This window comes from Billgrantia sulfidoxydans, assembly GCF_017868775.1.
GTDB classification, from domain to species: Bacteria; Pseudomonadota; Gammaproteobacteria; order Pseudomonadales; family Halomonadaceae; genus Halomonas; species Halomonas sulfidoxydans.
In genome coordinates, this window is sequence record NZ_CP053381.1 from 168,438 (window position 1) to 225,219 (window position 56,782).

At 65.9% G+C, this 56,782-nt stretch carries 52 protein-coding genes and 1 riboswitch (2 of these 53 only partly in view); of the genes, 34 read left to right on the top strand and 18 right to left on the bottom strand.

Going from position 1 to position 56,782, the window contains the following annotated elements:
• The 19 genes from HNO51_RS00775 to cdd all read left to right on the top strand — a co-directional run.
• Positions 1–842: the 3' portion of a phytase gene (locus HNO51_RS00775; protein WP_209538255.1), read on the top strand. The gene continues 166 nt to the left of window position 1, outside the view; the window shows 842 of its 1,008 coding nt (coding positions 167–1,008); its start codon lies off the left edge, out of view; the stop codon is at positions 840–842.
• Positions 843–871: 29 nt separating this feature from the next.
• The gene (locus HNO51_RS00780) at positions 872–2,776 is read left to right on the top strand and encodes a polysaccharide biosynthesis protein (RefSeq protein WP_197449203.1); all 1,905 of its coding nucleotides are present in this window, start codon (positions 872–874) and stop codon (positions 2,774–2,776) included.
• Positions 2,763–3,968 carry an aminoglycoside phosphotransferase/kinase family protein gene (locus HNO51_RS00785; RefSeq protein WP_209538256.1) on the top strand — a complete coding sequence of 402 codons (1,206 nt, stop codon included), beginning with the start codon at positions 2,763–2,765 and terminating at the stop codon, positions 3,966–3,968. Before HNO51_RS00780 ends, HNO51_RS00785 begins: the two co-directional genes overlap by 14 nt.
• A 90-nt stretch (positions 3,969–4,058) precedes the next feature.
• Positions 4,059–4,952 carry a glycosyltransferase family 2 protein gene (locus tag HNO51_RS00790; protein WP_209538257.1) on the top strand — a complete coding sequence of 298 codons (894 nt, stop codon included), beginning with the start codon at positions 4,059–4,061 and terminating at the stop codon, positions 4,950–4,952.
• Positions 4,953–4,992: 40 nt separating this feature from the next.
• The gene (locus HNO51_RS00795) at positions 4,993–5,913 is read left to right on the top strand and encodes a glycosyltransferase family 2 protein (RefSeq protein WP_209538258.1); all 921 of its coding nucleotides are present in this window, start codon (positions 4,993–4,995) and stop codon (positions 5,911–5,913) included.
• Positions 5,914–5,949: 36 nt separating this feature from the next.
• Positions 5,950–6,411 (top strand): adenylyltransferase/cytidyltransferase family protein, encoded by a 462-nt coding sequence (locus HNO51_RS00800; protein ID WP_197449207.1) that lies wholly within the window; start codon positions 5,950–5,952, stop codon positions 6,409–6,411.
• Between the two features lie 38 nt (positions 6,412–6,449).
• Positions 6,450–7,667, top strand: coding sequence for a CDP-glycerol glycerophosphotransferase family protein (locus HNO51_RS00805; protein WP_209538259.1), 1,218 nt, complete (start codon positions 6,450–6,452; stop codon positions 7,665–7,667).
• A 45-nt stretch (positions 7,668–7,712) separates the two neighbouring features.
• Positions 7,713–8,426, top strand: a complete 714-nt coding sequence (locus tag HNO51_RS00810) for a class I SAM-dependent methyltransferase (RefSeq protein WP_197449209.1) — start codon at positions 7,713–7,715, stop codon at positions 8,424–8,426.
• Positions 8,423–9,595 (top strand): glycosyltransferase family 4 protein, encoded by a 1,173-nt coding sequence (locus HNO51_RS00815; protein WP_209538260.1) that lies wholly within the window; start codon positions 8,423–8,425, stop codon positions 9,593–9,595. The genes HNO51_RS00810 and HNO51_RS00815 overlap by 4 nt, the downstream gene beginning before the upstream one ends.
• Positions 9,596–9,609: 14 nt before the next feature.
• The gene (locus HNO51_RS00820; protein WP_209538261.1) at positions 9,610–10,809 is read left to right on the top strand and encodes a carboxylate--amine ligase; all 1,200 of its coding nucleotides are present in this window, start codon (positions 9,610–9,612) and stop codon (positions 10,807–10,809) included.
• A gap of 1 nt (position 10,810) precedes the next feature.
• Positions 10,811–11,488 (top strand): sugar transferase, encoded by a 678-nt coding sequence (locus HNO51_RS00825; RefSeq protein WP_197449212.1) that lies wholly within the window; start codon positions 10,811–10,813, stop codon positions 11,486–11,488.
• Entirely contained in the window at positions 11,485–12,741 is a 1,257-nt protein-coding gene (locus tag HNO51_RS00830) for a DegT/DnrJ/EryC1/StrS family aminotransferase (RefSeq protein ID WP_209538262.1), read from the top strand. Before HNO51_RS00825 ends, HNO51_RS00830 begins: the two co-directional genes overlap by 4 nt.
• Positions 12,647–13,651, top strand: a complete 1,005-nt coding sequence (locus HNO51_RS00835) for a hypothetical protein (protein ID WP_209538263.1) — start codon at positions 12,647–12,649, stop codon at positions 13,649–13,651. Before HNO51_RS00830 ends, HNO51_RS00835 begins: the two co-directional genes overlap by 95 nt.
• Positions 13,652–13,901: 250 nt before the next feature.
• Complete coding sequence (locus HNO51_RS00840; protein ID WP_197449215.1) at positions 13,902–15,173, top strand: NupC/NupG family nucleoside CNT transporter; 1,272 nt, start codon at positions 13,902–13,904, stop codon at positions 15,171–15,173.
• A gap of 39 nt (positions 15,174–15,212) precedes the next feature.
• A complete protein-coding gene (gene deoC, locus HNO51_RS00845; RefSeq protein WP_197449216.1) occupies positions 15,213–15,986 on the top strand; it encodes a deoxyribose-phosphate aldolase in 774 nt (257 codons plus the stop codon).
• Positions 15,986–17,347, top strand: a complete 1,362-nt coding sequence (deoA, locus tag HNO51_RS00850; RefSeq protein WP_209538264.1) for a thymidine phosphorylase — start codon at positions 15,986–15,988, stop codon at positions 17,345–17,347. The genes deoC and deoA overlap by 1 nt, the downstream gene beginning before the upstream one ends.
• On the top strand, positions 17,344–18,579 hold the full coding sequence (locus HNO51_RS00855; protein ID WP_197449218.1) for a phosphopentomutase: 1,236 nt from the start codon (positions 17,344–17,346) through the stop codon (positions 18,577–18,579). The genes deoA and HNO51_RS00855 overlap by 4 nt, the downstream gene beginning before the upstream one ends.
• A gap of 10 nt (positions 18,580–18,589) precedes the next feature.
• Positions 18,590–19,318: a purine-nucleoside phosphorylase gene (gene deoD / locus HNO51_RS00860; RefSeq protein WP_197449219.1), complete on the top strand. Its 729-nt coding sequence runs from the start codon at positions 18,590–18,592 to the stop codon at positions 19,316–19,318.
• Positions 19,315–19,719, top strand: coding sequence for a cytidine deaminase (gene cdd / locus HNO51_RS00865; protein ID WP_209538265.1), 405 nt, complete (start codon positions 19,315–19,317; stop codon positions 19,717–19,719). The genes deoD and cdd overlap by 4 nt, the downstream gene beginning before the upstream one ends.
• A 15-nt stretch (positions 19,720–19,734) precedes the next feature.
• Here cdd and HNO51_RS00870 read toward each other — a convergent pair whose 3' ends face one another.
• From HNO51_RS00870 to ubiU, 8 genes are all read right to left on the bottom strand, one after another.
• A complete protein-coding gene (locus tag HNO51_RS00870; RefSeq protein WP_209538266.1) occupies positions 19,735–20,484 on the bottom strand; it encodes an anaerobic ribonucleoside-triphosphate reductase activating protein in 750 nt (249 codons plus the stop codon).
• 58 nt (positions 20,485–20,542) lie between these two features.
• Complete coding sequence (gene nrdD / locus HNO51_RS00875) at positions 20,543–20,707, bottom strand: anaerobic ribonucleoside-triphosphate reductase (RefSeq protein WP_159548100.1); 165 nt, start codon at positions 20,705–20,707, stop codon at positions 20,543–20,545.
• 32 nt (positions 20,708–20,739) lie between these two features.
• Positions 20,740–22,470, bottom strand: coding sequence for a ribonucleoside triphosphate reductase (locus tag HNO51_RS00880; RefSeq protein ID WP_197449222.1), 1,731 nt, complete (start codon positions 22,468–22,470; stop codon positions 20,740–20,742).
• 257 nt (positions 22,471–22,727) lie between these two features.
• Positions 22,728–23,327: a DUF6448 family protein gene (locus HNO51_RS00885; RefSeq protein WP_209538267.1), complete on the bottom strand. Its 600-nt coding sequence runs from the start codon at positions 23,325–23,327 to the stop codon at positions 22,728–22,730.
• Between the two features lie 201 nt (positions 23,328–23,528).
• The gene (locus HNO51_RS00890; RefSeq protein ID WP_209538268.1) at positions 23,529–24,674 is read right to left on the bottom strand and encodes an AraC family transcriptional regulator; all 1,146 of its coding nucleotides are present in this window, start codon (positions 24,672–24,674) and stop codon (positions 23,529–23,531) included.
• Positions 24,675–24,692: 18 nt separating this feature from the next.
• Entirely contained in the window at positions 24,693–25,439 is a 747-nt protein-coding gene (locus HNO51_RS00895) for an anaerobic ribonucleoside-triphosphate reductase activating protein (protein WP_197449224.1), read from the bottom strand.
• 25 nt (positions 25,440–25,464) lie between these two features.
• Complete coding sequence (locus tag HNO51_RS00900) at positions 25,465–26,379, bottom strand: U32 family peptidase (protein WP_159548108.1); 915 nt, start codon at positions 26,377–26,379, stop codon at positions 25,465–25,467.
• An 8-nt stretch (positions 26,380–26,387) separates the two neighbouring features.
• A complete protein-coding gene (gene ubiU / locus HNO51_RS00905) occupies positions 26,388–27,383 on the bottom strand; it encodes a ubiquinone anaerobic biosynthesis protein UbiU (RefSeq protein WP_209538269.1) in 996 nt (331 codons plus the stop codon).
• 153 nt (positions 27,384–27,536) lie between these two features.
• Between ubiU and HNO51_RS00910 the strand changes: the two genes are divergently transcribed.
• From HNO51_RS00910 to HNO51_RS00925, 4 genes are all read left to right on the top strand, one after another.
• Complete coding sequence (locus HNO51_RS00910) at positions 27,537–28,154, top strand: TetR/AcrR family transcriptional regulator (RefSeq protein WP_159548112.1); 618 nt, start codon at positions 27,537–27,539, stop codon at positions 28,152–28,154.
• Complete coding sequence (locus HNO51_RS00915; protein ID WP_197449225.1) at positions 28,151–29,491, top strand: efflux RND transporter periplasmic adaptor subunit; 1,341 nt, start codon at positions 28,151–28,153, stop codon at positions 29,489–29,491. The genes HNO51_RS00910 and HNO51_RS00915 overlap by 4 nt, the downstream gene beginning before the upstream one ends.
• On the top strand, positions 29,488–32,616 hold the full coding sequence (locus HNO51_RS00920; protein ID WP_197449226.1) for an efflux RND transporter permease subunit: 3,129 nt from the start codon (positions 29,488–29,490) through the stop codon (positions 32,614–32,616). The genes HNO51_RS00915 and HNO51_RS00920 overlap by 4 nt, the downstream gene beginning before the upstream one ends.
• Positions 32,617–32,727: 111 nt before the next feature.
• Positions 32,728–33,078, top strand: a complete 351-nt coding sequence (locus HNO51_RS00925; protein WP_209538270.1) for a hexameric tyrosine-coordinated heme protein — start codon at positions 32,728–32,730, stop codon at positions 33,076–33,078.
• Positions 33,079–33,277: 199 nt separating this feature from the next.
• Here HNO51_RS00925 and hmpA read toward each other — a convergent pair whose 3' ends face one another.
• Entirely contained in the window at positions 33,278–34,450 is a 1,173-nt protein-coding gene (gene hmpA / locus HNO51_RS00930) for an NO-inducible flavohemoprotein (protein WP_197449228.1), read from the bottom strand.
• A 525-nt stretch (positions 34,451–34,975) separates the two neighbouring features.
• Positions 34,976–35,191, top strand: a riboswitch (cobalamin riboswitch).
• Positions 35,192–35,346: 155 nt separating this feature from the next.
• Between hmpA and HNO51_RS00935 the strand changes: the two genes are divergently transcribed.
• The 5 genes from HNO51_RS00935 (at position 35,347) to HNO51_RS00955 (ending at position 40,798) form a co-directional block, all read left to right on the top strand.
• The gene (locus HNO51_RS00935) at positions 35,347–37,182 is read left to right on the top strand and encodes a TonB-dependent receptor domain-containing protein (RefSeq protein ID WP_197449229.1); all 1,836 of its coding nucleotides are present in this window, start codon (positions 35,347–35,349) and stop codon (positions 37,180–37,182) included.
• 46 nt (positions 37,183–37,228) lie between these two features.
• Entirely contained in the window at positions 37,229–38,092 is an 864-nt protein-coding gene (locus HNO51_RS00940; RefSeq protein ID WP_234283661.1) for a cobalamin-binding protein, read from the top strand.
• 67 nt (positions 38,093–38,159) lie between these two features.
• Positions 38,160–39,083, top strand: a complete 924-nt coding sequence (locus HNO51_RS00945) for a FecCD family ABC transporter permease (protein WP_209539145.1) — start codon at positions 38,160–38,162, stop codon at positions 39,081–39,083.
• On the top strand, positions 39,083–39,850 hold the full coding sequence (locus HNO51_RS00950; RefSeq protein ID WP_159548116.1) for an ABC transporter ATP-binding protein: 768 nt from the start codon (positions 39,083–39,085) through the stop codon (positions 39,848–39,850). The genes HNO51_RS00945 and HNO51_RS00950 overlap by 1 nt, the downstream gene beginning before the upstream one ends.
• A gap of 258 nt (positions 39,851–40,108) precedes the next feature.
• On the top strand, positions 40,109–40,798 hold the full coding sequence (locus HNO51_RS00955; protein WP_159548118.1) for a hypothetical protein: 690 nt from the start codon (positions 40,109–40,111) through the stop codon (positions 40,796–40,798).
• A gap of 37 nt (positions 40,799–40,835) precedes the next feature.
• Here the strand turns inward: HNO51_RS00955 and HNO51_RS00960 are convergent, their stop codons facing one another.
• The 8 genes from HNO51_RS00960 to HNO51_RS00995 form a co-directional block, all read right to left on the bottom strand.
• Complete coding sequence (locus tag HNO51_RS00960; protein ID WP_159548120.1) at positions 40,836–42,848, bottom strand: hydantoinase/oxoprolinase N-terminal domain-containing protein; 2,013 nt, start codon at positions 42,846–42,848, stop codon at positions 40,836–40,838.
• 93 nt (positions 42,849–42,941) lie between these two features.
• Positions 42,942–44,966 (bottom strand): ASKHA domain-containing protein, encoded by a 2,025-nt coding sequence (locus HNO51_RS00965; RefSeq protein ID WP_209538271.1) that lies wholly within the window; start codon positions 44,964–44,966, stop codon positions 42,942–42,944.
• A gap of 99 nt (positions 44,967–45,065) precedes the next feature.
• Entirely contained in the window at positions 45,066–45,980 is a 915-nt protein-coding gene (locus tag HNO51_RS00970; protein ID WP_197449232.1) for a dihydropteroate synthase, read from the bottom strand.
• Positions 45,981–46,088: 108 nt separating this feature from the next.
• Positions 46,089–47,153, bottom strand: a complete 1,065-nt coding sequence (locus HNO51_RS00975) for a methylenetetrahydrofolate reductase (RefSeq protein ID WP_159548124.1) — start codon at positions 47,151–47,153, stop codon at positions 46,089–46,091.
• Positions 47,150–47,632, bottom strand: a complete 483-nt coding sequence (locus HNO51_RS00980) for a methylenetetrahydrofolate reductase C-terminal domain-containing protein (protein ID WP_159548126.1) — start codon at positions 47,630–47,632, stop codon at positions 47,150–47,152. The genes HNO51_RS00975 and HNO51_RS00980 overlap by 4 nt, the downstream gene beginning before the upstream one ends.
• 78 nt (positions 47,633–47,710) lie before the next feature.
• Positions 47,711–48,016, bottom strand: coding sequence for a virulence factor (locus HNO51_RS00985; protein ID WP_159548128.1), 306 nt, complete (start codon positions 48,014–48,016; stop codon positions 47,711–47,713).
• The gene (locus tag HNO51_RS00990) at positions 48,013–48,624 is read right to left on the bottom strand and encodes a DUF1638 domain-containing protein (protein ID WP_159548130.1); all 612 of its coding nucleotides are present in this window, start codon (positions 48,622–48,624) and stop codon (positions 48,013–48,015) included. Before HNO51_RS00990 ends, HNO51_RS00985 begins: the two co-directional genes overlap by 4 nt.
• A 19-nt stretch (positions 48,625–48,643) precedes the next feature.
• On the bottom strand, positions 48,644–49,432 hold the full coding sequence (locus tag HNO51_RS00995) for a corrinoid protein (RefSeq protein ID WP_234283659.1): 789 nt from the start codon (positions 49,430–49,432) through the stop codon (positions 48,644–48,646).
• Between the two features lie 237 nt (positions 49,433–49,669).
• Here HNO51_RS00995 and purU point away from each other — a divergent pair, with 237 nt between their 5' ends.
• The 5 genes from purU to bmt all read left to right on the top strand — a co-directional run bounded on the left by purU (position 49,670) and on the right by bmt (position 56,231).
• Positions 49,670–50,548, top strand: a complete 879-nt coding sequence (gene purU / locus HNO51_RS01000; RefSeq protein ID WP_159555647.1) for a formyltetrahydrofolate deformylase — start codon at positions 49,670–49,672, stop codon at positions 50,546–50,548.
• A gap of 23 nt (positions 50,549–50,571) precedes the next feature.
• A complete protein-coding gene (folD, locus tag HNO51_RS01005; protein ID WP_159548134.1) occupies positions 50,572–51,492 on the top strand; it encodes a bifunctional methylenetetrahydrofolate dehydrogenase/methenyltetrahydrofolate cyclohydrolase FolD in 921 nt (306 codons plus the stop codon).
• Positions 51,493–51,640: 148 nt separating this feature from the next.
• The gene (locus HNO51_RS01010; protein ID WP_197449233.1) at positions 51,641–53,200 is read left to right on the top strand and encodes a trimethylamine methyltransferase family protein; all 1,560 of its coding nucleotides are present in this window, start codon (positions 51,641–51,643) and stop codon (positions 53,198–53,200) included.
• A gap of 120 nt (positions 53,201–53,320) precedes the next feature.
• Positions 53,321–54,994, top strand: a complete 1,674-nt coding sequence (locus HNO51_RS01015; protein ID WP_197449234.1) for a BCCT family transporter — start codon at positions 53,321–53,323, stop codon at positions 54,992–54,994.
• A 211-nt stretch (positions 54,995–55,205) separates the two neighbouring features.
• The gene (gene bmt, locus HNO51_RS01020; protein WP_197449235.1) at positions 55,206–56,231 is read left to right on the top strand and encodes a betaine--homocysteine S-methyltransferase; all 1,026 of its coding nucleotides are present in this window, start codon (positions 55,206–55,208) and stop codon (positions 56,229–56,231) included.
• On the opposite strand, the gene HNO51_RS21230 is transcribed toward bmt, so the two are convergent.
• Positions 56,221–56,439, bottom strand: coding sequence for a PLP-dependent transferase (locus tag HNO51_RS21230; protein WP_197449236.1), 219 nt, complete (start codon positions 56,437–56,439; stop codon positions 56,221–56,223). The genes bmt and HNO51_RS21230 overlap by 11 nt on opposite strands.
• A 333-nt stretch (positions 56,440–56,772) precedes the next feature.
• On the opposite strand from HNO51_RS21230, the gene HNO51_RS01030 reads away from it, so the two are divergent.
• Positions 56,773–56,782: the 5' portion of a transmembrane sensor/regulator PpyR gene (locus HNO51_RS01030; protein WP_159548140.1), read on the top strand. It continues 224 nt past the right edge of the window; 10 of the gene's 234 nt are visible here — the first part of the coding sequence; the start codon lies at positions 56,773–56,775; its stop codon lies beyond the right edge, outside the window.

The window sequence follows — 56,782 nt, forward strand, 5'->3', positions numbered from 1 at the left end:
TCGGCACCGACAAGCAGCGCGGCCTGGAAGTCTATGACCTGCAGGGAGCACGCGTGCAATCCCTGCCGGTGGGCAAGCTCAACAACATCGATCTGCGCCAGGACGTGCCTCTCGACGGGCGGCGCATGGACGTCGCCGTGGCGACCCATCGCGATGACGGCCGTCTGGCGGTGTTCGAGATCGATGCGGAGGGGGGCGTGAGCCTGATGGGCCTGGTGCCCACCGGCCTGGAGGAGAATTACGGCCTCTGCCTCTATCGCCACGGCGACGAGCTGCACGTCTTCACCAACGCCAAGGAGGGGCACTACCTCCAGCATCGCCTGCAGATCGCCCGGGGCGAACCGCACCTCGAACTGCTGCGCTACTTTCGGCTGGGATCCCAGCCCGAGGGCTGCGTCGCCGACGACGCCCGCTCGCTGCTGTTCGTCGGTGAGGAGAGGGTCGGCGTCTGGGTCATGCAGGCATCGCCGGAAGCCGCCACCTGCCGCGAGCTGGTGATCGAGGCGAGCTCCCCCCTGAAACCCGATATCGAGGGGCTCGCCCTGTACGGCGACCAGTACCTGATCGTCTCCAGCCAGGGCAATGACAGCTTCGCCGTGCTCGAGGCCTCTCCTCCCTACGCGCTGCTGGGGGTCTTCCGCATCGAAGGGGACCCTGAGAGCGGCACCGGCAGCGCCGTCGAGACCGATGGAATCGAGGTCAGTTCGCAAGGCTTCGGCGAACGATTCGCAACGGGACTGATGGTGGTGCACAGCGGCTCGAACGCCGCGCAGAACCAGAACTACAAGTACCTCGACTGGGCGCAGGTGGCGGCCGCCCTCGACCTTCCCGGCCGGGAGTGACCGGGGCCTGCGATTCAAGGGAGGAACCCATGCAGATCCCCTTGCAGCCATTGCTGATGTTGCCTCGCAGCGTCAAGCGACGCGTGCTGGTACTGGTCGATGCCACCCTGGTCGTGGCCAGCCTGATGCTGGCCTGCGCCCTGCACTGGGAGAGCCTGGCGCCGTTGGTCGACCCCGGGCTGTGGCAGACGAGCATCGTCGTCGCCCTGGTCAGCCTGGTGCTGTTCCACTGGCTGGGGCTCTACCGGGTGGTGATCCGCTACATGAGCCATACCACCGTGGCGACCGTGGGCATGGCGGTACTGCTCTCCTCCCTGGTGGCGAAGGCGGCCAGCCAGTGGCTGGGGGTGGTGCTGGCGCTGCCCGTGGTGCTGATCTACGGCCTGTTGCTGCTGCTGGGGCTGGGCGGCGTGAGGTTCCTGCTGCGCGAGCTCTACCTGTTGAGCCAGCGGCTCAAGCGCCGCCCGGTGGTGATCTATGGGGCCGGCGCGGCGGGGTGCGAGCTGGTGGCCGCGCTGCGGCATGGCAGCGAGTACGAGCCGGTGGCCTTCGTTGACGACTGGCGCGGTCTCGATGGTGCTCTGGTCGAGGGGCTGCGCGTGTACCAGCCGGTGAGGCTGGCGGCGCTGGTGGAGGAGTATCGGGCGGCGATGGTGCTGCTGGCCATCCCCAGTGCCCCGCGCTGCCGGCGACGCGAGATCCTGCAGCGTCTCTCCGCGCTCTCGGTGCCGGTCAAGACCATTCCCGGCAGTGCCGATGTGATCGCCGGACGGGCCCGCATCAGCGAGCTGCGCGACGTGGCGCTGGAGGACCTGCTGGGGCGTGAGCCGGTGCCGCCGTTCCCCGATCTGCTCGCGGCCAACATCGAGGGCAAGACGGTGATGGTGACCGGGGCCGGCGGGTCGATCGGCAGCGAGCTGTGCCGCCAGATCATCGCCCAACGGCCGGTCGCCGTTCTGCTGGTCGACAGCTGCGAGTACGCGCTCTATGCCATCGAGCACGAGCTGTCGCAGCACCCTGCCGTCGGTGACGAGGGCATCCGGGTCCGGCCGTTCCTGGTCTCGGTCCAGCAGCCCGATGCCCTGCGTGCCATCTTCACCGCCTTTCCGGTGGATACCGTCTACCATGCGGCCGCCTACAAGCACGTGCCGCTGGTGGAGTGCAACCTGGTCGAGGGGCTGCGCAACAACGTCTTCGGCACCCTGACCCTGGCCCGGGCGGCGCTCGCGGCGGGCGTCGAATCCTTCGTGCTGATCTCCACCGACAAGGCGGTCCGGCCGACCAACGTGATGGGTGCCTCCAAGCGATTGACGGAGCTGATCTGCCAGGCCTTTGCCCAGCAGCAGAGTCGGACCTGCTTCAGCATGGTGCGCTTCGGTAACGTGCTGGGCTCCAGCGGTTCGGTCGTTCCCCTGTTTCGCCAGCAGATCGAACGGGGCGGCCCGGTGGCGGTGACGCATCCGGACATCACCCGCTACTTCATGACCATTCCCGAGGCCGCCCAACTGGTGATCCAGGCCGGCGCCATGGCCACCGGCGGCGAAGTGTTCGTGCTCGACATGGGCGAGCCGGTGCGTATCCGCGACCTGGCGATCAACATGATTCGCCTCTCGGGGCTCGAGGTGAAGGACGAGGCTCACCCCGACGGCGACATCGAAATCGTCTATACCGGGCTGCGCCCCGGCGAGAAGCTCTTCGAGGAGCTGCTGATCGGCGGCGAAGTGAAGGAAACGCGCCATCACCGGATCATGACGTCGCGTGAGATGTTCTGGGAATGGCCGAGGCTCGAAGCCTACCTGCAGGAGCTGCAGCAGGCCCTCACCGCCATCGACTACCCCCGGCTGCGGCAACTGCTGCTGGTGGCGCCACTGGACTACTGCCCCGAGGGTGGCGCGACACCACGCTGGGAGGAGGTGATGCGTGCGGTATCGTGACAGTGAAACCGGGTGGGCCGGCCCCGCCGGCTTTGCCGATCGGGTATCGGAAGTCCGCGAGCCGGTGCCGGGGCTGGCGGCGTTCGTGGTGCACGAGAGCGGCCTGGGTGACCTGGCGGCCTACCGTGACATCCTTGCGCAGCTCGGCTTCGACGTGCTGCACGAGTCGGCACTCGACGCACGGTGCCGCAGCGCGATGGCCGAGCACCTGCAGCGCGCCCACCCGGACGGCGCCGACCCGCCTCGGCGCCTGCTGGCGGTACACGATGTCTATCCCGACCGGCGGCCTCGCCACCGCGGCGATGCGGTCGGGTCGAACGACAATGCGCGCGTCCTTCGCGCCCAGTGGAAGATGCGCCTTCACACCAATCGCGCTGGCAGTGTCTCGGTGAGCGTCTCGGCCGACGCCGATCAGGCCGTCGCCTGGCTGAGCCTGCTGGCGCCGGTGCGGGTCGAGTCGGTGCTCGAGCTGGCACGCCGGCGCAACGACGCCTTTCGCACCCCCTATCCGGTGCTGGCCGACCTGAGCAAGCACGCCTGCCGGGCCAAGGTCGAGCTGATCGATTTTCACGGTAAGCGTGCCATCTGCAAGACCTTCCGCCCGGGCAGGGAGCGATTCCTGTCACGCGAGGTCAAGGCGCGGGAGCTCGGCGCCTCCCTGCCCGAGGTGTCGCGTCTGCTGGAGGTCGGGCCGCGCCACCTGGTCGTCGAGTGGTATGCCGACAGCCTGCCCCGGATTCTCGCGCCCCGGCCGCCCTTCTTCCGTCATGGGCTGCTGCCCCTTTGGGTCATCGAACGGCTGCGGGCGGTGATCCTGCACTATCGCCGGCTTGGCTATGAGTGCATCGACCTCAGCCCGCGCAACCTGCTCTACGACCCCTACCAGGGGCTGAGGATCATCGACTTCGAGTTCCTCCAGCCGGGACCGGAAGTGGCCGATACGCTCAAGGGCAATTACGCCTGGTATCCGGTACCGCGAGACTTTCCCGGCGACGTGCCGCCCCGTGCCCGGCGCCGGCCCTACTGGGATCGTTGGTTCTTCTATACCGGACTGCCGCGGCGCATGTGCCTGTATGAACTGCCGCGCCCGCTGCTCGCGCTGACGCGCTCGCTGGCGCTGGTACCGCTGACGCTGGCGGGGCTGCAGCGGGTCGGCTGGCACGCCGTGCGTCGACTCGGGCGGGGGGTGTGAGAGGGCGCCAGGGCAGCCACGGAACCTCAACGGGCATGACAACAACAAGAACGACAAGCTGCCGCGTGCAGACGCTGGGAATGATCGGGTATGACACTGATATCGGTAGTGGTGCCTGTGTTCAACGAGGCGCAGAGCCTGAGGTCGTCGCTGCCGTCCTTGTTTCGCCAGGTGTTCAAGGAGGTCGAGGTGATCGCCCTGGACGAGGGCTCCAGCGACGGCTCTCTGGAGCTGCTGCGTGGCCACGAACGGGCCGGCCGGCTGCGGCTGTTGCGCTATCGCGGGCAGCGTCGCGGCCGGCTGGCGGCGTGCAACGATGCCGCCCGACGCGCGAGCGGTGCCTGGCTGATGTTCTTCGACCCGCGCGACCTGCTGCTCTTCGACCACCTGTCGCGCATGGCCGCCGCGTTCAGCCGGCACCCCGACGTCGAGCTCTTCGCCAGTGCCTACCAGCGAATGGGGCCGTCGGGCCCGGTGCGGATGGCCCTGCCCAGCCGCGGAGTGCTCAGCCGCCGCAGCGCCCTGGCGGCCTATGCCCGCGCCGACTTCATCCAGCCGCATGCCAGCTGCATCCGGCGTGAGCGCTTCCTCGAGATGGGGGGGTTCGGCGAGCACCTGCGCCAGGGTGGCGAGACCCGCTTCTGGCTCGGGGCGCTGTGCGAGCTGGAGGCGGTCCACTACGACGACACCATCACCAGCCTGTGGAACACCGCGGAGGACGACATCGAGCCCGAGGCGGAGAGCGTGCCCTTGCACCCGGTCGTGGAGCTGCTGGATACCCACGCCGGACGCCTGTCGGCACGCGAGCGACGACGGCTGGAGGCCGCGGTGAACCGCAAGTTGCTCGACTGGGCGATGTGGAAGAAGCGTCGGGGGCAGGCGGTGCGCACCGAGCTGGCCTCGCTGCGGCTGTCGGGCTTGCCGATGCGTCTGTGGCCGCGGGCGTTGCAGCTGATGCTGCCCCCGGCCTGGTTCCGCCGCTGACGATCGAAACCACCCCGCTCCAATCGAGGAGAGGCTTGCCATGCCGTTCTTTAGCGTGATCGTGCCGGTCTATGACAAGGCCGCCTCGCTGGAGGCGGCGCTGGAGTCGGTCTACGGCCAGACCTGCCAGGACTTCGAGCTCGTCGCGGTGGACGACGGCTCGCAGGACGGCTCGGTGGAGATCCTCGCGCGCCACGCCGCGCAGGGCAGGCTCACCCTGCTGCAGCGGGGCAGCCCAGGCCCCGGCGGCTACGCCGCGAGAAACCATGGCGCGTCAATGGCGCGGGCGCCGTGGCTCACCTTTCTCGACGCCGACGATCTCTATCGGCCCGATCATCTGCGGCGACTGCATGATGCCATCGTCGCCCACCCCGGCATCGAGTTGTTCGTCAATGCCTACCAGAAGATGGAGGACGGGCGGCCCCTGCCGAGGATCGAGCGACTGCCCGGCGGCCGCCTGGTGCGCCGCGAAGCGCTGCGTGCCTTCGCCCGCAGCGACTTCATCCACATGAACGGCGCCTGCATCCGCCGCGAGCGTTTTCTGCAGCTGGGCGGCTTTCCGGTCGACCGGTACCGGCGCGGCGGTGACGTCTACTTCTGGCTCAAGGCGCTGTGCGAACTCGACGCGATCCACTACTGCAACAGCGTCACCAGCCTGTGGCAGCTCGAGAACAGCGGCGTGACCCGTGACAAGCGCAACCTGGTGCACCTTCACCCCGGGGTCGATCTGCTGGCGGAGTACGCGGGGCGACTGACCGGCGAGGAGGCGCGCCAGCTGCACGCCGCGATCAATCGCAAGGTGCTCTCCTGGGCGGTGGAGAAGAAACGCCTGGGGCAGCCGGTACGCCAGGAACTGGCGGCGCTCTCGCATCTGGGGATGCAGGGCAGGCACTGGCTCCACGCCGCCACGTTGTTGATTCCTCAGCCCTACTACGACCGGCTGAGGCGCTGGGTGAAGTGACGCCATGACAAGCTCGGACGAGCGGGAGGGAAGACGATGGGCGGGACGGTCATTACCTACGGCACCTTCGACATGTTCCATATCGGCCACCTGAACCTGCTGCGACGCCTGGCCGGCATGGGGAGCCGGCTGATCGTTGCGGTCTCCACCGACGAGTTCAACGCCGGCAAGGGCAAGCGCACCCTGATCCCTTTCGAGCAGCGCGCCGAGATCGTGCGCTCCATTCGTTACGTGGACGAGGTCATTCCCGAAACCAACTGGGATCAGAAGATCGATGACGTCCAGCGCTACGGGGTGTCGACCTTCGCCATCGGCGAGGACTGGCGCGGGCACTTCGACTTCCTCGCCCGCTACTGCGAGGTGGTCTACCTGCCGCGTACGGAGGGCGTTTCGACCACCGACCTGAAGCGTTCGCTCAATCGCTTCTGCAGCGTATCCCGTGAGGATCTGCTGCACGCCTTCGACGTGCTTGAGGCGCTGCGCAAGGACTTCGGCTGACCTCTCTTCGCATCGGCCCTGCGGGCCGGGAGTCTCCAATGCTCAATTACCTGACGCGCCTGGCGCGGCAGCTCGCCTGGCTGCCGCTGTGCGCCCTGGGCGCCTGCTTCCCGCGCAACGACCGACTCTGGGTGTTCGGTGCCTGGCATGGCCAGCAGTATGCCGACAATGCCCGCGCCCTCTACCGCCACGTCCATGCCCACGAGCCCGACCTTCGCGCCGTCTGGCTGACCCACAGCCGCGACGTGCTGCGCCGGGTGCAGGAGGAGGGGGGCGAAGCCGCCATGGCCTACTCGCTGCGGGGGATCCTGGTCTCGCTGCGTGCACGGCTGTTTCTGGTCACTCACTCCGCCGAGGACGTCAACGCCCATGCCTCCATCGGGGGCACCCTGATCAACCTCACCCACGGCACGCCGCTCAAGCGCTTCGGGCGTGATGCCCATGCTCGCTCGCAGCGCATCGGCGGCGTGACGCGGCTGTTCGACCGCTACCTGCGCCGGCTGCTGCCCGGCAAGCGCGGTCCGGATCAGGTGCTGGTGGCATCGAGCGTGGGGCGCGAGCGCATGATGTCGGCCTACGGGCTGCCTCGCGAGCGGGTGGTGGCGCTGGGCTACCCGCGCTGGGATGCCTTCCGCACGGATGCCGCGGGGCTGCTGCGCGGCGCCGGCATCGAGACCCGCACCTTCGCCGGCGTGCTGCTCTATGCCCCGACGCTGCGCATGCAGGGCAGGGGCGGGCTCGACGTGGCCCAGGGCAAGCGGCTCGAGGCCCTGCTGCCCTGGCTGGAGCGCGAGCGCCTGCTGCTGCTGGTGCGCGGTCACGCCTCGCTGAAGATGAGCGGCATCGCGGCGCTCGAGCGCCGTTCGGCCCACGTGCGCGAGGTGCCGGTCTCGCGCTTTGCCGACGTCAATGCCCTGCTGCCGGCCGTCGACCTGCTGCTGACCGACTACTCCAGCCTGATGTTCGACTACGCCTGCCTGCGCCGGCCGATCGTGCTGATGGCGCCGGACCTCGCGAACTACCTGAACGAGGACGTCGGCGTCTACGGCGACTACTTCGCCGATGCGCCGGGGCCGGTGATCGAAGGCTGGCAGCAGCTGCCGGCGGCCTGGCGGGCGATCCAGGCGGGCGAGCACGACGCCGCCCTGGCGCGCTTCGTCGCGCGCCACGCGGCGCTCCACGACGGGCGCGTCTGCGAGCGCATCACGGCACACCTGCGCGCCTGTAGCCAACAGCCGGTGCCGCGCCACGCCTGAGCACGGACGCCCTTCCTCAACCTGACGAACAATAACGGGTCCTCCATGAGCCAGATCCAGATATCTCCGGAACGTCTGTCGCGGGACTACTACCGATTCCAGCGCTACAACTCCAAGCAGCGCATGCTGGCCTACTGGCATCAGCTCAAGCTGATCGAGGAGTGTCGCCCCGCCACGCTGCTGGAGGTCGGTGTCGGCTCCGGCATCGTCACCGCGTACCTGCGCCACCAAGGGGTGAGCGTGACGACGCTGGACATCAACCCTGCCCTGCGCCCCGACCATGTCGGCTCCATCCTGCGTCCCCCGCCGGCGCTGGCGGAGCGCCGCTTCGACATGGTGCTGTGCTCGCGGGTGCTGCATCACCTGCCGTTCGATGAGTTCCCCCAGGCGCTGTCGATGCTCTCCCGGCTGACCGGGAAACATTGCCTGCTGACCCTGCCGGTGAACGACTTCCGCCTCTACTGCCTGCTGCGCCTTACCTCCACCTCGCCGTACACGCTTTCGCTGCCGTTGCCGCTGGCCCTCAAGCGGGCCTGGCAGCGTAGACGCGGGCGCACCTCGGGCAGCGGGCTGTGGCAGATCGATGCCTCGCCGGCGACCTCGCGCCGGCGGGTGATCGCCGAGATCGGGCGTTACTTCGACTGCCTGCGGCACTACCCGGTCCCGGAGGACCGCTCGCACATGGTCTACCTGCTCCGCCCCAGGCCTGCCGCTGTCGCGGCGGAGCGCCCCGTGGGGGAGGACGTCCGGTGCGTATGACCGAAACGGCCGGGGGCGCGGCGCAGGCGCTGCCGGTCGTCAGGCGCCGCGTGCTGGTGATCGGCGGTACGGCTCGCTCGCTGAGCAATTTCCGGGGGCCGCTGCTGAAGCTGCTCGGCGAGCGTGGCCACCGCATCGTCGCCGCGGCGCACCCGGATGCCTCCGCCGAGGGGGTGCGGCGCGAGCTGGCGGCGCTGTCGATTCCCTTCGAGCCGCTCGCGATCGGGCGGGGCGGCCTCGACCCGCTGGAGGATTGGCGCACCGCACGGGCGATTCGCGCCCTGATAGCGCGCCATGCGCCCGAGGTGCTCATCGCCTACACCGCCAAGCCGGTGATCTACGCCGGGCTGGCGGTACGCGACCAGCCGGGGGTGCGCTTCCATCCGATGATCACCGGGCTCGGCTACGCCTTCTCCGAGGCACGTGGCGCGAAGCGCAGCCTGTTGCATGCCCTGCTGACCCGGCTCTACCGGCGCGCGCTGGCCAACGCCCACACCACCATCTTCCAGAACCCCGATGACCAGGCGCTGTTCCGTGAGTGCGGCCTGCTCTCGCCGACGGCGCGCTCGGCGGTCGTCGACGGCTCGGGGGTCGATGTCGACCTCTTTCCCCCCCGTCCGCTGCCCCGGGAGCCGGTGTTCCTGATGCTGGCGCGGCTGATGGTGGAGAAGGGCGTGCGTGTCTACGTCGAGGCCGCCCGCCTCGTCCACGAGCGCTACCCCCAGGCGCGATTCCAGCTCGCCGGCGCGCTGGACCCCAACCCGTCCAGCGTGCGGCCCGAGGAACTCGCCGCCTGGCAGGCGGCCGGCGACATCGAGTACCTGGGCAAGCTGGAATCGGTTCAGGCAGCGCTGGCCGGCTGCCGCTGTTACGTCCTGCCCTCCTGGTATCGCGAGGGCATCCCGCGTTCGGTGCTCGAAGCGATGGCCACCGGGCGCCCCATCATCACCACCGATTCGCCCGGCTGCCGCGAGACGGTCGAGCCGGGCATCAACGGGTGGCGGGTCGAGCCGCGCAGCGCTCGCGCCCTGGCCGACGCCATGCTGGCCCTGATCGAGGCCGACGACACGGCCGTGGCGGCCATGGCTCGCGCCAGTCTGGAGCAGGTCGAGAGGCGCTATGACGTGCGCCGGGTCAACCGCCAGCTGCTCGAGATCACTCAGCTCTAGTCGAGGAGGTTCGCATGGGCAACGAGACCAGAGTAATGCTCACTCATGGCTGGTGTCGCAGCAGTTATTCGGCGCTGCGTGGTCTGGCGCGCCGGGGCGTGCCGGTGGTGGTCGCCGATACGGCGAGGGTGGGCATGTGCCAGGCATCACGCCTGACGCGGGGCCGCGGACGCTATCGCTCGCCCTATGCCGACCCGGATGGCTTCGTCGACGATATCGCTGCCCTGTGCGAACGTCATCGCATCGGTCTGCTGCTGCCCGGGCACGAGGAGGGCGAGCTGCTGGCGCAGGCCCGTGAGGCGGGCCGGCTGCCGGCCGGCGTGTCGCTGCCGCTGGCCAACGTCGACAGCTTGGTACGGGTCAACGACAAGGATCGAATCAGCCGGCTGGCGCGGGACCTGGATGTGCCGGTAGCGCCGATCGTCGACTACCGGACGCCGGCCGAAGCCGGCGCACGGACCGACAGCACACGCGAGTACGTGGCGCGGGCGCGGCGTGGCAACAGCTCCAAGGGGGTGCGTTTTGCCCGCGGCGGTGCGGCCCTGACCGCCGCGCTGGAACGCATGGTCGACGACTTCGCCCTGGATCCCGCACGGCTTCCCATCGTTCAGGAGTGTGTCGCCGGCGACGGCTGGGGCGTCTCCTGTCTCTACTGGTACGGCGAGCGCATCGCCTCGTTCACCCATCACCGCCTGCAGGAGAAGATCGCCACGGGCGGCACCAGCACCCTGCGCGTCAGCGCCGCACATCCTGCGCTGGAGGCCGATGCCCATCGCCTGCTCGATGCGCTGGGCTGGCATGGCCTGGCCATGCTGGAGTTCAAGTTCGACCCCACCAGCGGACGTCACGTCTTCATCGAGATCAATCCGCGCCTGTGGGGCTCCATCGACCTGGCGTTGAGCGCCGGGGTCAACTTTCCCTGGCTGCTCTACCTGGCCGAGACTCGCGGTCCGGCCGTGGCCCGCGCCCACTTCCGGCCGGGGCGCAGCGGGGTGGTCTCGCGCTGGCTGCTGGGCGACCTGTTGCGCCGGCTGGACCTGCTGCGGCGCGGGCGGCTGCGCGACGGCCTGGGTGTGGACGGGACCCGCGCTCACGCCTACGACGACTTCAAGCTCGACGACCCCTTGGTGCTGTTCGGCGAGGCGCTCTACTACCTCGCCAAGGGGGTCACCATGCACAGCCTCAATCCCGTCGAAGCGGGCATGGTGCGCTGAGATGCGCCCGTACCAGCAGCACCTCGAGGCGCCGCTGCCGCGCGAACTTGGCCTGACGCCGGCGCAGCGTTTCCTCAAGCGTGCCTTCGACCTCGTCCTTGCGGCGGCGCTGCTGCTGCTGCTGCTGCCGCTGATCCTGGTGGCCGCCTGGGCCGCGGCGCGGGATACCCAGGCCTCGGGCTTCTTCGTGCAGGAGCGTGTCGGCCGCGACGGGCGTCCCTTCCGCGTGATCAAGCTGCGTACCATGCGCCCCCAGGCGGGCACCAGCGTGACCACGCTCGACGATCCGCGCATCACGCGGCTTGGGCGTATTCTGCGGCGCAGCAAGCTCGACGAGCTGCCCCAACTGTTCAACGTACTCGCCGGGCACATGAGCTTCGTCGGGCCTCGCCCCGACGTGCCGGGCTTCGCCGACCTCCTCGACGAGCAGGACCGGGTGATCCTCGCCGTGCGTCCGGGTATCACGGGTCCCGCTACCCTCAAGTACCGCGACGAGGAGCGCCTGCTGGCCGGCGTGGCGGACCCCGAGCGCTACAACCGCGAGGTGATCTTTCCCGACAAGGTGCGGCTCAACCGGGACTACGTCCTGCACTGGTCCTTCGGCCGCGACCTGGGCTACCTCTGGCGCACGCTCTTTCCCTCAGGCAATGCAGCACGATCCGAGGAGCAACCGGAATGACTCAACCCAAGGCATGGCCCTTCCACGAGGAGGATGAACGCGAGGCGGTGGAGCGTGTCCTGCGCTCGGGCCGCGTCAACTACTGGAACGGTGAGGAGGGGCGAAGCTTCGAGGAGGAGTTCGCCGCCTTCCATGGCGTGCCGCATGCCATCGCCCTGGCCAACGGTACCGTGGCGCTGGAGCTGGCGCTGCATGCGCTGGGCGTTGGGCCTGGCGACGAAGTGGTGGTGACGCCACGCAGCTTCATGGCTTCGGTCTCCTGCGTGGTGGCCCGCGGTGCGCGGCCGGTGTTCGCCGACGTCGATCCCGACTCCGGCAATCTCTGCGTGGAGAGCGTGGCAGCGGTACTCACCCCGCGGACTCGAGCCATCGTGGCGGTGCACCTGGCCGGCTGGCCCTGTGACCTGGATGGCCTGCGTCGACTGGCCGATACCTGTGGCCTGTGGCTGATCGAGGATTGCGCCCAGGCCCACGGTGCCACCTGGCGCGGGCGTCCGGTCGGCAGCGTCGGCGACGCGGCCGCGTTCTCGTTCTGTACCGACAAGATCATCTCGACGGGCGGCGAGGGCGGCATGCTGCTGCTCAAGGACGAAGCGGCCTGGCGGCGCGCCTGGAGCTACAAGGACCATGGCAAGTCGTGGTCCGCGGTGCAGGGCGTGCACCCGCCGGGGTTCCGCTGGTTGCACGACGACTTCGGCACCAACTGGCGCATGACCGAGATGCAGGCGGCGATCGGCCGTTGCCAGCTGCGCAAGCTGCCGCGATGGCTCGAACGGCGCCGCGAGAACGCGGCCTACCTGAGCCAGCGGCTCGGCGGTCTGCCGGGCCTGCGCGTGCCGCAGCCACCGCCCGAGGCCGGCCATGCCTGGTACAAGTTCTACGCCTTCGTCGAGCCCGATCGGCTATGTGCCGGCTGGGATCGCGACGCCGTGGTGGCGGCCATCCAGGCCGCTGGCGTGACCTGCCTGCACGGCGGCTGCAGCGAGATCTACCGCGAGCGCGCCTTCGACGGCACCGGCTGGCGTCCGCCGTCGCGGCTGCCGATAGCGCAGCGTCTCGGCGAGACCAGCCTGATGCTGCTGGTCGATCCCACCCAGACACCGGAGCGGCTGGCCACGGTCGCCTCGGCGGTCGAACACACCCTGGAGGAGGCAAGCCATGTCGACCATGGTCGCCACGACGCTCCAGCGCTGCCGGCGGTTGTACCGGCGGATCTGGCGGCGGGTCGGTCCCAGGCAGTATCCCGTCCCTGACCTGAGCCGGGAGGCGGTGGGCCCCCTGGAGGCCTTTTACGCCCATCGTGGCACCCCCTGTCTCATCCACTGCCGGCTGGCCGACTGCCGTTGGTTCGGACCCACCGGCATCGCCTACGGCCGCGACTCGCTGCACCCTTATGTGCAGAGCCTGCGCCAATACCTGGACGGTGAGTGCCGAAGCTATCGCGGGAGCTGCCTGGAAGCCTATTGGCAGCACTGGCAACCGGCGACGCTGGCCGCCTCGCTGGGCGTGCCGCTGGAAAGTGCCCACCCCTGGCTCCGGTTGGCGCCGCCCCTGAGCGATTTCATGCCATGGAGTGACGTGCGCCAGCTGCACCTGCTGCGCACCCTGGCCGAATTGGCGTCGCAGGATAACGGCGAGGAGCCGTCGCTGATATCCGAGACCACGGTGCGTCAGGTGGGGCCCAAGCCGGACTGGTTCGGCGAGCGGCGCCTGAACCAACTGGTCGCGCTGCACCGGGCCATCCTGCAGGAGGGGTATCGCCAGCGCGCCTCCCAGCGGCTGGAGTATTTCCACCAGCACATCGTGATCGATACGCTCGCGCGCGGTGACGAAGTACGCTTCGTGGTGGCCAATGGCCAGCATCGCGCCTCGGTGCTCTCGGTGCTCGGCTACGCTAGCGTGCCGGCCCTGGTGCACGTATCGCATCGCCGGGGGCCATCCCTGGTGCGCCGCGAGGACTGCCTCAGTTGGCCAGCGGTGCGGCAGGGCATCCTCACCGCGGACCAGGCCCTGGAAATCTTCGACCGAGTCTTCGAGGGGCGCCCGCCGCCCGGTTTCCCGCGCCTGGCGCGCGCGGGCGAAGCGACCCCGGCGCCGCGCGAGCTCGAGATGACGCCATGTGCGCAGGTGATGCCGGAGGGCTCGCCAACCGATCGTCACTGACGCGCCCCCGCATTACGACGAGGCCGCCACGCACTGCGTGGCGGCCTCGTTGCGTCTGGCGCCGCGGATGTTGGAAGTGTCACACTGAATGTTATAGATTTAACATTCGCATGATCTTCGCGTGTCTTGCGTAGCATTTGCGCGGTCTTCGCGTGGGCTTCGCGTGGGCTTCGCGTTAGCCCCGTACGCTTCCTACTATAACCAGGTGCGCCCCTGTCGCGGCCACCCAGCACGAACGGAAGGACCTCCCATGACTGCCATCATGAGCCTGGTCGGCATGGCGACGCTGATCGCCATCGCTCTTATCTTCTCCACCAACCGCCGCCACATCCGGCTGCGAACCGTGGGCGGCGCCTTCGCCATCCAGGCCGGCATCGGTGCCTTCGTGCTCTACGTGCCGTTCGGCCAGGCGGTGCTGCAGACCATTTCCGCCGGGGTCAGCCAGGTGGTGCTCTACGCCAACGACGGCATCGACTTCCTGTTCGGCGGCCTGGCCGACGTCGACAGCATCGGCTTCGTCTTCGCCATCAAGGTGCTGCCGGTGATCATCTTCTTCTCCTCGCTGATCGCCGTGCTCTACTACCTCGGCATCATGCAGTGGGTGATCCGCCTCCTCGGCGGCGCGCTGCAGAAGGCGCTGGGCACCTCGCGCACCGAATCGCTCTCGGCCACCGCCAACATCTTCGTCGGCCAGACCGAGGCGCCGCTGGTGGTGCGCCCCTTCATCGCCCGCATGACCCCCTCCCAGCTGTTCGCGGTGATGTGCGGCGGGCTGGCCTCGGTGGCGGGCTCGGTGCTGGCCGGCTACGCGGCGCTGGGCATCCCCATGGAATACCTGGTGGCGGCCTCGTTCATGGCCGCCCCCGGCGGGCTGCTGTTCGCCAAGCTGATCATGCCCGAGACCGAAAAGCCGGTAGACGACGTCGAGGAGGCCAACGAGGTCATCGAGGAGGAGGACAAGCCGGTCAACGTCCTCGATGCGGCGGCGGCCGGGGCCACCTCGGGGCTGCGCCTGGCGGCCAACGTCGGCGCCATGCTGCTCGCCTTCATCGGCCTGATCGCGCTGATCAACGGCATGCTCGGCGGGGTGGGTGGCTGGATCGGCGTCGAGCAGCTGAGCCTGGAGTTGATTCTGGGCTGGCTGTTCGCCCCGCTCGCCTTCGTGCTCGGCGTGCCCTGGGAGGAGGCGACCCTGGCCGGCTCCTTCATCGGCCAGAAGCTGGTGGTCAACGAGTTCGTCGCCTTCATCAACCTGTCGCCCTACGTCGAAGGCACGTCGATGGTGGTCAATACCGGCCAGGCCATGAGCGGCCATACCGTGGCCATCCTCTCCTTCGCCCTGTGCGGCTTCGCCAACCTCTCGTCGATCGCCATCCTGCTCGGCGGCCTGGGCAGCATCGCCCCCAGCCGGCGCCACGACATCGCCCGCTTCGGGATCAAGGCGGTGCTGGCCGGCACGCTCTCCAACCTGATGTCGGCGGCCATTGCCGGTTTCTTCCTCTCCATAGGCGGGGTGATCTGATGGCTACCGCAAATCCATTCCGTATCGACAGGTAACGTCATGACCGAACTGCAGCAGGCCGCGCGCCAGGCGCTGGCGCTGATGGACCTCACCAGCCTCAACGAGGACGACAGCGACGCCGTCATCCGCGAACTCTGCGCTCGCGCCAACACGCCGGCGGGACACCCAGCGGCGGTGTGCGTCTATCCCGCCTTCGTGCCAACCGCCCGCGAGGCACTGGCCGAGCAGGGCCTGGCCGGCAAGGTGAAGGTGGCCACGGTGACCAACTTCCCTCACGGCGAGGCGGACATCGAACGCGCCGCGGCCGAGACCCGGGCGGCCGTCGCGTCCGGCGCCGACGAGGTCGACGTGGTCTTCCCCTATCGTGCGCTGATGGCGGGCGACGCCGAGGTCGGCCGTGCGCTGGTCGCCGCCTGCAAGCGCGAGTGCGGCGACGCCGTGCTCAAGGTGATCCTGGAAACCGGCGAGCTGAAGGTGGCCGGGCTGATCGACCGCGCCGGCATGCTGGCCATCGACGGCGGCGCCGACTTCCTCAAGACCTCCACCGGCAAGGTGGCCGTCAACGCCACCCTGGACGCCGCCAAGATCCTGCTCACCGCGATCAAGGCGAGCGGCCGCGACGTCGGCTTCAAGGCCGCCGGCGGCGTGCGCACCGTTGAGGACGCCGCCGCCTACCTGCAGCTTGCCGAGCAGGTGATGGGGGCGGATTGGATCACCCCGGCGCACTTCCGCTTCGGTGCCTCGGGGCTGCTCGGCAGCCTGCTCGAAACCCTTGGCGTTGCTGAGGGCGAGGGGCCCACGGAGGGTTACTGATGCCTGCACGTGCCCTACCTCAAGAGCTGATTCGCGCCAAGCGCGACGGCGAGGTGCTCTCGCCCGAGGCGATCGGTGAGCTGGTGGGCGGTATCGTCGACGGCAGCCTCTCCGACGCCCAGGTGGGCGCGCTGGCCATGGCGATCTACCTCAACGGCATGAATGCCGCCGAGACGGTGGCGCTGACCGAGGCCGTACGCGACTCCGGCGAGGTGCTGGCGTGGCGCGGCCTGGGTGAGGGGCTCGACCTGCCGGGGCCGGTGCTCGACAAGCACTCCACCGGCGGGGTGGGCGATCTCGTCTCGCTGGTGCTGGGGCCGTGGGTCGCCGCCTGCGGCGGCTTCGTGCCGATGGTCTCCGGCCGCGGCCTGGGCCACACCGGCGGCACCCTGGACAAGCTCGAGGCGATTCCCGGCTACGACATCGCGCCCTCGCGGGAGCGCTTCCGCACCCTGGTGCGCGAGGCGGGCGTGGCCATCGTCGGCCAGACCGCCGAGCTGGCCCCGGCCGACCGGCGGCTCTACGCCATCCGCGACGTCACCGCCACGGTGGAGTCGCTGCCGCTGATCGTCAGCTCGATCCTCGGCAAGAAGCTTGCCTGCGGCCTCGACGCCCTGGTGATGGACGTCAAGACCGGCAGCGGCGCCTTTATGCCCACTCATGAGGCGTCGTTCGAGCTGGCCAGCACCATCGCCGAGGTGGCGAGCCGCGCCGGCACGCCGACCACCGCGCTGCTCACCGACATGAGCCAGCCGCTGGCGTCCTGCGCCGGCAACGCCGTCGAGGTGCGCGAGGCGATCGCGCTTCTGACCGGGGAAAAGCGGGGCGGGCGACTGCTCGAGGTGACCCGCGAGCTCGCCGCCGAGCTGCTGCTGGCCGGCAGACTGGCCCACGACCGGAAGGCAGCCCTGGCGCTACTCGACGAACGGCTCGCTTCGGGGGCTGCCGCCGAGCGTTTCGCGCGCATGGTGGCGGGCCTGGGTGGCCCCGTCGACCTGCTCGAACGCCACGAACGCCATCTGCCCCGGGCGCCCATCGTGCGCCCCGTGCCTGCCGAGCGCAGCGGTCGCGTGACGCGCATGGACACTCGCGCCGTGGGGCTTGCCGTGGTCGAGTTGGGCGGCGGGCGGCGTGCGCCGCAGGACGCCATCGATCCCGCGGTCGGGCTGACCGGCATCGCCGCCATCGGCGAGGCGGTCGACGGAGAACGCCCGCTGGCCTGGGTGCATGCGGCAAGCGAGGCGGCCGCCGAGCGCGCCGCCAGCCAGCTGCGCGCGGCCATCGAAGTGAACGACATCGCGACCGGCGACGTCACACGGCCTACACTCATTCAAGACGTGATCCGTCGGGAGGCGCCATGACTCGCGCCATCGTGCTGGTACTCGACTCCTTCGGCATCGGCGCGGCACCCGATGCGGTGGACTTCGGCGACGCCGGGGCCGATACCCTGGGCCATATCGCTGCCGCCTGTGCCCGCGGTGAGTGTGACGGTGCGGCTCGAGAGGGGCCGCTTGCGTTGCCCCACCTGGGCCGGCTGGGGCTGTTCCACGCCCACCGCGAAAGCACCGGCAACTGGGCCGAGGGCGTTGACGTGCCAGCCGAGGTGATCGGCGCCTACGGTCACGCCCGCGAGGTCTCCTCCGGCAAGGATACCCCCTCGGGACACTGGGAAATCGCCGGGGTGCCGGTGCGTTTCGACTGGGGCTACTTCTTCGACCGGGAAGACAGTTTCCCACCGGAGCTGCTCCAGGCGCTCGAGCGCGAAGCCGGGCTGCCCGGCGTGCTGGGCAACTGCCACGCCTCGGGCACCGAGATCATCGCCCGCCTCGGCGAGGAGCACATGGCCAGCGGCAAGCCCATCGTCTACACCTCGGGCGACTCGGTGTTCCAGATCGCCGCCCACGAGGAGTCGTTCGGCCTCGAGCGGCTCTACGCCCTGTGCGAGACCGCCCGGCGCCTGCTCGAGCCCTACAACATCGGACGGGTGATCGCGCGGCCGTTTGTTGGTCGCAATGCCGACGACTTCACCCGCACCGCCAACCGTCGCGACTACAGCGTCGAACCGCCGGCGCCCACGGTGCTGCAGAAGCTCGAGAGCGACGGCGGCGAGGTGATCGCCATCGGCAAGATCGCCGACATCTACGCCCATTGCGGCGTCACGCGCACGCTCAAGGCCAGCGGCCACGACGCGCTGATGGACGCCACCCTGGCCGCCCTGGAGGAGGCCGGCGAGCGCTCGCTCGTCATGACCAACTTCGTCGACTTCGACACGCTCTACGGCCACCGCCGTGACGTGGCCGGCTATGCCGCCGCGCTGGAGGCCTTCGACGCGCGGCTGCCCGAGCTGCTGGCCAGGCTGCGCGACGGCGACCTGCTGGTGATCACCGCCGACCACGGCTGCGACCCCACCTGGCACGGCAGCGATCATACCCGCGAGCGGGTGCCGGTACTGGCGCTGGGCGCGGGGCTCGCCCCCGGCTCGCTGGGCGCGCGGGAGACCTTCGCCGACATCGGCCAGAGCCTGGCGTCGCACCTGGGCCTTTCGTCCATGGACGACGGCACGAATTTTCTTCCCAAGCCAATCGCTGCATAGGAGCCTCGACATGGCGACTCCCCATATCCAGGGCGAACGCGGCATCTTCGCCGACACCGTGCTGATGCCCGGCGACCCGCTGCGTGCCAAGCATATCGCCGAGACCTTCCTCGAGGACGCCCGCGAGGTCACCAGCGTGCGCAACATGCTCGGCTTCACCGGGCGCTACCGCGGCCGCGAGATCTCGGTGATGGGCCACGGCATGGGCATCCCCTCGGTCTCCATCTACGCCAAGGAGCTGATCACCGACTATGGCGTAAAGCGGCTGATCCGGGTCGGCTCCTGCGGCGCGGTGCGCGACGACGTGGCGGTGCGCGACGTGGTGATCGGTCTCGGCGCGAGCACCGATTCGGCGGTCAACCGCACCCGCTTCATGGGCCACGACTTCGCCGCCATCGCCGACTTCGAACTGACCCGCCATGCGGTGGATGCCGCCGCGGCCCAGGGCGTGCCGGTGAAGGTGGGCAACCTGTTCTCGGCGGACCTGTTCTACAACCCCCAGGCGGAGCTGTTCACGCTGATGAAGCGCTACGGCATCGTCGGCGTGGAGATGGAGGCGGCGGGGCTCTACGGCGTGGCGGCGGAGTTCGGCGGCCGGGCGATGACCCTCTGCACGGTCTCCGACCACATCCTCAAGGGCGAGTCGCTGCCAAGCGAAGCCCGCGAGCGCAGCTTCAACGAGATGGTCGAGGTGGCCCTCGACGCGGTGCTGCGCGACGATGCGGCGGGGGCGGCATGAGCGACATCGATCCGAGCGTCGTCGGCGCGCTGATCGCGGCGCGCGGCAACGCCTACGCGCCCTATTCCCGGCATCCAGTGGGCGCCATGGTGGAGAGCGGGAGCGGCGCGCGCTACGTCGGCGCCAACGTCGAGGTAGCCCACTACAAGGGCTTGTGCGCCGAGGCCTCGGCCATCGCTGCCATGGTCAGCGCCGGCGAGCGTCGGCTGCGCCACGTCTACGTGATCGGCCCCGGCGAGCACCTGTGTTCGCCCTGCGGCGACTGCCGCCAGCGCATCCGCGAGTTCGCCGACGCCACGACACGCATCCACGTGGTCGATGCTCAAGGTACGCTGCTCAAGCGCTACACCATCGACGAGCTGCTGCCCGATGCCTTCGGGCCGGAGAACCTGGGACTCTGAGGGTGTGGAGGGAAGCTACGCACGCAGTTCGATACGCTCGAAGTGCGGCGCCAAACGCCTGACCAGCCCGGCCAGCATCGCCTGCGGCGGGGCGTTCTCCACCGGCTGGCAGTAGGCCGGGTCGAGGCACTGGCGGGTGCGAGCCACCTGGATGGCGTAGCGGCGCACGCCGCAGTCGGCCAGGGTCAGTGCCAGGCGCTCCACCTCGGCCAGCGAGAAGTCGCGCCAGTGCACGGTGGTGCGGCACTCGAAGTCGACATCGCCATTGAGCAGCGCCATCAGGCACCGGCTGTTGCGCTGCCAGATGCCGGGACGCCCGCAGATGCGGTCGAAGTCGCTCCCGCGTCCCTTCACGTCGAGCCCCACCCAGTCGAGCCACGGCAGCAGCCGCGAGAGCCGCGCCGGGTAGGGGCCGGCGGTGTGCAAGCCCACCTTGAAGCCCATTGCCTTCACTTCGCGTACCGCCGTCGGCAGGGCGTTGTGCAGCGTCGGCTCGCCGCCACTGAACACCACCGCCTCGAGCAGCCCCCGGCGGCTCTCCAGGAACTCCCGTACCGCCTGCCATTCGCTCTCGTCGCCGCGGCGCGGCGGCATCATGTGGTCGTTGTGGCAGTAGCCGCAGCGCAGCGGGCAGCCCTGCAGGAACACCACGCAGGCCAGGTGATCCGGATAGTCCAGGGTGGTCATCTGGGTCAGGCCGGCAATGGGCAGGCGGATGCCGTCGAGAGGCGCGAGGGCGGGCGGGTCAAGGTCGGTGGCGATCATGAGGGGCTCCTCGGCTTGGGGCGTGAATGCCGGGCACAGGGCCCGGCAGGTCAGGCAGTTAGGGCGTCAAGTCGGCGGCCCGCTCGGTGAAGTGGCGGCGCTCGCGATGCTCGGCGCGCTTGCCGACGTTGAACTGGCTGACCGGGCGGTGGTAGCCCATCACGCGGGTCCACACCTCGCAGCGCTGGCGCTGTTCGGTGGGCAGGGTGTCGATGTTCGTCATGGTTTGGCTCCTTCCAGTGGGTGAAAAAACGCTCAGGCCGGTACGGCCGCAGCGCGTCTTGCCAGCAGTGCCTCGTCGCACTTCGGGCAGAACTCATGTTCGCCGGCCAGGTAGCCGTGCACCGGGCAGATCGAGAAGGTCGGCGTCACGGTGATGTAGGGCAGGCGGAAGCGCGACAGCGCGGTGTGCACCAGCTTGCGGCAGGCGGTGGCGCTGGAGAGCCGCTCGCGCATGTAGAGGTGCAGCACGGTACCGCCGGTGTAGCGGGTCTGCAGCGGATCCTGATGGATCAGCGCCTCGAAGGGATCGTCGGTATGCCCCACCGGCAGCTGGCTCGAGTTGGTGTAGTAGGGCGCCTGCGGCGTGCCGGCCTGCAGGATGCCCGGGAAGCGCTCGGCGTCGGCGCGGGCGAAGCGATAGGTGGTGCCCTCCGCCGGAGTCGCCTCCAGGTTGTAGAGGTGGCCGGTCTCGGCCTGGAAGTCCTGCATCCTGGCGCGTACGTGGTCGAGCACCTCCAGGGCGAGCTGGCGCCCTTCGGGGGTGGTGATGTCGTAGCGGTCGTCGCAGAAGTTGCGCACCATCTCGTTGAGCCCGTTCACGCCCAGGGTGGAGAAGTGGTTGCGCAGGGTACCCAGGTAGCGCTGGGTGAAGGGGTAGAGTCCTTCGTCCATCCACTGCTGGATGCGTTCGCGCTTGAGCTCCAGGCTGTCGCGGCCCAGCGCCAGCAGGCGGTCGAGCTCGGTGAACAGGCCCGTGCGGTCGCCGGCGAAGCGGTAGCCCAGCCGTGCGCAGTTGAGCGTCACCACGCCCAGCGAGCCGGTCTGCTCGGCGCTGCCGAACAGGCCGTTGCCGCGCTTGAGCAGCTCGGAGAGGTCGAGCTGCAGGCGGCAGCACATGGAGCGCACCATGTGCGGCTCCAGGTCGGAGTTGAGGAAGTTCTGGAAGTAGGGCAGGCCGTACTTGGCGGTCAGTGCGAACAGCCGCTCGGCGTTGTCGCTCTCCCAGTCGAAATCCGGGGTGATGTTGTAGGTGGGGATGGGGAAGGTGAACACCCGGCCCTGGCGGTCGCCCGCCTCCATCACCTCCAGGTAGGCGCGGTTGAGCAGGTCCATCTCCGCCTGCAGCTCGCCGTAGGTGAAGGGCTGCTCCTCACCGCCGACGATCGGCACCTGATCGCGCAGGTCCGCCGGGCACACCCAGTCGAAGGTGAGGTTGGTGAAGGGCGTCTGGCTGCCCCAGCGCGACGGCACGTTGAGGTTGTAGATGAACTCCTGGATCGCCTGCTTCACCGCGGCATAGTCGAGGCCGTCCCTGCGCACGTAGGGGGCGAGATAGGTATCGAAGGAGCTGAAGGCCTGGGCGCCGGCCCACTCGTTCTGCAGCGTGCCGAGGAAGTTGACCATCTGCCCCAGGGCGCTGGAGAGGTGGCGCGGCGGGCCGCTCTCGGCGCGCCCGGGCACGCCGTTGAAGCCCTCGATCAGCAGCTGGCGCAGCGACCAGCCGGCGCAGTAGCCGCACAGCATGTCGAGATCGTGGATGTGCAGGTCGCCCTCGCGGTGAGCGGCGCCGACCTCGGCCGGGTAGACCTCATCGAGCCAGTAGTTGGCGATCAGCTTGCCCGAGACGTTGAGGATCAGCCCGCCCAAGGAGTAGCCCTGGTTGGCGTTGGCGTGCACGCGCCAGTCGGCGCGGTCGAGGTATTCGTCGACGGTCGAGGCGACGTCGATGCGGCGCGGGCCGGCTTGGCGTATGGGGGCGTTCACCGTTATCTCCCTATATGTGCTGCCGTTAGATGTGTTGATGCACAACATATGGTATGTGAAGGCTAGTGCCTTCGGCGGCGGGAGAACATGACCCAGGTCAGAAAAAGACCAATTGTAAGCTCGGGGAACGACGAACCCCGCCGGCTGGCGGGGCTCGAAAACGGTTGCAAAGATGCTGATCACGGGCGGCGTCGAAGATGGCGATCCATGGGCTTCCGGTAGCGTCGGTTAGCTGCTGCTAGCCGCCAGTAGCTTCCTTAGTGGCCATGCCCACTATTGCCGGCAATGACGTTGTGCACGTCCTCCAGATAGTGAACGTAGTGCACATAATGGTCGACGAACACCCGGCCCCGCTCGGGATCGTTGTCCGCTTGCTGCTTGGCGGCCAGCGTGGCCTCGAAGGCAGAGCGGGCATTGTGTTCGAACTTCTCTACGATGCGCGCCAGAAAGGCATTGATCTCGCCCTCTTCTAGCGCCTTATCGGCGAGCTGCACGACCGGGTCGATTTTTCCGGCCGGCTTGATGCCGGTGAAGGGAGCGCCTTCCGAAGCGCGATGGCTTTCCACCAGCTCCGCGAAGAACTGCTGGTCGGCCAACTCTTGGGCGCTGCCGCCGTTCTGGCGAACCTCGCGCGCTTTCTCGAACGTCGACGTGATTCGAGCCTCGTCCGCGGCTGGAACCCACTTCAGGACCGGGGTGACATCTCCTGATTCCAGGGCGATTCGTGCCTCAGAAATCACCGGGCCATCAAGGGCATCGCAATGGGCCATCGCGGGGGCAGCAAGAGCCAGGGTCAAGGCGGAGGAAGCGGCAAGGGCGAGCAGCGTCTTGCGTAGGGGTAGGCGAAGGTAGGTCATGATGGTCTCCTTGGTTCAAGGTTGCAGCCGTTTACGTGTTTCGGCTGTCCTTCATGCTATGGAGACTGGGGATTCGAATCGTTCGCCAAGGCGATCTCGAACGCTGTCGGAAAACTGAAGAAGTTTTGTTAAATCAAATTCTTGCGGGTTCTGTTCTGGGGCGGCAAGAAGTCGAACTTCCTTCTGTGCCGGGCGGTCCGGTCACTCGCCGTCAGCAGCCAATTGTCGTGCACGATACTCGCGGGGCGTCATGCCGGTCGCTCTCTTGAATGCCGTATTGAAGACCGACTTCGAGTTGAAGCCGGAGTCGTACATCACTTGCAGTATGGTCTGGTGGGTGTCGGCAGTCAGACGCCTGCGCGCCTCGGCGACACGGTAATCGCTGACGAATTCGAAGAAGTTCTTCCCCAGCCCCTGGTTGATGGCGCGCGACAGCTTCCGGGTGGGCACATTGAGCTGTCGAGCGAGCTGTTGAACGGTCAGATTGGCGTCGAGGTGGGGAGCGGTGCGCCGCATATGATCCTCGAGCCGCATCAGCAGGACGGCATTGGCTGGCTGGTCCGTTGTTGTATCCTTGCTGCTGGTTAGCAAACGGGACTCCTCAGCACTGAGGCCCGAGAACACGATGGGCTGTCGCAGAGCGTGAAGGAGCAAGTAGTTGATGAACAGGAAGCCCGTCACCCCGCCCACTGTCGATACCCACCATACGCTGGCGCTGCTCTTGAACACGTGCGCCGACAGGCAGTAGACCAGACTGACACTCCACACGACCGTATAGCCCAGCAACAGCACACGTAGCCAGGCCAGCTGCTTGTTCTCGATGTTGGAGAATATTTGCCTCAAATCCGTGCCAAAAACCGTGATCTCGCGAATGGTGGCGATCAGATAGCCGAGAAAGACCAGGTGGATCGCAGCTGCCAGGAGCGGTGAGGTCAATACCCCCGGATGATCGCGCTCCATCAGGATCAGGCGCTTCAGTTCGTCCGGTTGAAGATAGTACTCGACCAGGAAGATGGCGCCGACTATCCAGAATAGAAGGGTATGGATCCAGTGCCCTGGAGTCAGGCGAAAGTCCTGATACATAAGGGATTTGGCATAAAGAAACAACAGGCCGGCCTGCAGTAGGCCGACCAGCGTGCCCAGGTAGGCCAGGTTGAGGAAACGCTGCGCCAGCCCCGTGCTGTACAAGAAGACTTCGGCCAGGCCTGCAGCAAAGGCAAGCACTGTCGCCAACAGCAGGCGGTTGCTGAGTAGATGGATGTTGTCTGGCATTAGCAGGAAACCGGCGAGCACCAGCGATTGCAGGATGCTAGTCAATAGCAGGATGTCCGCCACGCTCAAGTACATCGTGTCACTCCGGCCAGCCTACTCGCGCAGCTCGATGCGTTCGAAGTTTGGCGCCAGGCGCTTGACCAGCCCGGCGAGCATGGCCCGGGGCGGGGCGCCTGCGACCGGCTGGCAGTAGGTCGGGTCGAGGCAGTCGCGGGTGCGGGCCACCTGAATGGCGTAGCGGCGCACGCCACAGTCAGCCAGGGTCAGCGCCAGACGCTCCACGTCGGCCAGATCAAAGTCGCGCCAATGGACGGTGGTACGGCACTCGAAGTCGATCCCGCTTTCGAGCAGCGCCATCAGGCTCTGGCTGTTGCGCTGCCAGATGCCCGGCCGCCCGCAGATTCGATCGAAGTCGCGCCCGCGACCCTTCACATCGAGCCCCACCCAGTCGAGGTGCGGCAGCAGGCGTGTAAGTCGTGCGGGGTAGGGGCCGGCGGTGTGCAAGCCCACCTTGAAGCCCATTGCTTTCACCTCGCGAATGGCGATTGGCAGAGCGTTGTGCAGCGTTGGCTCCCCGCCGCTGAAGACTACCGCCTCGAGCAGCCCCCGGCGGTGCTCCAGGAACTCCCGTACCGCCTGCCACTCGCTCTCGTCACCGCGTCGCGGCGTCATCCGCTGGCTATTGTCGCAGTAGCCGCAGCGCAGCGGGCAGCCCTGCAGGAACACTACGCAGGCCAAGTGGTCGGGGTAGTCCAGTGTCGTTAACTGGTTCATGCCCGCCACCGGCAGGCGAATGCCGTCGAGAGGTGTCGATACCCCGTCTATGGCAATCAGCGGCATGGCGTTCTCCCTTGCACGTGGTTGATCAGCCGGCGGGCAGACGGGTGTTGTCCATGCCCGGGCGGCCGTGCCAGTAGCCGTCGCACACCTCGGCCTCGACCAGGCTGAGTGGATCGGCGGCGGGCAGCTCGCCGCGGCGGGCGGCGTCGAAGGCGGCGACCACCTCGGCCATGCCCTCGGCGCGGGGGCTCAGGCGCGCCACGCTCACGCCCATCGCGGTCATGTCTTTGATCTCGTGGCGTAGGTCCTGGCAGGCGCCGGAGAGGGTCTGGATGCCGTTCAGGGTGAACACTTCCTTGGATTCCTGGGAGCGCAGCGCCAGGCCCTCGGGGTACTTCTGGCACACGAACATGCAGCGGTCCTTGGGCTTCTGGTGGCGCCGTGCGGTGAAGCAGCGTGACGACCAGGCCAGCGGCAGGTGACCGTAGGCGAACACCTCGCAGGGCGCATCGAGCCCCTCGGCGGTGCAGTCGGCGAGCAGCCGGGCGAGGTCGTCGCGCGACATCTCCACCGGCGCCTGCCAGCGCTGCATGCCGGCCCGCGCCATCACGCCGATGGAAGCCGGGTTGTAGAGATTCAGCGCCGCCCCGGCAACGAAGGGCAGGCCGGCGGCGGCCAGGCGTTGCAGGGCGCTCTGGTCGTTGGCCTCGACCATGAACTCGCCGTTGTCGCACAGCTTGCGCAGGTCGCGCAGGTCGGCCTCGGACTCGATCAGGGTCTGGCTCGCCAGCACCACCTGCTTGCCGCTCTGGGCCAGCTCGCGGCCGATGCCGAGCCAGTCGTCGAGCTTCATGTCGCGGCGGCGAGAGCAGACGGATTCGCCCAGGGTGACGATCTCCACCGGCCAGTCGGCGGCTTCACGGTAGAAGTCGGCGTAGCGCTCGCGGGTCCAGTAGAACAGCACCGGGCCCAGGGCGAGCTGCAGGGAATCGGATGACATGAAACCTCCTATTTCCAGCGGCGTTCGTAGGCGCCCAGGGTAGTGGTGGCGCCCTCGGAGACCTCGCCGAGGCCGGCCATCCAGGCGGGGTCGGGGTGGAAGCGCTCGGGCGCGCGCTCCAGGCGGTCCAGCGCCTGGCGCCAGATCCCGGCCACCTTCGACACGTAGGCCGGGCTGCGCTGGCGGCCCTCGATTTTCACCGCGCTGATGCCGAGTTCGGCGAGCTCCGGCAGCAGCTCCAGGGTGTTGAGGCTGGTGGGCTCCTCGATAGCGTGGTAGGTCTCGCCGCCGACCTCGAAGCGCCCCTTGCACAGGGTGGGGTAGCCGGCCCGCTCGCCCTCGCCGTAGCGGTCGATCAGCACGCCGTTGAGCCGCGACTCGAGTCCTTGCGGGGTCTCCTCCCAGCGTACGTGGGCCGCCGGCGAGCAGACCCCGCGGGTATTGGGCGACTCGCCGGTGAGGTACGACGACAGGTAGCAGCGCCCCTCGGCCATGATGCACAGGCTGCCGAAGGCGAACACCTCGAGCTCCACTGGGCTCTGCTTGGCCAGATCCCGCACCTGGGTGATGGAGAGCACCCGCGGCAGCACGGCGCGCTTGATGCCGAACTGGTCGTGGTAGAAGCGCAGCGCCTCATGGCTGGTGGCCGACCCCTGCACCGAGAGGTGGCGAGGGAGCTCCGGATGGCGACGGGCGGCATAGTCGAGCAGGCCCATGTCGGCCATGATCAGGGCGTCGACGCCGAGCTCGGCGGCCTGGTCCACGGCGCGGGTCCACTGGGCCCAGCCGTCGGGCTGCGGATAGGTGTTGATGGCGCAGAACACCCGCTTGCCGCGGGCATGGGCGTAGTCGATGCCTTCGCGGGCGCGCTTGTCGGTGAAGTTCAGGCCGGCGAACTGCCGGGCGTTGGTGGCGTTCTGGAAGCCGAAGTAGACGGCATCGGCGCCTTCATCCACCGCCCGCTTCAGGGCCGGCAGGTTGCCGGCCGGGCAGACGAGCTCCATGTCGCTCTCCTCGCAGTCTGGGTAAACCCGACCATGCTAGTCGACTACGCGAGGGCCGCTTTTGATGAGGGTCATGGCGAAGCGGGATAGCGCTGGCGCGGTGAGTATTCTCGCCATAAGATAGTAACTAGTCACTATCTTATGGGGTCGGGTATGTCAGGAAAACGCAATCTAACCGCTGCAGAGCGCCGGGAACGAACTGTCGATACGGTCATTGAATTGAGCGCACGGGATGATCCCGCCAATATCACTACCGGCAGCATCGCCAAACACATGCGGGTTACTCAAGGAGCACTGTTCCGCCACTTTCCGAGTAAGGACGCGGTCTGGGAGGCAGTCATCGGCCGAATAGCCGAGCGTATAATCAAGCGGCTGGATAGAGCCGCTGCCTCGGCAGATAGTCCTTTGGCTGCGCTGGAAGCAATGTTTCATGCCCATATCGCCTTCATTGTCGAGCACCCTGGTGTGCCTCGGCTGATGATGGGGCAACTGCAGCACGCTCGGCCGACCCCGGCCCGCCGTATGGTTCGCTCACTGCTGTTTCTCTACCGTGAGCGGATCGAGAAATTGCTGATCGAGGCACAGGAAGCCGGCGATCTGCGCCGAGAGCTGAATATCGAGGCGGCTGCCACGCAGTTCATCGGCACCATCCAGGGCCTGGTCATGCAATCGCTGATGATCGGTAGCATGAACCATATAGCCGAGCAGGCCCAAGGAGCGTTCGATCTTTACTGTCACGGCATCCAGCAGGAGCGAGGGACGCACCCATGACAGTCCTGGCTCAACGTCTGGGGCGTGTACTGGCGGTTGTCATTGGCCTGGCCGTCGGCGTGGTGCTTCTGGTGATGTTTGTGGTCAACCGTCAGACACCGGAGCACAGTGACTCACCGCCTGCCCCCAAGGCGGTGGCGGTGATCGAGGCCCGGCCCCTGCCGTTTCGCCTCGAGGCGCGCGGCCACGGCGTGGCGCGCCCCGCCGAGACCTGGCAGGCGGTGGCCAATGTCTCGGGCAGGGTGGTGGAGCGCCATCCGGCGCTGGAGAGCGGCACACTGCTGCGTGCAGGCACCCTGCTGCTGGCGCTTGACCCGAGTCGCTATGAGCTGGCCATCGCCGAAGCCGAGGCGGAATTGACTCAACTAGAGGCAGAGGAGGCCAATACTCGGCGTTTGCTGGGCCTGGAGCGCCAGGCACTCGATCTCGCCGAGCAGGAGCTTTCACGCATCGAGCGCCTGGCGTCTACCGGTTCTGTTTCCACTTCTCAACGTGATGCTCAGCGTCGCAGCACTGTAGCGCAACGCCAGGCGGTGGCCACGTTGGAGAATGCCTTGGCCTTGCTGCCAGCCCAGCGCGAGCGAGCATCGGTGCGCCTGGCCCAGGCGCGTCGTGACCTGGCGGATACCCGTTTCGTGGCACCCTATGACTTGCGCTTGGGTGAGGTAGAGGTAGAGCTTCACCAGTTCGTCAGTGTGGGCCAGAGCCTATTCGAGGCGGATAGCCTGGCGGCTGCCGAAGTGGAGGCGAGGCTTCCCTTCAGCGTGGTGCGACGCCTGCTGGGTAGTGTGGCGCCGGCCGAACTCGAGCCCGGCTCCCTGGATCTGAGCGAGCGCATCGACCTTGATGCAATCGATGCGGAGCTGGAGCTGGTCGGGGCGTCCGGTGTGGGCTGGACGGGCCGGGTGGTGCGCGTGGCCAGCGGCCTCGACCCGGCCACCCGCGCCGTTCGAATAGTCGTCAGGGTCGACCATCCTTGGCGCGGTGCACGGCCTCCCGATCGACCGCCGCTGCAGCGCGATATGTATACCCGGGTGCGGCTCACGGCCCCCGGCCCCGAGGCCTCAATGGTAGTGCCATCGTCGGCGCTCCATCAGGGTGAGCTTTATCTGGCTGACGAGCAGGGGCGCCTGGTGCGACGCCCGGTCTCCGTGGCATTCAAGCAGGGGGGGCTGGCGGTGATCGAGGCGGGCTTGGTCCCGGGGGAGCGCGTAATCCTCGATGACCTGCAGCCGGCCATCGATGGAATGGCGCTCTCCGTGCGTCGAGACGATGCTGCCGAGGCACGCCTGGCCGCCCTGGCCCGGGGCGAAGCATCGTCGGGAGAGCGGCCATGATTCGCTGGTTCGCCGGGCATCCCACCGCTGCCAACCTGCTGCTGATCCTGCTGCTGGCCGCCGGATTGTTCGCCGCCCCCAGCCTCAAGCGCGAGACTTTCCCCGACTATCGCCCGGTTGAGGTGTCCGTGGAGGTGGCCTACCGCGGGGCCAGCGCCGCCGACGTCGAGGATGCAATCTGCCGGCGCCTGTTCGATGCCGTTAAAGGCGTGGAATTCCTCGATGAGTTTGTCTGCGTGGCTCAGGACAACCTGGCCAGCGCCACCGCCACCATGGAGGCCGGCGGCGATGCCATACGCTTCATGAGCGAGATCGATACCGAAGTCGGTGCCATCACTGAGCTACCGGCACGGGCCGAGCCCCCAGTAGTTCGCGAACTGCACCGCAGCGATCTGGTCGCCGCGGTCGCAGTAACAGCCGACATGCCCATTCGCCAGCTCGAGGAGTACGCCCTGCGCCTGGAGGAGCGCATCATGGCGCTGCCCGGCGTGGCGGACGTGGCAATCCATGGCATGTCGCAGCGCCAATGGCAGGTCGAGGTGCCCCGCGAGGTGCTCGGCCAGCATGGCCTCTCGGCTCAGGAGCTGGCGCAACGCATCTCCGCTCAGAGCCTGGACCTGCCGCTGGGCACTCTGGAAACGGCCGATCGCGATATTTTGCTGCGCTTTACCGACCAGCGCCGCTCCATGGCCGAACTGGCCGAGCTGGTGGTAGTTTCCGACACCGGAGGTGGTGAACTTACTCTTGGTGAGCTGGCCACCTTCACTGAGGCCGGTGAGCGCGCGGAAGAGACGCTTCGCTTCAATAGCGAGCCGGCGCTGGTGCTGGAGGTTAGCAAGGCGCTGCGTGAAGATGCCCTGACGGTCAAGGAGCGGCTCGAGGCGCTGCTCGAGGACGAGCGTCACCGCTTCGACGGCGGCATATCGCTGACTTTGACCCAGGATGCGACAAGCATTGTCCGCGACCGCTTGCGGATGCTGGTGGATAACGGCTTGATGGGCCTGGTACTGGTAGTGCTGGTGATGAGCCTGTTCTTCCGCCCCCGTCTGGCGCTGTGGGCGGTGCTGGGTCTGCCGGTTGCCTTCATGGGCGCTTTCGCGGTGATGGCGTTCGCCGGGCTGTCGCTCAACATGATCACTCTGGTGGCGCTGTTGATGGCCATCGGTATCGTCATGGATGATGCCATCGTTATCACCGACAACATCGCCTCTCATGCCTTGCACCGGAAGTCGCTGCTGGAGGCAGTGGTCGAGGGAACCCGCCAGGTGCTGCCCGGGGTGCTTTCGTCATTTCTTACCACGGTAGCGGTGTTCACCCCGCTCTCCTTCCTTGCCGGGGAGTTGGGTGCAGTGCTGGAGGTGCTGCCAGTAGTGCTGATCGCAGCGCTAATGGCGAGCCTCATCGAGGCGTTCTGGATCCTCCCTCACCACCTCAAAGGCAGCGTGGGGAGCCTGGGCGATGGTCACGACTCCCGCTTCCGGGCCGCCTTCGAGCGACGTTTCGCAAATTTTCGTGAGGCCGTCGGGGGGCTGGCCGACCGGGCGATCCGCTTTCGGCATGCGGTGCTGGGCCTGTTGCTGACGGTGACCCTGGCCTCCGCCGGCTTCATTGCCGGGGGGCACGTGGGTAGTGAGGCGATGCCGGATATCGATGGCGACGTGCTGGAGGCGCGCATTCTGATGCCCCAGGGTACGCCCCTGGCGCGCACCGAGGCGGTGGCCGAGCGGGTCGAGGCGGCGATGCGTGACCTGGACGCGCGCTACTCACCCGAACAGCCAGAGGGCGCCTCCCTGGTCGAGGCGATACAGGTGCGCTTCAACCACAACCTCAGCGCCCGAGAGGCGGGCCCCCATGTGGCCACCGTCAGCGTCGACCTGCTCACCGCCGAGCGACGTAGTGTCACCCTCGATACGCTGACCGAGGCATGGCGGGAGGCTATCGGCAAGATCGAGGGCCTGCAGCGGCTTATCATCCAGGAACCCGGCTTCGGCCCCGCCGGGGTGCCGGTAGAAGTGCGACTGGCCGGGGAGAACCTAGAAGCCATGAAGGCGGCGGCGCTGGAGCTGGGGGGCCATCTCGAGGGCTACGCGGCCGTCCACAACGTCATGGATGACCTGCGTCTGGGCAAGACCCAGCTGGCCTTCTCCATGGCCGAGGGTGCCCACGGCCTGGGGCTTTCCGCCGAGGAGGTGGCCGGCCAGCTGCGCGCGGCGCTGCTGGGTGAGATTGCCGATACCCAGCGCATCGGCGACCAGGAGATCGAAGTGCTGATCCGCCTAGCCGAGGGGGACAGAAGCTCCCTTGATGATCTGGCGGACCTTACCATCGCCCTGCCGGGTGGGCTCCGGGTGCCTCTGGAGGTGGTGGCCAACGCCGAGGAGCGACGCGAATGGGCGCGCATCACCCGTATCGACGGGCGGCGTACCGTCACCGTGGAAGCCAACGTGGATGCACGCCAAGCCAGCGGCCAGGCTATCGTCGATGACCTCACCGGTAGCGGCTGGCTGGAGGTTTTCCTTACCCGCCACCCCAATGTGGCGATCTCCTTCGAGGGGCAGGTGGCCAGCTCCGCCGAGACCGGCGGCTCCATCGGCCGCGGGCTGTTGATCGGCCTGGTGGGGATCTTCGTGATCCTCTCCTTCCAGTTTCGCAGTTATGTGGAGCCGCTAATCGTCATGCTCTCGATCCCGCTGGCCTTCATCGGCGCCATCTGGGGCCATGTGCTCATGGGCTACTACCTCTCCATGCCCTCGCTGATTGGTGCGGCGTCGCTGGCCGGTATTGTGGTCAACAACGCCATCCTGCTGATCCACTTCATCAAGACCCATCGCGAGCGTGGGTTGGATGCCGTTGCAGCCGCCGGCCAGGCCAGCCGCGACCGGCTGCGTGCCATCCTGATCTCGTCCACCACTACCATCGCCGGGCTGCTGCCACTGCTGGCAGAAACCAGTACCCAGGCGGCGGCCATCAAGCCACTGGTGATCTCGGTGGTGTTTGGCCTGCTCAGCGCTACTGTGCTCGTACTGTTGGTGATCCCGGCACTCTACGTGCTGTTCGACGACTGGGGGTGGCTAGGCAAGGCAACGGAGATGGAGCCGCTCCCGGATCAGTTGAGCAAGGACTGAAATCCTTCTCTTGACGGGGCCGGAATAGACTCTAGTCTTGAAAAGGTAGATTGAATGCTTCTTATAAAATGTCCTCCCGGCAAGGCACAACGAAAACAACAGGAGCCAGCCATGACGATCATTGCGCCGAAGTCCTCCGCGACCAGGTACGCAAGCATTGCTATCGTAAGCCTCCTAGGGCTACTGATGGGTGCGGCCGTCCTATCGGCGGACGAACACGAGGGGCAGGCAGCCTCCGATTCGTGGTTGCCCAGTCTCATGACGGAAACTCCTCAGGAGGGGTTTGCCCTGGCCGTGAAACTATCGCAGAAGGGTGTCGCCACGACACAGACCGATGCCGAAGTGCGAAAAGAGCTACGACCGGAGTACGCAGCAGATCCCAACAGCCTTATTGCCATTTCGCATGTCATTGCGACCCATTTCCAGACGGTGGCTGCGGCTAACGACTACTGGCGCGAGTGACCGGTCCAGTTAAGACACTATCGCTAACTCCAAGCCGAATGATCTGGCTCGGATGCTATTTCTGCTTGGCGCTGTTCGCGCACGGCATCAGATGCCTCGATGCAGTGTTCAGCGCGGTAGGCGCTGATGGGTCATGGCGCGAAATGCTCGACCCCGCCAAAGATGGCCTGTGCCTTTGACGGGGCTAGTAGTGAGAGTATCAGGCAGCTTCAATAGGGCGGGACGGGCCGAAGTGCTCAAAGTGGCGTCGATCCTCTTCAACGCCGAGCTCTGCCAAGGCCTGGTTCACCGCACTCATGAAACCCTGGGGGCCAACGAAGTAGCAGCGCGGGTTGGATGCGGGCAGGTAGTGTCTCAGTAGCTCGCGATCGAGGCGGCCGCAGTGGTCGGCATCGTCGCCGTGTTCGTGTATGGCGACGACCTTGAGCTTAGAGGGATGCACTTCGCGCATCGCGGCGACCTCCTGCCGGAAGGCGTGATGCTCGGCGTCGATGGCGGCATGAAGATAGACTACCTGCCTACCCTCGGCCAGCGCCTGGCGAGCCAGCGGCAGAATAGGTGTCTGGCCCACTCCACCGCTGATCAACAGCAGCGGTTCATTGCCTCCCTGTAGCGTAAGCTCCCCGGCCGGTGGCAGAAGGTCTACGCTGTCGCCAACGTTGAGCACGTCGTGAAAGTAGCGGCTGGCTCGACCCTCGGGCTCACGCTTGATCGAGATCCGATAGGTGCGGCCATTTGGCAGGTCCGAGAGGCTGTAGTGGCGATAGAGCGTCTCGCCCTCGATACCGAGTCGCACGCCGATGTACTGGCCGGGCTCATGATCTGCTACCGGGCCTTCGTCCTCCGGCTCGAGGACGAAGGAGCGAATCATCGCGCTTTCTTGCCGAGTCGCGGCGATGCGGAATCGACGTAAACCGCGCCAGCCACCGGGTTTCAGAGCGAAAGCCTGGTACCGACGATCCTCCAGCTCAATCAACAGGCCGGCCAGCTCTTCATAGAGCGCTGCCCACGCTTCGGCGATCTCTGGCGTCAGAGCGTCACCCAGCTCCTCGCCGATGGCGGCCATCAGGCACTCGCCGACAATGGGGTACTGGTCGGGCTGAATGCCCAGCGACACGTGTTTCTCTACCACTGTGGCCAGCACTCCTCTCGCCCTGGCGGGATCCTGGCGCAGCTGCACGTAGGCCAATACGGCACCGGCCAGGGCCCGTTGCTGGGCACCGCTCTGCTGGTGCGCCTCATTGAACAGCGAGGCCACGTCGGGGTAGCGCTTGAACATCAACGGATAGAAATGCTGGGTAATGGCATCGAGGTGCTCTGCTACCACCGGGGCGGTGGCCTCGATGAGCTGCTCCTGCTGTGAGGTGAGCATGAGGGTCTCCTTCGTCGGGGAAATTATAATAAGCATGTAAAATACTTGTTATTTGGTGCGCGAACCTGAGGCGAATTGTCGCAGAGCAAAGCAAACCCATCATAACGTGGGGGCGCAAAGGATCGAAAAGCAAGAAGGGCTGCTACAAAGGCACTCCTGCAGGGGGGCCGGGGAACGTCAGCCCTTAGTACACGGTGGCTTTTTTAGTATATCTAGCGCTTCTGATGCACGCTTCAGCTCGGCCTTCCCGCATGGCCTGCAACTTTTTGTTCTCGATGGTGCCGGCAATTTCCGGGAGGCTGCAGATGAATGCGTCATCAGAGCCGCCCGGTCGGTGGTCGAACGCACGGTCTCTCGGAACGTGAAGCTCAGCACCCCGACCGAGCCCGTGAGTGCTTGTGGATCAAGCTGGCTGGTTACGACCACGAGGCGTTCGGCCGCCATGGGCTCGTCAACCGCCTGATATGGCAGGGCATGTCGCATTCCGGCACGCCGCTGTCGTTGACCGTGCGGGGTCGGATTGCTAGCTTAGCGACACTCTCAGGTGCCCTAGGCGCGCGCAGACGCGCCGGGGTGAAACGAGAAGTCGGTGCGCCTCGTGCCATTCCGACGCTGCCCCCGCAACGGTAATCGAGTCAAGGAAAGCCTTACACCACTGTGCCCTGACACGGGAAGGTGGCCTTCTGGGACGTTAATTGTCCACTCGTCAGCCCGGAGACCGGCCAGAGAGTGCAGGAAATGCTGTATGACAGCGTTTCCCTCATGCCGGGTTGCGGTGGGCGACTCCGAGGCAGGGCTGGCGCCGCCGTTCACCTCTCCCTTTCTCGATCCCTTTCCCGCCAGCCGGCTTCGCCTAGAAGACCGTGCGGGTAGGCACGGCGAGCAAGGGAATCAGAATGAAAACCAAGCATCATCTGGCCGCCTTCGGCCTGGCAGCGCTTCCTCTGGCCGTTCAGGCCCAGGCCACTGTCACGCAAGACACCGATATTGTCGCCCTCAATCCCATGGTGATCACCGCCACCCTGGCGCCGCGCACCGCCGACGAGACGCTCTCCTCGGTGACCGTGCTCGACGAGGCCACCCTGCGGCGTCAGGACCCCACCAGCGTCACCGATCTGCTGCGCGGCCAGCCCGGAGTGGACGTCAGCTCCAACGGCAGCTTCGGCAAACAGAGCAGCGTGTCGATTCGCGGCACCTCGAATAACCAGAGTCTGCTGATGATCGACGGCATTCGCCTGCGCTCCGCTACGGATGGCGGCCCTGCGTGGCAGTACCTCGACCCGCGCATGTTCCAGCGCGCCGAGATCGTGCGCGGCCCGCGGGGCAGCCTCTACGGCGCCGACGCGGTAGGCGGCGTGGTGCAGCTCTTCACCCATGACGCTCAGGAGGGCGGCCCGCACCCGCGCATCTCTGCAGGCGGCGGCTCCTTCGATACCCAGCGATACAGTGCAGGACTCTCCGGCAGTAGCGGCGGTACCCGCTACAGCTTTGCCGGCAGCCACTTCACCACCGATGGCACGCCGGTGCGTCGTGGTGGTGAGGATATGGGGTACGACAACACCTCAGCGCTGGCGCGAATGTCGCACACCTTCGATAGCGGCGCAGAAGTGGGATTTCTGGCGCTGAGAGCCCGCGGTACCACGGAGTATGACGAGAGCGGCTCCATGGCCACGACTGATTATATGCAGCAGGTGGCGGGAATTTATGGAGAACTGCCGGTAACTGACAGCTGGAGTAGTCGCTTGACGCTGAGCGAAGCGCGCGATGAAAGCGTCAACCACTTCTGGGGGTCTATCCTTGATACGCAGACACGCACGGCCCGCTGGGAGAACACGCTGACTTCAGGGGGGCATGAGTTGATTATCGGTGCGGAGTATATGAACGATAGCGTGGCCGGTAGTGTCACGGGGAATATGCCATGGGATGGTCCTTATGACATCGAGGAGCGTGATAACAAGGCCGTTTTCGGCCAGGCGCTACTCGATTTCGAACCGTTAGCCGTTCAAGCCAGCCTGCGTTATGACGATAACGAAGCCTACGGTGACGAGATTACCGGTAGCCTGGCGCTGGGGTATGACATCAATTCCCACCATACCCTGCGAGCCAGCTATGGCACCGCCTTCAAGGCGCCAACTTTCAACGACCTTTATTGGCCGGGGTTTGGCAATCCCGAGTTAGAAGCGGAAACATCCAAAACGGTGGAGCTCGGAGTACGTGGCCAATATGTGCGCTGGTTCTGGGATGCCGCAATCTATCAGACCGATATTGACAACCTGATCGTCTGGCAGCAAATGGGGCAGCCGACAACGAACGTACCCACTACGCGTATCCGTGGCGTCGAACTCTCCGTGGGCGCTGAGGTAGATGATTGGACGTTAGCTGCCGCCGCGACCTACACCGACCCTGAAGATCGGGCTACCGGAAATCGTCTTAGGCGCCGTTCCAGTCAGAGCGCCCGCTTCGACGTGGATCGTGAGCTGGGCGAGTGGTTCCTGGGGGGCTCCTGGGTTCTGCAGGGCTATCGCTACGAAGATGCTGCCAACACGGATCGAATCGGTGGCTTCGGGCTGGTCAATCTGCGTGCCGGCTGGCAGTTTGCACCGCTGTGGTCGGCTCGACTGACTGTGGAGAATGCCCTTGATAAAGAGTATGTCACGACACGTTTCTTCGATGACGATGACTACCTCAACGCCGGTCGTGCGGCCTTCGTCAGTGTCCACTTTGGCCAGTAGCGGCCGGTTCGGCGGGGCCGTTGGCCCCGCCGTAGGTTTCAGCGCCTTGCTGGCCCTGTCGGGGCCGGCGGCCGGCGAGGCGTATGCCGATTCGCTCTGCGCCACCGACGACCGCGACCGCGAGGTGTGTCTGCCGGTGCCCGCCGGTCGCATCGCCGCGCTGTCGCCCGGTGCGACCGAGCTGGTCTATGCCGCCGGGGCCGGTGACCAGGTAGTGGCCGTAGTGGACTACAGCGACTACCCGCCGCAGGCCCAGGCGGTGCCTTCGCTGGGCAGCCATACGCGCATCGACATGGAGCGCCTCGTCGCCCTGCGGCCCACACTGGTGATCGGCTGGGTGACCGGCAATCCCTCCGAGCAGCTGGAGATGCTGGAGGCGCTCGGCCTGCCGGTGTTCTACCTCGAGCCGCGGTCCTTCGAGGGCGTGGCCAGCGCCATCGAGCGCCTGGGACGCCTGGCCGGCACAGCCGATGCCGCGGATCGCGAGGCGAGGCGCTTTCGCGACGGCATGATCGAGCTTCGAGAACGCTATGCCGGGCGAGCACCGGTGCGCGTCTTCTATCAGGTGTGGGACGAGCCGCTGATGACCGTCAACGACGCGCACCTGATCGGCTCGGTGCTGACCGCCTGCGGTGGCGTCAACGTTTTCGGCGACCTTGAGCGCCTGGTGCCGCGCATCGGCGACGAGTCGGTGCTCGACGCCGACCCCGAGGCGATATTGGCCGGCGGCATGGGCGAGGAGAGCCGTGAATGGCTCACCCACTGGGAGCAGTACACGAACCTCACGGCGGTGGCGGAGGGCAACCTCTTCTTCGTGCCGCCGTCGCTGATCCAGCGCCCCACGCCGCGCCTGCTCGAGGGCAGCCGGCTGTTCTGCGAGAAACTGGAGGCAGCCCGTGCACGCCGCTAGGTACTCACTGGTCGCTGTCAGGCACGGAGGGCTGGCCTTCCCGCTGGGCCTGCTGGCGCTGGCGGCGATGGCCGCCATGGCGTTGGCGGTGTCGGTCGGCAGCGTCAACATCACCCCCGCCGCGCTGTGGGAGGTGGCCCTGGGGCGCGGCGACGCCCTGGCGCGCATCTTGGTGTTGGAGCTGCGTGTGCCGCGGGCCCTCTCGGCATTTGCCACCGGTGGCCTGCTGGCATTGGCCGGTGCGCTGATGCAGGTATTGCTGCGCAATCCCTTGGCGGACCCCTACGTGCTGGGCCTCTCGGGCGGTGCCGCAGTGGGAGCGCTGGCGGCGATGCTTGCCGGGTTGGGCGGCGCGGTGATCAGCGGCTCGGCTTTCGCCGGGGCCTTTCTCTCGACACTGCTGGTTTTTGGCCTGGCCCATGGCACCGGCAGTTGGACGCCTTCCCGCCTGCTGCTCACCGGCGTGGTGGTGGCGGCCGGGTGGGGCGCGGTGGTCACGTTGATGCTGGCGGTGAGCCCCGTTGAGCGTCTTCCCGGCATGCTCTACTGGCTGATGGGCGATCTATCCTACGCCCACACACCCGGCTATCCGCTCGTCGTGCTGCTGGGGGTGTGCCTGCTCGCCTTCCCGCTGGGGCGCAGTCTCAACGTGTTGGCCCGCGGGGCGCTGCAGGCCGCGGCCCTGGGCGTGGTGGTGCGTCCGCTGGAGTGGACGATCTACATCACGGCTAGCCTGCTCACCGCCATGGCGGTGACCACGGCCGGCAGCATCGGCTTCGTCGGCCTGGTGGTACCGCACATGCTGCGCCTGATGCTGGGCAACGACCAACGTCTGATCCTGCCTGCTTGTGCCCTGGCTGGCGGCACCCTGCTGGTGCTCGCCGACACCCTGGCGCGCACCATCATCGCTCCGGAACAGCTTCCGGTGGGGGTGATCACGGCGCTGCTCGGCGTACCGACCTTCCTCTACCTGCTCTACCGGAGCCGCTGATGAGCCGACTCGAGGCGCGAAATCTGGTCATCGACGTACCGGGCCGTCGCGACGGTCGGGCGCTGAACCTGGACCTGGAGCCCGGGCAGGTGTGGGGCGTGCTCGGCCCCAACGGGGCCGGCAAAACCACCTTGCTGCATACCCTGGCGGGGCTGCGAGCACCGCGGGCCGGCAGCGTGCGTCTCGACGGGGGCGCGCTCGCCTCGCTGCCGCGCCGCCGGGTCGCCCGCGCCCTGGGCCTGGTCTTCCAGGAGCGCCAGGACGGCTTTCCCGCCACGGTGCGCGAGACGGCATTGATCGGGCGCCATCCCTGGCTGTCGCCCTGGCAGATGGAGGGCGGCGAGGATCTACAGTTGGCCGAGGCTGCGCTCGAGCGGCTCGATGTCGACCACTTGGCCGAGCGGCTAGTCAGCACGCTCTCGGGCGGTGAAAGGCAGCGCCTGGCCATCGCCACGGTGCTGACCCAGGCGCCGGCCATCTGGCTCGCCGACGAGCCAACCAACCATCTTGACCTGCATCACCAGACCGCGGTGATGGCGCTGCTCGCTGGCGAGGCCCAGGCCGGCAGGGCGGTTATGCTGTGCCTGCACGACCTCAACCTCGCCGCTCGCTGGTGCGACCATCTGCTGCTGCTCTACCCCGACGGTGAAGCGTGTTGGGGGTCGCGCGATGCCATGCTGGTACCTGCAGCCCTTGAGCGCCTCTACGGCCAGCGATTGGCCACCGCCATGGTGGGTGGCGCCCCAGTCTTCGTTTCCGTGAGGTGATATGCACCGCTCGACCCCGATACGCGGCGAGTTCCACAGGGACTTTCCCTCCCCCCGGACAGGTGGCCGCGCTCTTCCACGGCCAGTCGCCGTGGACCTGATGCCATACCAGGCGTTCGTCATGCGCGACAACGCTAAGGACCCATGCCCGCCATGCCAATCGCATGGCCGCCGAGCGGCCACAGCCAATCGCGTACAACCACGGCGGATAGCGCAAACTGATGCGCAGATCAGCGAAATGAAGGTGGCACTCCCCCGATGAGACTGTTTCAGCTGAAACATGAACTCGAGGCGCATGGGCTCGTTTTGCGCGGAGCCTTCGAGGTGGAGCCGGAGGATCATGTGCCCCCGATTGCCCACGCCATCCCGGCCGCAGCACTGGTGCTAGTGGGTAATGTCGGTTCGTCGCTGTGGCCCCAATTCGCTGCTTCGCCCGAATATTGTGACGGAAGACGCGATCCGCTGGACCGCTGGAGCCAACGCATTGGAGAGGCGCTTGCTGCCCGCTACGGTGCGCGTGCGCTCTATCCGTTCGGCGGGCCGCCGCATTATCCCTTTCAGCGCTGGGCGTCGCGTGCCGAGTCGGTACACCCATCTCCGCTCGGCCTGGTCATACACGCCGAATACGGCTCGTGGCACGCCTACCGCTTCGCGCTCGCGCTTGACCACGTGCCGGACGATCTCGCGCCAATGGCCGAACACGAGTCGCCGTGCCTGGGATGCGCCGAGCGTGCCTGTCTCGACGCCTGTCCGGTCGATGCCTTCACCGGTTCCGAGTATCGGATCGGAGCTTGCGCACAGCACCTGCGCGACATGCCCGACGGCGCCTGCATGCGGCTGGGCTGCGCGGCGCGACGTGCCTGTCTGGTCGGTGCCCCATCACGCTACGACTCGCAACATGCGGCATTCCACATGCAGGCCTTCGTTTTCGCTCGATCATCCGAATAGCTACATGATTCCGGCCATGGCCGGGGCGTATGGCTTGTCATGTTCGAGTACGGCGCGGTGGTCCGATGGCCAAGGCCGTTACCCTCGCCTCGAAGAAGACTTCCCCGTCGATGTCGTTATCGACACGGTTTTCCTCAATCTCGAAGCGCACCTCCACCTCGGCCGCACCGGCCTGCCAAGCCAAGGCTTCAGCGCGCTCGGCGGCCGTTTGCCGCGCCATCGCATAGGCTGCCTCGAGTGTGACGTGGTCGCAGGGGCCATTGGGCAGGAAGACCCTAAAGCGGCCTTGTACTGGCTGCAGAACAGAGACATGAACTCGCTGAACCACTTGGCCGAGCAGCGTGCCCACGGCGTTAGCCACCTCGCCGTGGGAAGGCAACACAACTTCGGCGCCCAGCGCCTCGCCAACCGCCGGATAGTAGCTTGCTGCCGGCCCGCCCACCGCGACCACAGGGGATGTCGGCGCGAATTTCAGCGTGAAGACCGATGGGGCCACGGCGACACGGGACTTCCCACGCAGGATCAATGCCGCCAAGGAGGCCGCCAGCCGCCCTTGCTGGCTATCGACATCGGCATCATGCAGCCCCGCCTCGATCAGTTTGGTAGAGATGGCCTCGACCACTCGGCCATAGATCTCGCGTGATGGCGCTTCCGCATCGCCTTCCGGCCAGCGTCCAAGCCCGTATTGGCGGCGCATGCGCTTGGCCCAGATGATCGCTGCCAGGCGGGCGGCCTCGACATCCCAGTGGCGTGAGATACCCAGGACATGGGCGGCATCGGTGGGTGTGAAACCGCTGAAGATCACCAGGCCACGACGTTCCAGGCTGGTTAGTGCACGGGCCAGCCAGCGTTTCTCTTCCACCGCACTCAGCATTTCCACTGGTCCGTCGCCCAACTGCGCCCAGGCCTCATGCTCATCGACGCTGAGCTGGCCCATAAGCGCTTCGTCGTGTTGTAGGCGCATGGCGAAGCGATTATGGTTGCTGCCCGGAGGAAGGTTGAGCTGCCGCAGCAGGGCCTCGTGTAGCTCGGGATGCTGACTGACCAACAGGCTCATGGGCAACACGCGGCGAGGTCCGATGGCAAGGCCTCGACCAGGCGCGAAGGTGACTTCACTATCGCCGCCAAGGCCGATGGAATAGAGCTTGATCGCCTCTACCATGGGACGCCAGTCCCCCACCCGGGCGCCGTCGAAGGAGAGCGTCGGCAAACCGTCTCGCACCACGGCAATATCCGTCGTGGTTCCCCCCATGTCGGCGACGATCAGGTTACGGCGGCCGCTAAGCATCATGGCGCCGTTGACACTGGCCGCTGGCCCGGACAGCACCGTGGTGATGGGCTGCAGGATGGCGCTGTCAGCGGAAATCAGTGAACCGTCGCCCTTCACGATCATCAGCGGTGCCAAAATACGGTGGCGGTGCAACAGCCCTTGGACCGCCTCAATGAGACGAGCAACATAGGCGATCATGCGGGCATTCAGCGCTGCGGTCATGGCACGGCGCGGCGCCCCCAGAGAAGCCGCCAGCTCATGGCCGCAGGTCACCGGTTTGCCTGTCAGCTCATGCACGAGTTCCGCCGTGCGCTGCTCGTGAGCCGGGTTGCGGACACTGAAGGAGGCCGAGACGGCAAAGGCCGATACCCGCTCCCGCCAGGCCAGGATTGTTCTGCGTAGGGCTTGCTCATCCAGGGGCGCGAGTTCGCGACCTTCCGCGTCATGGCCGCCGCCCAGCATAATCAGACTGTTGGCGCCAAGGAGTGAGACCAGTCCGGTCGCCTTGACCTGTCGCTCGTCATACCCAATCAGTAGTACACAGATCGGTGCTCCCTTGCCCTCTACCGCCGAGTTGGTCGTCAGCGTCGACGACAGTGACACCAGGTCGACCCGGGACAGCAAGTCGGCGGGCAGCGCCCTCAAGGCATCGGCGATGCCCTGCTGAAGGTCCAGGCGCGTCGTCAGACGCTTGGCCATCGCCACCACCTGGTCGGCCTCGTCCAGGAGGACCGCGTCGGTAAAGGTACCGCCCGTATCGATGCCCAGCCGATAACCCATTGGGGCCTCTCCTCATGTACTTGGGTGTTTTGCCGACCACCCTTGGTGTCATTCTGTGCAGCCACATTGACAGAGCGTTAGAGAGTCGCCCCTTCAGGCGCGCTGCCGGCGCCGGCGCCGGCCGCCGCGCGCTGTGGCGCTGGCATCCTCCGTCACCGCCGGCAGGGTCACGTGGGCGCTCAGTTGCGGGAAGGGATCGTGGCGATGAGGGATCGCCATGGCGGCCACGAAGTGCTCCTGGAAACGCGGCTCGGTGGCGGTCTCCACCTTTTCCACGCGGCGCACCACCTCCTCGATTTCGCGGCGCGCCTTGCGGCTCAATAGGGCGATGCGCGCGCCCGTGCCAGCGGCGTTGCCCGCCGAGGTGACGTGCGCCAGATCACAGTCGGGGATCAACCCCAGGGTCATGGCGTACTTGACGTCGATGTGAGCGCCGAAGGCCCCGGCGAGGCGGATGCGATCGACGCGGTCGGTGCCGAAGTGCTCCATCAGCAGGCGGATGCCCGCGTAGAGCGCGGCCTTGGCCAGCTGGATGGCGCGGATGTCGGCCTGGGTGATGGCAATGGTCCGCGTCGCGTCGCGATGCAGCACGTAGGCGAAGGTGCGCCCGTCGGCCACGATCCGTTCGCTGCGCGCCGCCAGGCCGCCCTGCACGATGCCGTCCCGAGTGATGACGCCGGCCAGGTACATCTCGGCGACGACCTCGATGATGCCCGAGCCGCAGATGCCCGTGATACCGTGGGACGCCATCGCCGCGTCGAAGCCCGGCTCGTCGGACCACAGCTCGCCACCGATGACCTTGAAGCGCGGCTCCAGCGTCAGGGGGTCGATGCGCACCCGCTCGATGGCACCGGCAGCCGCCCGCTGCCCGCCGCTGATCTGGGCGCCCTCGAAGGCCGGCCCGGTGGGGCTGGAGCAGGCCAGCAGCCGGTGGCGGTTGCCCAGCACGATCTCGGCATTGGTGCCCACGTCGACCAGCAGCATCAGTTCCTCGCCCAGGTAGGGCGACTCGGAGAGGATCATCCCGGCGGTGTCGGCCCCCACGTGCCCGGCGATGCAGGGCAGGCCATAGACCCGGGCGTTGGGGTGGATGGCCAGGTCCATCTCGGTGGCCCACAGCCCGTCGATGGCCTCGTCGGTGGCCAGCGCAAAGGGCGCACCGCCCAGCTCCACCGGGTTGATGCCGAACACCAGGCTCTGCATGATCGGGTTGCCGACGAAGGTCGCCTCGAGGATGGCGTCCAGCGGCACGTCAGCCTCGGTGGCCAGTTCCACCGTCAGCTCGTTCAGGGCGTCGCGCACCGAGCGCGTCATGGCCTGATCGCCGCTGGGGTGCATCATGATATAGGAGACCCGACTCATCAGGTCCTCGCCGTAGCGGATCTGCGGGTTCATGCGCCCGGTGGAGGCGACCACCTCGCCGGTCTGCAGATGGCACAGGTGGGCGGCGATGGTCGTCGAGCCCACGTCCACGGCTAGGCCGTAGGCCTGCGCCTGGAAGCCCGGCCAGACGGCGATGAGGCGGCGGTCGTCGTGGACCGCCACCGTCACGCCCCAGCCGCCCCGGCGCAGGGCCTGCTGCAGTTGCTGGACGACGCGGATGTCGGTTTCCAGCCCGGTCAGCCGCCACTCGTGGGCCAGGGCCTCCTTGAGGCGGCGCATGTCCGAGGCCGGAACGTGCATGTCCGGCTCCTGCACCTCCACGTAGTAGAGGCGCACGATGGGGTCGAGCGCGATGTCGAGCACCTCGGCCCGCTTGCGCACGATCTGACGGTGCACCTGGCTGGCAGGCGGCACATCGATCACGGCGTCGCCGAGCAGGAGGGTCGAGCAGCTCAGCCGACGGCCGTCGCGCAGCGGCCCGCGACGCTTCTCCCAGGCCTGCTCGGTGTCGCTCTTGGCGGAGAGGTGATCCGGCCATGACGAGACCCCGTGCTTAGCGAAGCGCCCCTCGCAGAGGTCGACCTGGCAGCGGCCGCACAGGCCGCGCCCGCCGCACACCGAATCGATGTCGACCCCCAGCGCGCGAGCAGCCTCCAGCACCGGGGTGCCGACCGGGAAGCGTCCGCGGCGCCCGGAAGGGGTGAAGACGACGAGCGCTTCGTGAGCATCGGACATGGGAACCTCCGTCCACAGGGGTTCGTTCAGGAGAGCGAAGCGCCTCAGGCGAGGCGCTTGCGTTGTTCGTTGTTATAGTGGTCTGGCAACTATTCGCGCTCAGGTCACGGCGCGGCGTCGGCGCGTCTGCCGCCGCCCGCGCCCTTCGGCCCCGTCCGCACCGACGGCCGGTGGCTCACGGAATTTCTGGATCCAGCGCATACAATCGGGGTCGTGCCCCATCATCACGTCGGCGCCCATGATCGCGGTCATGATCTCGGTGTGCAGCGGGTTGGTGATCGCCGAGGTCATCCCCGAGGCGATGGCCATGCTCATGAACGCCGCATTAATGCCGTTGCGGTTGGGCAGGCCGAAGCTGACGTTGGAGGCCCCGCAGGTAGTGTTGACCTTGAGCTCCTGCTGCAGGCGGTGGCACAGGGCAAATACCTGGCGGCCCGCCGAGTTCACCGCGCCGATCGGCATCACCAGCGGATCGACCACCACGTCGCAGGCAGGGATGCCGTGGTCGGCGGCGCGCTCGACGATCTTCTTGGCGACGGCGAAGCGCACGTCGGGGTCGTGGGAGATGCCGGTTTCATCGTTGCTGATCGCCACCACCGCCGCCCCATATTTCTTCACCAGCGGCAGCACCGCCTCGAGGCTCTCGTCCTCGCCGGTCACCGAGTTGACCAGCGCCTTGCCCTTATAAACCGCCAGGCCCGCCTCGAGTGCCTTGATGACCGAGGAGTCGATGCACAGCGGCACGTCGGTCAGCGACTGCACCAGCTCGACGGTCTGGGCCAGGATCGCCGGTTCGTCGGCTAGCGGGATGCCGGCATTGACGTCCAGCATGTGCGCGCCGTGCGCCAGTTGATCCTCCACGTCCTTGACCACGCGGGAGAAGTCGCCGGCGGCCATTTCCGCAGCCAGCTGCTTGCGGCCAGTGGGGTTGATGCGCTCGCCGATGACCACGAAGGGCCGCTCGAAGCCGATCACGACTTCCTTCTTGTGCGAGCTGATGACAGTATCGGTCATGATGCTTCCTCAGTGATGGTGTCTTGTCGTTGCTATTGGGTGCCTGCGGAAGGCGTTGTCGTTAACTGTGGCGTTGCGGCTCCAAGCTGGCGGTCGGATAAGGATGGGTCATCCCGACACAGGCTCGAACTCTTCCGCCAGCGCGTCGGGCGACTCCGGATTGAGTTCGGCCGGGTTGTCGCGCCCCGGGTACCAGGGCACGCGGCCCTCCAGCACGCCGGTGCCTTCGATGATCTCGGCCACGGTATGCTCCTGGCGGTAGGCCATGATGTGGGCACCGCTGACCCCAGGGATCTCGCGGATCTGGTGAAGTAGGTCCATGCACAGCCGCTTGCCCTCCTCCTTCTGGTTCTGGGCGCCCTCGAGGCGCGCGATCACAGCATCGGGGATGTGCACGCCGGGCACGTTGTCGCGGATCCAGCGTGCACTGCGCGCCGAGGCGAGCGGCCCGACGCCGGGCAGGATGAATACGCGGTCCGGCCCCTCGAGCAGCCCCAGGTCGTTCACCTTGAGCATGAAGTCACGCAGCCGGGGGATGTCGAAGCAGTACTGGGTCTGGATGAACTGCGCCCCGGCAGCGACCTTCTTGGCCAACCGGTGCGGGCGCCACTCCAGGGGTGGCACAAAAGGGTTCTCGGCCGCGCCGAGGAAGATCCGCGGTGGCACGTCGATCTTGCGCCCGCTCTGGAAGCGACACTCGTCGCGCATACCACGGGCGATCTCCAAGAGCGACATGGAGTCGAGATCGAACACTGGCTTGGCTTGGGGATGGTCGCCGGCCTGGACGCCGTCGCCGGACAGGCACAGTAGGTTGCAGGCGCCCATGGCCGCGGCCCCCAGGATCTCGCCCTGTATGGCGATGCGGTTCCGGTCGCGGCATGAGATCTGCAGAATGGTGGCATAACCCACTCGGGTGAGCAGCGAGCAGACCCCGACGCTGGACATGTGGCAGTGCGCACCGGAGCCGTCGGTGGCGTTGATGGCATCCACGTAACCGTCGAAGATCGCCGCACGCTTGAGCACCTCGGCGGGGTCGGCGGAGTCCGGCGGGTCGATCTCGCTGGTGATGGCAAACTTGCCGGCGCGCAGCACGCGCTCCAGGCGCCCGGGCGAGACGTGGCCCGGCAGGATCGGCAGGGAGTAGCCCGGTACGGGCTCGTCGTCGAACTTCATTTCACGGCTCCGCTATCCGCGCGCTCGCGGGTTGGATCGGCCAGCTTGCGCACCACGCGCAGCCAGGACGAGGAATCCTTCAGGCGGAAGTCGACCGGCTGCTGCACCACCTGGATGCGATCGCCATACTTCATCCGGCGGCTGCCTTCCCAGGCCTCGACCCACACGCAGCGCATCTCCGGCTTGACCTCACAGTGGCCGTTGGCACGCACCCCGCCGCAGGGGCCGTTGCGCAGGTTCTTGGGGCAATTCATGGGGCAGGACATGCCGGTGGCGGAGAGCGCACACAGTCCGCACATCTGGCAATCGAACAGCAGGCCCTTGACGCCCTTCTCGATAGCCTTGACCGGGGCCTCGACGCGTTCATAGCCGATTCGCCGCCATAGCGGATGCAGCTTGACCAGCAGCGGCTCGAAGCCTCGATACACCCATTCGAACAGCCGGGCGTGACGGACCACCCAGCGCCTCACCTTGTACATCCTCTCCCTCCTTGCCTCCGCCCCCGAGATCGGGGACCGCGGCCATGGTCATTGTTTTTGTCGTCGTCGCGGGCGCTCTCAGGCGGGCAGGGCCAGCCCCTTCTGGCGCACCAACTGCTTGAGTGCCTCGTCATCGAAGCTTGCCTCGAGGCGTGCCGCCTCGGCTTCGGCCTCCGCCTGCAGGTTGTCGCTGCACTCGCGCGGGACGCTGCGCTGCCAGTCGGCCATGTACGCCTCCGAGCCGCCCTTGCCAGCCCGCATGGCCGCCCGGTCGATGGCGTGCTGGAAGCGCGGCGACAGTAGCACCTTGGCACTCTTGCGCCCCTGCTTGGTGATTACCTGGGCGGGAATATCCCGCCAGCTGACGATGGTCAGAGTTGTCATGTTGCTCGCTCTACAGCGACCGGCTCTGAGACCAAGCGGACCAGGGAGGTCGCCAGCTCGCCGTAGCCGGTATGCCGGTATTCGAAGGAGAGTCCGAGTCGTGCGGCGGCACGCTGGGCCGCCGCCTGAAGAGCGGGATCGTCACGCTGCGACAAGTAGACGAGCCGGCGATACTGGCCGAAATAGAGACTTGCGAGTTGGGGGTGGTGCTCGATGCCGAGCTCCTGGATGACCAGCCGGTCGAAGTGGCGCACGAGAAAATCGGTCAGATAAAAGGTGCCCAACTCTTGTTCGCTGAGCGCCGCGATCACCGACTCCCCGGCATAGACGTCATAGCAGTGTGCCCCCGGCAACCGTTCGGCGCCATGCTCGGCCAGCACTTCGTCCAGCAATCCGCCCGTACCGCAGTCGGCGTAGGCTACGAAAATGCGCGAGTACCGCGATGCTTCCCGCAGTTTCCTGCCCACGGCCTCGGGTATCCGATCCGGCCGATTGTGCAGGTCCGCTGGCAGGCATTCCAGGCGCACATCATGCCAGTCATTGGCGTCGATCAGGGCCATGATCTCCCTAGCCAACGCACCGCAGGCAATGATGAGCGTGGATGACATGACGGCGGACCTCCTCGGCTCAGGCGGCGCGACGCGTCGCGATGAGTTCCTTGGCCATATCGACCGCCACCCCGGCATCGCGGCAGTAGGCATCGGCACCGATGGCCTGGCCGAACTCTTCATTGAGCGGGGCGCCACCGACCATGACGATGACATCGTCACGCAGCCCCTTCTCGACCAGCGTATCGATGACGACTTTCATGTAGGGCATGGTGGTGGTTAGCAGCGCCGACATGCCAAGGATGTCTGGCCTGTGCTCTTCCAGCGCTTCGATGTAGGCTTCCACTGGGATATTGATACCGATGTCGATCACCTCAAAGCCGGCACCTTCCATCATCATCGACACCAGGTTTTTGCCGATGTCGTGAATGTCGCCCTTGACGGTACCGATCACGATCTTTCCGATGGTCTCGGAGCCGGAAGCTGCCAGCAGGGGGCGCAGCACTTCCATGCCCCCCTTCATGGCATTGGCTGCCATCAATACTTCGGGGACGAAGAGGATGCCGTCACGAAAATCGACACCAACGATGGCCATGCCGCCCACCAGTGCTTCGTCGAGCACTTTGTTGGCGCTCCAGCCACGCTCGAGCAGGATCTCGGTGCCTTCGACCACTTCGTCGCGTAGCCCATTGTAGAGATCGTCGTGTATTTGCTCGACGAGCTCGTCATCGGGTAGGTCGTTTAGGTCGAAGTCTTCGTTTTCATTGTACTGTTCTGTCATGGCGCTCCGCTCCTGGTCATTCCATACCCAAATTACGGGTATGGTTGCGAATGCAGCGTATGCGCTCGCCTTAGGGAACATATCCATGCAAGCGACGCCTTCATGTCGAAAAGCGCCATGCGCCTCGCTCCTTCTGGCGTTTTTAAAATATCTTGCAGTTTATTGATTTGAGTCAATTTTTACGATTTTCAAACTTTTCCCTCGTGGTCGCTGCGACAACGTTTCGCGTCGCCTGCAGACATGCGCGCCGATGCCACCGGAGTAAATTGCGACGCATGCCTGAACAACTTCAACAACAACAGCCAAGTGACGCCGAGGTTAGCCATGTCCGCTATGATCGAAGGGAAGAATATTTACTTGCTGAAGGCCAACTGCAAGGGGGCCATCGGTACCGTTTCCCGACTTACTACCTACCTTGCCCAGCGTCACTGCTACATCATGGAGCTGGCCCAGTTTGATGAAATTGAAACCGGTAATTTTTATGTCCGCTGCGTTTTTTCCACCACACCTGGCATCACTCCCAAGTTGGAGGAACTCAGGACCGAATTCGGCCAGGGCGTTGCCGAGCGCGACGGCATGGAGTGGGAGATGCACGACACCCTGGCCCTGCCCAAGGTGCTGATCATGGTGTCGAAGTACGATCATTGCCTCGATGATCTTTTGTATCGACAGCGGACTGGCGAGATCAAGATGGAGATTCCGGCCATCGTCTCCAATCACCCCGACCTAAAGCGCCTCGCCGACTGGTATGAGATTCCTTTCTATCACCTACCCATTACACCGGAGACCAAGCAGGAACAGGAGCGCCAGGTACTCGACCTCATTGAGGAAACGGGGGCCGAGCTGGTCGTCCTTGCGCGTTACATGCAAATCCTTTCCTCCAACCTATGCGAGGAACTGGCTGGTCGCGCCATCAATATCCACCACTCTTTCCTTCCGGGCTTCAAAGGCGCCAAGCCCTATCACCAGGCCTTTGAGCGGGGCGTCAAGCTGATCGGCGCCACCGCCCACTACGTTACAACCGACCTGGACGAAGGGCCGATCATCGAACAAGTCGTCGAACGGGTCGACCACACCTACAGTCCTGCCCAATTGGCAGCCGTGGGACGCGATGCCGAGAACATGGCGCTGTCGCGGGCGGTCCGTTACCACCTGGAGCATCGCGTCTTCCCCAATGGCAACAAGACCGTCGTCTTCCGCTGAGGCGCCCGACAGGAGGAAAGACCATGTCCATCCTGATCGATGGCAAGGCCCACGCCGCTCGGCTTCGCGAAGAGATCGGCCGTCAAGTAGGCAGACTGCGTCAGCACGACCTGATCACACCCGGCCTGGCCGTGATCCTCGTCGGCGAGGATCCAGCCAGTCAAGTCTATGTGCGCAACAAGGCGACCCAGGCCCGGGAAGCTGGCATGTCCTCGTTCGAATACCGCCTGGCTGACAGCGTGCCCCAAATCCAGTTACTCGACCTGATCGAGCGGCTCAACTGCGATCCGGAAGTGCACGGCATCCTGGTCCAGCTGCCGCTACCGCCTCAGGTCGATGAGGCACGTGTAATCCAGGCCATCTGTCCAGCCAAGGACATTGATGGCTTCCATCCGATCAACGTGGGCAACATCGCCACGGGGGGATACGGGATGGTGCCCTGCACGCCACTCGGCTGCCTGACGCTGCTCAAATTTCAACTGGGTGATCTGAGTGGCAAGCGTGCCGTAGTGCTGGGGCGCTCCAACATCGTTGGCAAGCCGATGGCCAGCCTGCTGCTGAAGGAGCACTGCACCGTGACCGTCGCGCACTCACGCACACGGCAACTCGAGGAGGTGTGCCGTCAGGCAGACATCTTGGTGGCTGCGGTAGGCCGGCCGTGCCTGGTCAAGGAGGACTGGATCAAGCCCGGGGCCACGGTGATCGACGTAGGCATCAATCGCATCGAGGCCGATGGACGGACGCGGCTGGTTGGAGACGTGGACTTCGAAGGTGCCCGCAAGGTTGCCGGCGCCCTTACACCGGTCCCCGGTGGCGTCGGCCCCATGACCATCGCCTGCCTGTTACTCAACACCTTGGAAGCCACCTGCCGACAGCATGACATTCCCTTCCCCGACGACATCATGTCGCTGGCTTGGGGGAGCACGTCGGCCGAGATGGCCTAATAACCGTCATCGCCTATGGCGATGGCGCTGCACAGCGGTAGACCAGTCGGTATATGCGGGTCGCTGGATGAGCAATGCCAGCCTGTCGGTGCTCCGCATGTTGCCCTCTCTCCAACCTACTTTCTGCAAAACAAAGCCGGAGAACGCCATGGATTCCACCTCATCTCGCCGCCGTACCCGCACCGCTGGAAACGCCCGCCGCGCCGGTAGAGGGGCCACCGCCGTCTCGGTCCAGCCCTACGCCACACGCCAAATCCCTCACTTCGAAATCCTCGATCACGCGGGGCTCTCCCTCCTTGAGGAGAATGCCGACACCATCCTCGAGGAGATTGGCATCGATTTTCGCGACGATGAGGAAGCCCTGCAGATCTGGCGTGATGCCGGTGCCGACGTGCAGGGGGAGCGCGTACGCATGCCGCGTGGCCTGTGCCGGCGGCTGATCCAGGATAGCGCGCCTCGCCAGTTTACCCAGCACGCGCGAAATCCTGCACGCAATGTGGAGATCGGCGGGCCGCACACCGTCTACGTGCCTGCCTACGGCTGCCCCTTCGTGCACGACATCGACCGTGGAAGGCGCTATGGCACGCTCGAAGACTTCCAGAACTTCGTCAAGCTCGCCTACCTGTCACCGAGCCTCCATCACTCCGGCGGTACCATTTGTGAGCCAGTCGACCTGCCGGTCAACAAGCGTCACTTCGACATGATCTACAGCCACATGAAGTACTCTGACAAGTGCTTCATGGGCTCGGTGACCCACCCAGATCGCGCCCGGGACACGGTCGAGATGGCCAAGATCCTGTTCGGCGAACGCTGGATCGATCCCGACACCGGCAAGCCGCGCACCTGTGTGATCAGCTTGATCAACGCCAACTCGCCGATGACCTTTGATGACACCATGCTGGGTGCCGCAAAGGTCTATGCGCGAGCCAACCAGGCCTGCATCGTGACCCCCTTCATCTTGGCAGGCGCCATGTCACCGGTGACCGTGGCCGGCACCGCCGCCCAGACCCTGGCCGAGGCCATGGCCGGTATGGCCTTCATACAGCTGGTGAACCCGGGCGCCCCGGTGGTGCTGGGCAGCTTCGCCAGCTCCATGTCGATGCAGTCCGGCGCCCCCACCTTTGGTACGCCGGAGCCGGCGCTGGTGCTCTACGTCATGGCGAGCCTGGCCCGCCGCCTCGGAGTACCCTTTCGTTCCGGCGGCTCGTTCACCGCCTCCAAGTTGCCTGACGCCCAGGCCGCCAGCGAGAGTGCCAACACCCTGCTGCCCACCACCCTGGGCGGCGTCAACTTCGCGCTGCATTCGGCGGGTTGGCTGGAAGGGGGGCTGGCCATGGGTTACGAGAAGTTCATCATGGATGCCGACCAGACCGGCATGATGCAGACGCTGCTCAAGGGTGTCGATCTGTCGGAGAACGGCCAGGCCATGGACGCCATTCGCGAGGTCGGCCCCGGCAAGCATTTCCTGGGCTGTGCGCATACCCAGGCCAACTTCAAGGACGCTTTTTACCTCTCACTGATCGCCGACAACAACAGCTTCGAGCAGTGGGATGCCGACGGCCGGCTGGACATGGCCCAGCGCGCCAACGCCCGGTGGAAGAAACTACTCGCCGAATACGAGGCGCCGCCCTTGGATCCGGCGATTGACGAGGCTCTGCTCAACTACATGGCAACCCGCAAGGCAGCCTTCCCCGATTCCAATATATAGCCGCCAGCTAAACCACGATGCCAACCGGTCCCGCCAAGCCGGCTGGCGTCCCGACTGGAGGAGCCGAAGCATTGGCGATCATCACCGCAACGAGATAACAACAACTTGAGGAATCTGTAGATGAAAGAACCCATCTCACCACCCTCCGATGGAGTTCCAGCCCCCGAGGGCCCAGCCGACCTGATCGATACCGATTACGTGATCGGGCAGGACAACATCATCGGCGAGTTCAAGCTGAACCTGGACATCCACGGCAAGGTATTCGCCATCTCGGCCCTGGTCACGCTGTTCTTCGTCATTCTAACCCTGGCCCTGCACAGCGAAGTGGAGCCGCTGTTCACCGGGCTGCGCAACTGGCTGACCAGCCACCTCACCTGGTTCTTCCTGCTCTCCGCCAATATCTTCGTGGTGCTCTGCCTGGTGCTGGTCGTCTCGCCATTGGGCAAGGTGCGCATCGGTGGTGCCAACGCCAGGCCCGACTTCTCCTATTCGGCCTGGTTCTCGATGCTGTTCGCCGCCGGCATGGGCATTGGCCTGATGTTCTACGGCGTCTCGGAGCCCATGTCGCACTTCGCCTCCTCTCTCGGCGGTACCAGCCTGGACGGTGGCATGCGCAGCGACTGGGCACCCCTGGGCGCCGCCGTCGGCAACCCCGAGGCGGCGGCGCGGCTGGGCATGGCGGCCAGCATCTTCCACTGGGGCCTGCATCCCTGGGCGATCTACGCCGTGGTGGCACTGGCCCTGGCGATCTTCTCCTACAACAAGGGCCTGCCGCTGACCATGCGCTCGATCTTCTACCCCATGCTGGGTGAGCGCATCTGGGGCTGGCCAGGCCATGCCATCGACATCCTGGCGGTCTTCGCAACGCTGTTCGGCCTGGCCACCTCGCTGGGATTGGGTGCCTCCCAGGCCACGGCGGGGCTGGGTTACCTGTTCGGCACGCCGGGTGGGGATACCACCATGGTGCTGCTGATCATCGGCATCACGCTGATCGCTATCCTCTCCATCGTGGCTGGCGTCGACAAGGGCGTGCGCCGGCTGTCAGAGATCAACATGGTGCTGGCTTTCCTGCTGCTGGCGTTCGTGATCGTCGTGGGCCCGACCCTGGTGATCTTCACCGGCGTACTGGACAATCTGGTCGCCTACATCACCCACCTGCCGGCGCTCTCGGCGCCGTTCGGTCGCGAGGATGCCAACTTCAGCCAGGGATGGACGGCCTTCTACTGGGCCTGGTGGATCTCCTGGTCGCCCTTCGTCGGCATGTTCATCGCCCGGGTATCACGCGGGCGCAGCGTGCGCGAATTCATCATCGCCGTACTGCTGATTCCCTCGCTGGTTTCGGTAGTGTGGATGACCGCCTTCGGCGGCACCGCCGTCAACCAGTTGGTGACCACTGGTTTCGAGGGTGTCCAGGATGCGGCCCTGGAGCTGCAATTGTTCGTGATGCTCGGCGAACTGCCGCTGACCGCCATCACCTCCTTCGTCGGCATCGTGCTGGTCGTGGTCTTCTTCGTCACTTCCTCAGATTCCGGCTCGCTGGTGATCGATACCATCACGGCCGGCGGCAAGGTCGACGCCCCCAAGCCGCAGCGCGTGTTTTGGGCGGTGATCGAAGGCCTGATTGCGATTGCTCTGCTGCTCGGTGGCGGGTTGGTCGCGCTGCAGGCCATGGCTGTCTCCACGGGCTTGCCATTCACATTGGTGCTTCTCGCAGGTTGTTTTGCAATCGTTAAAGGTCTGCTGAGTGAGCATCGCTTGATTAATCCCAAGTATAGAAAAACATCGATCACATAATTGAGTTGTGATAGAGAAAGCCGGCTAGGAGGACTTGGAGTCCGCCTAGCCAGCTTATTTATCGATTTGTCGATTCATTAAGGGAGTGGTATCTGACTTTCTTGGTAGTGTCAGTGCGTGAATTACGATACGAAATATGTGCAGAAGTGCATGCATTAAAGAAGCGCTTCTACAGCGTTGTTGGTGGATCTAAGCTAAGGGAAAGATTGATATGGCTAGCTGTAATAAGCTCGAGCAAATTTTGACGTCTCGCGATTGGTTGCTGGCAGATGGGGCTACGGGGACCAACCTGTTCGACATGGGTTTGACGTCTGGCGAAGCACCGGAATTGTGGAATGAGCTCTACCCTCGGAGAATTGCTCGAATGTATACTCTAGCCTTGGAAGCCGGCAGCGATATTTTTCTGACTAATTCTTTTGGTAGTAATGCCGCACGGCTTAGGCTACATGGATCACAACACCGAGCTCGCGAATTATCTCGACTGTCCGCCGCCATCGCACGAGATGTAGCAGACCGCTATCCGCGCCCCATCGTTGTTGCAGGTTCTGTGGGGCCAACGGGTGAAATAATGTCTCCCTTGGGCTCGCTAACTCATGAGTTGGCAGTGGAGATCTTTCATGAGCAGGCTGAAGGCCTCAAGGAAGGTGGTGCCGACGTATTGTGGCTGGAGACCATGTCATCAATTGAAGAACTTCAGGCTGCGAGCGATGCCTTTAAACTGGCCAGTATGCCTTGGTGTGGGACGATGAGCTTTGATACGGCTGGGAGAACCATGATGGGTGTGACCGCTCAGAGCGCGATGGAGACGGTTGGTCAGATGCCTAACATGCCAGTAGCGTTTGGAGCGAACTGCGGCGTTGGGGCATCGGATTTGATGCGCACGGTCCTGAACTTTACGTCTCAAGGTAATGCAGTCCCAATTATTGCTAAAGGAAATGCTGGCATACCGGAATACTTCGATGGACATATTCGCTATAGTGGGACTCCTGAGCTCATGGCCGATTATGCGGTTCTGGCGCGGGACGCGGGAGCCAAAATAATTGGTGGCTGCTGTGGTACGACTCCGGAGCATCTCGCTAGGATGCGCGCAGCGCTTGAAGAAAGGCCGCGAGGTGAACGACCCACTTTGGAGCAGATTCGCAATGTGCTGGGTGAATTCTCCTCGGTCAGTGATGACCATGGTAAATCCCGGGAAGGACCTAATCGTCGAAATCGCCGAAGTAAATTTAACAAGTGATCAAGGAGCTGTAACCGGCTGATGTCGCAGTCAATGCACCCGGCAAGGTGCCTCCATAGACCTCGCCGAGGCAGACGATGCCGCGCTGCCCATGAGTCAACAGCAGGTCGCTGATGGCTCTCATGCCCGAAGAGAACGACCAGGCTGCCTCGGCATCCTCCAGAGCAGCTAGCGTCTCCTCCAGAGCGTATAGGGTGGATTCTGGCATAACGCGTGTAGAGCGGCCCTTGGCGACGCCCTTCGACTACCTCCAGCAAGGCTTTACAGACGCTTCACCCCAAACCTTGATCACGATCAGGGCAGTGATGCCAAGTGATCCGGGAGGTTTTCGAACTTGATCCCTACCGCTAAGGCCACAGGCGGTCATCAATATCATGAGGTTTTACGTGCTCTTGCCGCTTCGGCTGGCGACACTGGGAATACTCTTGCCGGGTTATTCGACGAGGCGTGGCGGCTATGCTATAAGGAGTATGTGAGATGCTTCTTTTGTTCGTAAGGGGTGTGAAGGTTGACGCCTGGAAGAGGAACGAGGAGGAGTGATATGCGGCGAT

Coding starts and splice junctions, on each gene's coding strand:
- HNO51_RS00800 (WP_197449207.1), top strand. CDS start 5,950: ATGGGCGGGACGGTCATTACCTACGGCACCTTCGACATGTTCCATATC.
- HNO51_RS01015 (WP_197449234.1), top strand. CDS start 53,321: ATGAAAGAACCCATCTCACCACCCTCCGATGGAGTTCCAGCCCCCGAG.
- HNO51_RS00855 (WP_197449218.1), top strand. CDS start 17,344: ATGACTCGCGCCATCGTGCTGGTACTCGACTCCTTCGGCATCGGCGCG.
- HNO51_RS00910 (WP_159548112.1), top strand. CDS start 27,537: ATGTCAGGAAAACGCAATCTAACCGCTGCAGAGCGCCGGGAACGAACT.
- deoD (WP_197449219.1), top strand. CDS start 18,590: ATGGCGACTCCCCATATCCAGGGCGAACGCGGCATCTTCGCCGACACC.
- HNO51_RS00890 (WP_209538268.1), bottom strand. CDS start 24,674: ATGTACTTGAGCGTGGCGGACATCCTGCTATTGACTAGCATCCTGCAA.
- cdd (WP_209538265.1), top strand. CDS start 19,315: ATGAGCGACATCGATCCGAGCGTCGTCGGCGCGCTGATCGCGGCGCGC.
- HNO51_RS00795 (WP_209538258.1), top strand. CDS start 4,993: ATGCCGTTCTTTAGCGTGATCGTGCCGGTCTATGACAAGGCCGCCTCG.
- HNO51_RS00825 (WP_197449212.1), top strand. CDS start 10,811: ATGCGCCCGTACCAGCAGCACCTCGAGGCGCCGCTGCCGCGCGAACTT.
- HNO51_RS00995 (WP_234283659.1), bottom strand. CDS start 49,432: ATGGATATGTTCCCTAAGGCGAGCGCATACGCTGCATTCGCAACCATA.
- HNO51_RS00950 (WP_159548116.1), top strand. CDS start 39,083: ATGAGCCGACTCGAGGCGCGAAATCTGGTCATCGACGTACCGGGCCGT.
- HNO51_RS00945 (WP_209539145.1), top strand. CDS start 38,160: ATGGCCGCCATGGCGTTGGCGGTGTCGGTCGGCAGCGTCAACATCACC.
- HNO51_RS00965 (WP_209538271.1), bottom strand. CDS start 44,966: ATGTCCGATGCTCACGAAGCGCTCGTCGTCTTCACCCCTTCCGGGCGC.
- HNO51_RS00920 (WP_197449226.1), top strand. CDS start 29,488: ATGATTCGCTGGTTCGCCGGGCATCCCACCGCTGCCAACCTGCTGCTG.
- HNO51_RS21230 (WP_197449236.1), bottom strand. CDS start 56,439: ATGCCAGAATCCACCCTATACGCTCTGGAGGAGACGCTAGCTGCTCTG.
- HNO51_RS00970 (WP_197449232.1), bottom strand. CDS start 45,980: ATGACCGATACTGTCATCAGCTCGCACAAGAAGGAAGTCGTGATCGGC.
- hmpA (WP_197449228.1), bottom strand. CDS start 34,450: ATGCTCACCTCACAGCAGGAGCAGCTCATCGAGGCCACCGCCCCGGTG.
- HNO51_RS00815 (WP_209538260.1), top strand. CDS start 8,423: ATGACCGAAACGGCCGGGGGCGCGGCGCAGGCGCTGCCGGTCGTCAGG.
- HNO51_RS00900 (WP_159548108.1), bottom strand. CDS start 26,379: ATGTCATCCGATTCCCTGCAGCTCGCCCTGGGCCCGGTGCTGTTCTAC.
- deoA (WP_209538264.1), top strand. CDS start 15,986: ATGCCTGCACGTGCCCTACCTCAAGAGCTGATTCGCGCCAAGCGCGAC.
- HNO51_RS00960 (WP_159548120.1), bottom strand. CDS start 42,848: ATGGGTTATCGGCTGGGCATCGATACGGGCGGTACCTTTACCGACGCG.
- HNO51_RS00820 (WP_209538261.1), top strand. CDS start 9,610: ATGGGCAACGAGACCAGAGTAATGCTCACTCATGGCTGGTGTCGCAGC.
- HNO51_RS00885 (WP_209538267.1), bottom strand. CDS start 23,327: ATGACCTACCTTCGCCTACCCCTACGCAAGACGCTGCTCGCCCTTGCC.
- HNO51_RS00955 (WP_159548118.1), top strand. CDS start 40,109: ATGAGACTGTTTCAGCTGAAACATGAACTCGAGGCGCATGGGCTCGTT.
- HNO51_RS00840 (WP_197449215.1), top strand. CDS start 13,902: ATGACTGCCATCATGAGCCTGGTCGGCATGGCGACGCTGATCGCCATC.
- folD (WP_159548134.1), top strand. CDS start 50,572: ATGTCCATCCTGATCGATGGCAAGGCCCACGCCGCTCGGCTTCGCGAA.
- deoC (WP_197449216.1), top strand. CDS start 15,213: ATGACCGAACTGCAGCAGGCCGCGCGCCAGGCGCTGGCGCTGATGGAC.
- HNO51_RS00935 (WP_197449229.1), top strand. CDS start 35,347: ATGAAAACCAAGCATCATCTGGCCGCCTTCGGCCTGGCAGCGCTTCCT.
- HNO51_RS00830 (WP_209538262.1), top strand. CDS start 11,485: ATGACTCAACCCAAGGCATGGCCCTTCCACGAGGAGGATGAACGCGAG.
- bmt (WP_197449235.1), top strand. CDS start 55,206: ATGGCTAGCTGTAATAAGCTCGAGCAAATTTTGACGTCTCGCGATTGG.
- HNO51_RS00780 (WP_197449203.1), top strand. CDS start 872: ATGCAGATCCCCTTGCAGCCATTGCTGATGTTGCCTCGCAGCGTCAAG.
- HNO51_RS00975 (WP_159548124.1), bottom strand. CDS start 47,153: ATGAAGTTCGACGACGAGCCCGTACCGGGCTACTCCCTGCCGATCCTG.
- HNO51_RS00835 (WP_209538263.1), top strand. CDS start 12,647: ATGTCGACCATGGTCGCCACGACGCTCCAGCGCTGCCGGCGGTTGTAC.
- purU (WP_159555647.1), top strand. CDS start 49,670: ATGTCCGCTATGATCGAAGGGAAGAATATTTACTTGCTGAAGGCCAAC.
- HNO51_RS00805 (WP_209538259.1), top strand. CDS start 6,450: ATGCTCAATTACCTGACGCGCCTGGCGCGGCAGCTCGCCTGGCTGCCG.
- nrdD (WP_159548100.1), bottom strand. CDS start 20,707: ATGACGAACATCGACACCCTGCCCACCGAACAGCGCCAGCGCTGCGAG.
- HNO51_RS00925 (WP_209538270.1), top strand. CDS start 32,728: ATGACGATCATTGCGCCGAAGTCCTCCGCGACCAGGTACGCAAGCATT.
- HNO51_RS00990 (WP_159548130.1), bottom strand. CDS start 48,624: ATGTCATCCACGCTCATCATTGCCTGCGGTGCGTTGGCTAGGGAGATC.
- HNO51_RS00810 (WP_197449209.1), top strand. CDS start 7,713: ATGAGCCAGATCCAGATATCTCCGGAACGTCTGTCGCGGGACTACTAC.
- HNO51_RS00985 (WP_159548128.1), bottom strand. CDS start 48,016: ATGACAACTCTGACCATCGTCAGCTGGCGGGATATTCCCGCCCAGGTA.
- HNO51_RS00980 (WP_159548126.1), bottom strand. CDS start 47,632: ATGTACAAGGTGAGGCGCTGGGTGGTCCGTCACGCCCGGCTGTTCGAA.
- HNO51_RS01010 (WP_197449233.1), top strand. CDS start 51,641: ATGGATTCCACCTCATCTCGCCGCCGTACCCGCACCGCTGGAAACGCC.
- HNO51_RS00870 (WP_209538266.1), bottom strand. CDS start 20,484: ATGATCGCCACCGACCTTGACCCGCCCGCCCTCGCGCCTCTCGACGGC.
- HNO51_RS00895 (WP_197449224.1), bottom strand. CDS start 25,439: ATGCCGCTGATTGCCATAGACGGGGTATCGACACCTCTCGACGGCATT.
- ubiU (WP_209538269.1), bottom strand. CDS start 27,383: ATGGAGCTCGTCTGCCCGGCCGGCAACCTGCCGGCCCTGAAGCGGGCG.
- HNO51_RS00790 (WP_209538257.1), top strand. CDS start 4,059: ATGACACTGATATCGGTAGTGGTGCCTGTGTTCAACGAGGCGCAGAGC.
- HNO51_RS00915 (WP_197449225.1), top strand. CDS start 28,151: ATGACAGTCCTGGCTCAACGTCTGGGGCGTGTACTGGCGGTTGTCATT.